The organism is Pyxidicoccus sp. MSG2, assembly GCF_026626705.1.
Classification (GTDB): domain Bacteria; phylum Myxococcota; class Myxococcia; order Myxococcales; family Myxococcaceae; genus Myxococcus.
The window spans coordinates 1,660,062-1,717,540 of the sequence record NZ_JAPNKC010000001.1; the positions used below are offsets into that span (position 1 = coordinate 1,660,062).

At 70.5% G+C, this 57,479-nt stretch carries 46 protein-coding genes (2 of these 46 cut by a window edge); 20 read left to right on the forward strand and 26 right to left on the reverse strand.

What is annotated here, in order from left to right:
- Positions 1-1,064: the 5' portion of an imm11 family protein gene (locus OV427_RS06830; protein WP_324289941.1), read on the reverse strand. Its footprint begins 190 nt before the window's first position; only the first 1,064 of its 1,254 coding nucleotides appear in the window; the start codon lies at positions 1,062-1,064; the stop codon falls past the left edge of the window.
- Between the two features lie 168 nt (positions 1,065-1,232).
- Between OV427_RS06830 and OV427_RS06835 the strand changes: the two genes are divergently transcribed.
- Positions 1,233-1,691 carry a peroxiredoxin gene (locus OV427_RS06835; protein WP_267855300.1) on the forward strand — a complete coding sequence of 153 codons (459 nt, stop codon included), beginning with the start codon at positions 1,233-1,235 and terminating at the stop codon, positions 1,689-1,691.
- A 17-nt stretch (positions 1,692-1,708) separates the two neighbouring features.
- Here OV427_RS06835 and OV427_RS06840 read toward each other — a convergent pair whose 3' ends face one another.
- Entirely contained in the window at positions 1,709-2,287 is a 579-nt protein-coding gene (locus OV427_RS06840) for a TIGR02265 family protein (protein ID WP_267855301.1), read from the reverse strand.
- Positions 2,288-2,459: 172 nt separating this feature from the next.
- Between OV427_RS06840 and OV427_RS06845 the strand changes: the two genes are divergently transcribed.
- Genes OV427_RS06845 through OV427_RS06855 form a run of 3 tightly spaced genes read left to right on the forward strand, consistent with a single transcriptional unit; the run spans position 2,460 to position 4,158 of the window.
- Positions 2,460-3,101, forward strand: coding sequence for an RNA polymerase sigma factor (locus OV427_RS06845; protein ID WP_267855302.1), 642 nt, complete (start codon positions 2,460-2,462; stop codon positions 3,099-3,101).
- Positions 3,101-3,631: a zf-HC2 domain-containing protein gene (locus tag OV427_RS06850; RefSeq protein WP_267855303.1), complete on the forward strand. Its 531-nt coding sequence runs from the start codon at positions 3,101-3,103 to the stop codon at positions 3,629-3,631. Before OV427_RS06845 ends, OV427_RS06850 begins: the two co-directional genes overlap by 1 nt.
- A gap of 5 nt (positions 3,632-3,636) precedes the next feature.
- Complete coding sequence (locus OV427_RS06855; protein ID WP_267855304.1) at positions 3,637-4,158, forward strand: hypothetical protein; 522 nt, start codon at positions 3,637-3,639, stop codon at positions 4,156-4,158.
- An 8-nt stretch (positions 4,159-4,166) separates the two neighbouring features.
- Here the strand turns inward: OV427_RS06855 and OV427_RS06860 are convergent, their stop codons facing one another.
- The 3 genes from OV427_RS06860 to uvrA form a co-directional block, all read right to left on the reverse strand.
- Entirely contained in the window at positions 4,167-5,147 is a 981-nt protein-coding gene (locus OV427_RS06860; protein ID WP_267855305.1) for a DUF5996 family protein, read from the reverse strand.
- Between the two features lie 183 nt (positions 5,148-5,330).
- Entirely contained in the window at positions 5,331-5,939 is a 609-nt protein-coding gene (locus OV427_RS06865) for a glutathione peroxidase (protein WP_267855306.1), read from the reverse strand.
- Between the two features lie 34 nt (positions 5,940-5,973).
- Complete coding sequence (gene uvrA / locus OV427_RS06870; RefSeq protein ID WP_267855307.1) at positions 5,974-11,274, reverse strand: excinuclease ABC subunit UvrA; 5,301 nt, start codon at positions 11,272-11,274, stop codon at positions 5,974-5,976.
- Positions 11,275-11,410: 136 nt separating this feature from the next.
- Here uvrA and OV427_RS06875 point away from each other — a divergent pair, with 136 nt between their 5' ends.
- Positions 11,411-12,409 carry a S1 family peptidase gene (locus OV427_RS06875; RefSeq protein WP_267855308.1) on the forward strand — a complete coding sequence of 333 codons (999 nt, stop codon included), beginning with the start codon at positions 11,411-11,413 and terminating at the stop codon, positions 12,407-12,409.
- A 9-nt stretch (positions 12,410-12,418) separates the two neighbouring features.
- Here OV427_RS06875 and OV427_RS06880 read toward each other — a convergent pair whose 3' ends face one another.
- A complete protein-coding gene (locus OV427_RS06880; protein ID WP_324289942.1) occupies positions 12,419-13,006 on the reverse strand; it encodes a DUF2378 family protein in 588 nt (195 codons plus the stop codon).
- Between the two features lie 160 nt (positions 13,007-13,166).
- Between OV427_RS06880 and OV427_RS06885 the strand changes: the two genes are divergently transcribed.
- Entirely contained in the window at positions 13,167-15,461 is a 2,295-nt protein-coding gene (locus OV427_RS06885; RefSeq protein WP_267855310.1) for a PAS domain S-box protein, read from the forward strand.
- A gap of 92 nt (positions 15,462-15,553) precedes the next feature.
- On the opposite strand, the gene OV427_RS06890 is transcribed toward OV427_RS06885, so the two are convergent.
- The 4 genes from OV427_RS06890 to OV427_RS06905 all read right to left on the reverse strand — a co-directional run bounded on the left by OV427_RS06890 (position 15,554) and on the right by OV427_RS06905 (position 19,520).
- A complete protein-coding gene (locus OV427_RS06890) occupies positions 15,554-16,270 on the reverse strand; it encodes an SMI1/KNR4 family protein (RefSeq protein WP_267855311.1) in 717 nt (238 codons plus the stop codon).
- 8 nt (positions 16,271-16,278) lie between these two features.
- Positions 16,279-17,451 carry a PAAR-like domain-containing protein gene (locus tag OV427_RS06895; RefSeq protein ID WP_267855312.1) on the reverse strand — a complete coding sequence of 391 codons (1,173 nt, stop codon included), beginning with the start codon at positions 17,449-17,451 and terminating at the stop codon, positions 16,279-16,281.
- Positions 17,452-17,463: 12 nt separating this feature from the next.
- Complete coding sequence (locus OV427_RS06900) at positions 17,464-18,435, reverse strand: hypothetical protein (RefSeq protein WP_267855313.1); 972 nt, start codon at positions 18,433-18,435, stop codon at positions 17,464-17,466.
- A gap of 74 nt (positions 18,436-18,509) precedes the next feature.
- Positions 18,510-19,520, reverse strand: a complete 1,011-nt coding sequence (locus OV427_RS06905) for a DUF2169 family type VI secretion system accessory protein (RefSeq protein WP_267855314.1) — start codon at positions 19,518-19,520, stop codon at positions 18,510-18,512.
- Positions 19,521-19,755: 235 nt separating this feature from the next.
- Between OV427_RS06905 and OV427_RS06910 the strand changes: the two genes are divergently transcribed.
- From OV427_RS06910 to mdoH, 4 genes are all read left to right on the forward strand, one after another.
- Positions 19,756-20,787 carry a hypothetical protein gene (locus tag OV427_RS06910; RefSeq protein ID WP_267855315.1) on the forward strand — a complete coding sequence of 344 codons (1,032 nt, stop codon included), beginning with the start codon at positions 19,756-19,758 and terminating at the stop codon, positions 20,785-20,787.
- 588 nt (positions 20,788-21,375) lie between these two features.
- Positions 21,376-22,803 (forward strand): glucan biosynthesis protein, encoded by a 1,428-nt coding sequence (locus OV427_RS06915; RefSeq protein WP_267863379.1) that lies wholly within the window; start codon positions 21,376-21,378, stop codon positions 22,801-22,803.
- The gene (locus OV427_RS06920) at positions 22,803-23,294 is read left to right on the forward strand and encodes a hypothetical protein (protein WP_267855316.1); all 492 of its coding nucleotides are present in this window, start codon (positions 22,803-22,805) and stop codon (positions 23,292-23,294) included. The genes OV427_RS06915 and OV427_RS06920 overlap by 1 nt, the downstream gene beginning before the upstream one ends.
- Positions 23,291-25,339 (forward strand): glucans biosynthesis glucosyltransferase MdoH, encoded by a 2,049-nt coding sequence (gene mdoH, locus OV427_RS06925; protein ID WP_267863380.1) that lies wholly within the window; start codon positions 23,291-23,293, stop codon positions 25,337-25,339. Before OV427_RS06920 ends, mdoH begins: the two co-directional genes overlap by 4 nt.
- A gap of 102 nt (positions 25,340-25,441) precedes the next feature.
- Here the strand turns inward: mdoH and OV427_RS06930 are convergent, their stop codons facing one another.
- Complete coding sequence (locus OV427_RS06930; protein WP_267855317.1) at positions 25,442-26,752, reverse strand: M18 family aminopeptidase; 1,311 nt, start codon at positions 26,750-26,752, stop codon at positions 25,442-25,444.
- 13 nt (positions 26,753-26,765) lie between these two features.
- A complete protein-coding gene (locus OV427_RS06935) occupies positions 26,766-27,608 on the reverse strand; it encodes a hypothetical protein (RefSeq protein WP_267855318.1) in 843 nt (280 codons plus the stop codon).
- Between the two features lie 118 nt (positions 27,609-27,726).
- On the opposite strand from OV427_RS06935, the gene OV427_RS06940 reads away from it, so the two are divergent.
- Positions 27,727-28,437 (forward strand): hypothetical protein, encoded by a 711-nt coding sequence (locus OV427_RS06940; RefSeq protein WP_267855319.1) that lies wholly within the window; start codon positions 27,727-27,729, stop codon positions 28,435-28,437.
- A gap of 44 nt (positions 28,438-28,481) precedes the next feature.
- Here OV427_RS06940 and OV427_RS06945 read toward each other — a convergent pair whose 3' ends face one another.
- The 3 genes from OV427_RS06945 to OV427_RS06955 all read right to left on the reverse strand — a co-directional run bounded on the left by OV427_RS06945 (position 28,482) and on the right by OV427_RS06955 (position 30,477).
- Complete coding sequence (locus OV427_RS06945) at positions 28,482-29,420, reverse strand: acyl-CoA dehydrogenase family protein (protein ID WP_267855320.1); 939 nt, start codon at positions 29,418-29,420, stop codon at positions 28,482-28,484.
- A gap of 40 nt (positions 29,421-29,460) precedes the next feature.
- Positions 29,461-29,763, reverse strand: a complete 303-nt coding sequence (locus OV427_RS06950) for a hypothetical protein (protein ID WP_267855321.1) — start codon at positions 29,761-29,763, stop codon at positions 29,461-29,463.
- Between the two features lie 69 nt (positions 29,764-29,832).
- Positions 29,833-30,477 carry an SET domain-containing protein gene (locus OV427_RS06955; RefSeq protein WP_267855322.1) on the reverse strand — a complete coding sequence of 215 codons (645 nt, stop codon included), beginning with the start codon at positions 30,475-30,477 and terminating at the stop codon, positions 29,833-29,835.
- A 96-nt stretch (positions 30,478-30,573) separates the two neighbouring features.
- Here OV427_RS06955 and OV427_RS06960 point away from each other — a divergent pair, with 96 nt between their 5' ends.
- A complete protein-coding gene (locus OV427_RS06960; protein WP_267855323.1) occupies positions 30,574-30,948 on the forward strand; it encodes a DUF423 domain-containing protein in 375 nt (124 codons plus the stop codon).
- 8 nt (positions 30,949-30,956) lie between these two features.
- On the opposite strand, the gene OV427_RS06965 is transcribed toward OV427_RS06960, so the two are convergent.
- On the reverse strand, positions 30,957-31,265 hold the full coding sequence (locus OV427_RS06965) for a hypothetical protein (RefSeq protein ID WP_267855324.1): 309 nt from the start codon (positions 31,263-31,265) through the stop codon (positions 30,957-30,959).
- A 115-nt stretch (positions 31,266-31,380) separates the two neighbouring features.
- On the opposite strand from OV427_RS06965, the gene OV427_RS06970 reads away from it, so the two are divergent.
- Positions 31,381-32,667: a metal-dependent hydrolase family protein gene (locus OV427_RS06970; protein WP_267855325.1), complete on the forward strand. Its 1,287-nt coding sequence runs from the start codon at positions 31,381-31,383 to the stop codon at positions 32,665-32,667.
- 12 nt (positions 32,668-32,679) lie between these two features.
- On the opposite strand, the gene OV427_RS06975 is transcribed toward OV427_RS06970, so the two are convergent.
- Positions 32,680-33,933 (reverse strand): glycosyltransferase family 87 protein, encoded by a 1,254-nt coding sequence (locus OV427_RS06975; RefSeq protein ID WP_267855326.1) that lies wholly within the window; start codon positions 33,931-33,933, stop codon positions 32,680-32,682.
- Positions 33,934-33,956: 23 nt separating this feature from the next.
- Positions 33,957-34,904 carry a 1-phosphofructokinase family hexose kinase gene (locus tag OV427_RS06980; protein WP_267855327.1) on the reverse strand — a complete coding sequence of 316 codons (948 nt, stop codon included), beginning with the start codon at positions 34,902-34,904 and terminating at the stop codon, positions 33,957-33,959.
- Between the two features lie 256 nt (positions 34,905-35,160).
- Here OV427_RS06980 and mug point away from each other — a divergent pair, with 256 nt between their 5' ends.
- Positions 35,161-35,661: a G/U mismatch-specific DNA glycosylase gene (gene mug, locus OV427_RS06985; protein WP_267863381.1), complete on the forward strand. Its 501-nt coding sequence runs from the start codon at positions 35,161-35,163 to the stop codon at positions 35,659-35,661.
- Between the two features lie 30 nt (positions 35,662-35,691).
- Here mug and OV427_RS06990 read toward each other — a convergent pair whose 3' ends face one another.
- On the reverse strand, positions 35,692-36,522 hold the full coding sequence (locus OV427_RS06990) for a 3'(2'),5'-bisphosphate nucleotidase CysQ family protein (RefSeq protein ID WP_267855328.1): 831 nt from the start codon (positions 36,520-36,522) through the stop codon (positions 35,692-35,694).
- 225 nt (positions 36,523-36,747) lie between these two features.
- On the opposite strand from OV427_RS06990, the gene OV427_RS06995 reads away from it, so the two are divergent.
- Positions 36,748-37,245, forward strand: a complete 498-nt coding sequence (locus tag OV427_RS06995; protein WP_267855329.1) for a DUF3592 domain-containing protein — start codon at positions 36,748-36,750, stop codon at positions 37,243-37,245.
- A 54-nt stretch (positions 37,246-37,299) separates the two neighbouring features.
- Here OV427_RS06995 and OV427_RS07000 read toward each other — a convergent pair whose 3' ends face one another.
- The 4 genes from OV427_RS07000 to OV427_RS07015 form a co-directional block, all read right to left on the reverse strand.
- Complete coding sequence (locus OV427_RS07000) at positions 37,300-37,731, reverse strand: DUF4275 family protein (protein ID WP_267855330.1); 432 nt, start codon at positions 37,729-37,731, stop codon at positions 37,300-37,302.
- 27 nt (positions 37,732-37,758) lie between these two features.
- Positions 37,759-38,010, reverse strand: coding sequence for a hypothetical protein (locus tag OV427_RS07005; RefSeq protein WP_267855331.1), 252 nt, complete (start codon positions 38,008-38,010; stop codon positions 37,759-37,761).
- A 25-nt stretch (positions 38,011-38,035) separates the two neighbouring features.
- Positions 38,036-44,389 carry an RHS repeat-associated core domain-containing protein gene (locus OV427_RS07010; RefSeq protein WP_267855332.1) on the reverse strand — a complete coding sequence of 2,118 codons (6,354 nt, stop codon included), beginning with the start codon at positions 44,387-44,389 and terminating at the stop codon, positions 38,036-38,038.
- 68 nt (positions 44,390-44,457) lie between these two features.
- Complete coding sequence (locus tag OV427_RS07015) at positions 44,458-46,131, reverse strand: hypothetical protein (protein WP_267855333.1); 1,674 nt, start codon at positions 46,129-46,131, stop codon at positions 44,458-44,460.
- Between the two features lie 164 nt (positions 46,132-46,295).
- Here OV427_RS07015 and OV427_RS07020 point away from each other — a divergent pair, with 164 nt between their 5' ends.
- A complete protein-coding gene (locus OV427_RS07020; protein WP_267855334.1) occupies positions 46,296-46,799 on the forward strand; it encodes a GNAT family N-acetyltransferase in 504 nt (167 codons plus the stop codon).
- On the opposite strand, the gene OV427_RS07025 is transcribed toward OV427_RS07020, so the two are convergent.
- Positions 46,794-48,011, reverse strand: coding sequence for a hypothetical protein (locus OV427_RS07025; protein WP_267855335.1), 1,218 nt, complete (start codon positions 48,009-48,011; stop codon positions 46,794-46,796). The genes OV427_RS07020 and OV427_RS07025 overlap by 6 nt on opposite strands.
- 44 nt (positions 48,012-48,055) lie before the next feature.
- Here OV427_RS07025 and OV427_RS07030 point away from each other — a divergent pair, with 44 nt between their 5' ends.
- Both OV427_RS07030 and OV427_RS07035 read left to right on the forward strand, forming a co-directional pair.
- Positions 48,056-48,334 carry a hypothetical protein gene (locus OV427_RS07030; protein WP_267855336.1) on the forward strand — a complete coding sequence of 93 codons (279 nt, stop codon included), beginning with the start codon at positions 48,056-48,058 and terminating at the stop codon, positions 48,332-48,334.
- Positions 48,335-48,343: 9 nt separating this feature from the next.
- On the forward strand, positions 48,344-48,514 hold the full coding sequence (locus OV427_RS07035) for a hypothetical protein (protein ID WP_267855337.1): 171 nt from the start codon (positions 48,344-48,346) through the stop codon (positions 48,512-48,514).
- Here the strand turns inward: OV427_RS07035 and OV427_RS07040 are convergent, their stop codons facing one another.
- Both OV427_RS07040 and OV427_RS07045 read right to left on the reverse strand, forming a co-directional pair.
- On the reverse strand, positions 48,515-50,203 hold the full coding sequence (locus OV427_RS07040; RefSeq protein WP_267855338.1) for a glutamine--tRNA ligase/YqeY domain fusion protein: 1,689 nt from the start codon (positions 50,201-50,203) through the stop codon (positions 48,515-48,517).
- 106 nt (positions 50,204-50,309) lie between these two features.
- The gene (locus OV427_RS07045; protein ID WP_267855339.1) at positions 50,310-51,467 is read right to left on the reverse strand and encodes a glycosyltransferase; all 1,158 of its coding nucleotides are present in this window, start codon (positions 51,465-51,467) and stop codon (positions 50,310-50,312) included.
- A gap of 162 nt (positions 51,468-51,629) precedes the next feature.
- Here OV427_RS07045 and OV427_RS07050 point away from each other — a divergent pair, with 162 nt between their 5' ends.
- Together OV427_RS07050 and OV427_RS07055 are read left to right on the forward strand one after the other, a co-directional pair.
- Positions 51,630-52,529: an alpha/beta hydrolase gene (locus OV427_RS07050; protein ID WP_267855340.1), complete on the forward strand. Its 900-nt coding sequence runs from the start codon at positions 51,630-51,632 to the stop codon at positions 52,527-52,529.
- A gap of 137 nt (positions 52,530-52,666) precedes the next feature.
- A protein-coding gene (locus tag OV427_RS07055) for a non-ribosomal peptide synthetase (protein WP_267855341.1) crosses the window boundary here: on the forward strand, positions 52,667-57,479 show its 5' portion. Its footprint extends 224 nt past the window's final position; 4,813 of the gene's 5,037 nt are visible here — the first part of the coding sequence; it begins with the start codon at positions 52,667-52,669; its stop codon lies beyond the right edge, outside the window.

Consider the following 57,479-nt stretch of genomic DNA (forward strand, 5'->3'; position numbering starts at 1 on the left):
CTCGACTCCATCCCCAGCAACACGGCGACGCGGCCTTCGCTCGTGACGAGCGGCTCGGGCATCGCGTCCCCGGAGACCTCCATCGACATGAGGCCCCGGTGCAGCCAGGTGCGCACGTTCTCGTGCTCCGCCACCTCGTCGGCCACCTCGCGCAGCAGGCGCAACTGCCAGCTCGCGCGAACCTCGGGGAGGGGTTCGTTCGTTTCGATGGCGAGCTCGAGACCGAACCCTGTCGTGAGCGCGTCACGGTCGATGAAGGGGTCCGAGAGGCCGTCGGTGACGAGGAGCGTGCTTCCCGACTCGCGATGGATGACCCGCCAGGCCTGGCGATGCCCCGGCCAGTCCGGGCCACTCGGGATGATGGGGATGATGGCGGCTTCTTCCAACCGCCCCATCGAGTTCCACGCCGCGTCGCGCGCCGTGTCCATCTGCTTCAGGCGGGCGCGGTGTCTCTGCTCCCAGGTGTCCTTCTCGCTCACGGCTAAGGAGTCAGGGCCGGTGACGTCCTCGAACTTCAGGCCCGTGACGCCCGCTCGCTCCAGTGCGTCCTTGATGTCCTCGGAAACGATGAGGGCCGCCGGCCAGCCCCAGGGACGAAAGACCTTCGCATCTCCGACCTGCGCAGGGTCGATGCGCATGCCGTGGACTGCGCTGTACTCGCCCACCTGCTCGGGCTCATCGTCCTCCGGAGTCCAGTGCTGCACCTCCGTGGATGCTTTCTCGTCGATGCACTTCACGACGCGGAGCACGTTGAGGATGAAGTACTTCTGGGAGCGCGATTCGACGTCCACCGGGATGAGCTGAACCTGTCCAGGCGCCAGTTCCGCGAACACATTGGCAGCCTTTTCATCGACGACGGGAACGGCAGCTCCAGCCTCGGAGAAGCCCAAGGCCTGTCCCTGAACCGTGACGGGAATCCTGATGCATCCATCAATGTCAGCGCGCTCTCCTCGCCTGAAGGTCCAGATCCTGAGCCTCTGCCCCTGCGAATCGAGCGGCACTCCCAGCGCCCACTGGTCAGGCGGATAGACGTCATCCAGAAGTTCGAAGTACCTGGTGGACATCAAGTGTTCCTCACGTCATCGACTGGCGGGGCAGCCGGCGCACTATCCGCCAGCACAGCGACCCCGGCCAGACAGGCCCCCACGTCGAGCAACCGGGGCAGCAGCGCCCCCATCGAAACGTGGTAGGGGTGAACCGAGCCTGGCCCCCCAGGAAGAGGACCCACCGGAATGCTTGCCGTCGGAGACTCCGCGCCGGACTTCACCGCCACCGACTGTCACGGTGCGCCCCTGCACCTGTCCTCGCTGCGCGGCCGGCGCGTGGTCCTCTTCTTCTTCCCCAAGGCCTTCACCGTCGGCTGCACCATCGAGAACAGGGCCTTCCGGGACAACCACCAGCTCGTCAAGTCACTCGGCGCGGAGCTGGTGGGCGTGTCCGTGGACACGCAGCGCACGCAGTGCGAGTTCGCCGCGAAGGAGGACATCCACTTCGCCCTGCTCGGTGACGAGAACCGCGACATCAGCCGCGCCTATGACGTGCTCTGGCCCGTGCTCAACATCGACCGGCGCGTCACCTTCATCATCGCCCCCGACGGCCGCATCGAGCACGTCATCCGCCACGAGGTGCGCGTCTACCGCCACCTCGACGACGTGCTCCGCTACCTGCGCGCCAACCCCCTCGCCAGCTGAGGGCCGGTGCGCGGGCCTCACTCCCAGGCGAAGTGGTACTCGCAGTGCGGCGCGCCCCGGGCGCGGCACAGCGGGTGGGTGGTGTTCACCGCGCGGCCACCGGACAGCTCGATGGCCCGCTCGTGCCAGCCGATAATCGTGAGGCAGTCCGTCTCCGTGACGTTCTCCGCCCCGAAGGTGCGCAACACCGCGCCGTGAGCGCCCGTCTGCTCGTACGTGCGCGAGCCCACCGCATAGTAGAAGCGGTAGATCTGCGGCGCCTGGCTGAGCAGGAACTGCGGGTCCCCGGGCCGCACGAAGACGTGCTGCGCCCCGTGGAGCGCCTCCTCGGCGGACGCGCGGCCCATGTCGATGAAGGCCCTGCGCTTGTCCTCCGGCGACATCACCTCCGCGATGGCCGTGTCCAGCCGCAGGTTCAACTCCAGCGGATACCAGGCGATGGGAAGAATCATCTTCCGCAACAGCGCCTGGTCCTCCGGCGGAAGCCGCCGCAGCACCTCGTCCACCCGAACCTGCCCGCCGTGATGGCGCAGCATGTTCAGCCGGGAGATGAGCACTCCACCCTTGATGCGAGAGCTAGAGCCTTCCGTCACCATGCCCCGTCCGTGGTTGCAAGCAGTCAGGCATTCTGTCAGCGGGCCCGCGTCACCAGCAACCCGGCACGGCACGATAGCCCCACCCAACGTGCTGCAATTCCTGCACAATCTGTAATCTCCGGCACCAACCGTATCGAAAATAACCTTCTGGGGGTCCGGGGGTTGGAGGGGTGTGAGTCCGGGAGACACAGGCGGGCGGGTGGTGGCGCTGCCTTCGCGCGGGGCCCGGCCGGGACTGGAGCGGGCCTCGGACGAGGACTTGTGCCGGGCCTTCCTGGAGGGCGAGCCGGCGGCCTTCGAGGTGCTGGTGATGCGGCACCGCTCGCTCGTCTTCTCGCTGGTGCGGCGCTACGTGTCGCGCCCCGAGGACGCGGCGGACCTGGCGCAGGCGGCCTTCCTGCGCGCTTTGGAGGCGTCACGCCGCGTCTTCTCGCGCTTCACGCCGACGGGCCCCGCGCCCTTCCGCGCGTGGCTGGTGCGCATCGCCATCAACCTGGCGAAGAACCATGCGCGCCAGGGCCAGCGGTGGCGGCCGGTGCTGGTGGAGGCGGGGCCGGAAGCGCTGGCGGTGGACCCGACGGAGTCCGCGCAGGAGGGGTTGGAGCGCGGTGAGCGCGAGCGTCAGGTGCGCGCCGCGGTGCTGGCCCTGTCCCGCCGCCAGCGCGAGGTGCTGACGCTGCGAATCGACGGCGGGCTGTCCTTCAAGGACATCGCCCAGACGCTGCGAATCACGGAGAACAACGCGAAGGTGCAGTTCCACCACGCGGTGAAGCGGTTGAAGACGCAGGTGGGCGTGCCCGAGGAGAAGAGTTGATGGCCGCGTGCCCTGAATACGAGGTGCTGCTGGACGTGCACGCCACGGGAGGCCTGGAGACGGACGAGGCCGCCCGCGTCCAGGCCCATGTGAAGACGTGCGAGGGGTGCCGCGAGGCCCTCGCGTCCACGGTGGGCGTGCTCATGCTGGCGGAGCTGCCGCCCCTCTCGGCCGAGGAGAAGTCCGAGGTGCAGGAATTGCCCCGGCGCACCCTGTCCGCCTGGCGGCGGGACGCGCAGCACCGGGGCTTGAGGCGGCGGACGCTCGGCTCCATCGCGGCCGCGGCGGCGGTGGTGGCGCTGATGCTGCTGGTACCGGGCAGGCTCCAGGGCTTCCGGAATGGCACCGGCACGGTGACGACTCCGAACACCCCCTCGGCGTCCGTGGACGCCGAGGAGGTGGACGCGGAGACGATGGCCGCCATCGAGGCCTGGGCCGGCCTGGAGCCGCTCGACGAGGACCCGGACGCGCCGGACGACGGCGACGTCATGGACGAGGACATGGACTTCGACCTGGGAGAGACGCTGTGAGGACGATGAAGCGGACGCGGACGGCGGCGCTGGCGCTGGTACTGCTGCCCTGGGTGGTGATGGCGGAGCCTGGCCGGGAGGACAAGGACAAGGACCGGGGTGCCCGCGACGCGGAGCGCATCGAGCGCGTGGAGAAGCGCCAGCGGCTGCGACAGGTGCTGGAGCTCTCCGACGCGCTGGAATTGGACAACGCGCAGGCGCTGAAGATGGAGGAGACGCTGCGCCGGTTCGACGAGCGGCGCCGCCCGCTGCGCGAGCAGGTGCGCGACGCCGTGCGCACCCTCCATCAGGCTGCCCGGGGAGACGCAGCGGCCCAGCCGCAGGTGGACGCGGCCGCCCAGCGCGCCTTCGAGGCACGGGAGCGCATCGCCTCGCTCGACAAGGAGATGTACCAGGCCCTGGCGAAGGAGCTTCCGCCGGCGAAGCGCGCGATGCTCGCCCTCACCCTCGCGCGCAGTGAGGGGAAGCTGAAGCTCGGCAAGTGGAAGCGCAACGGCGTCGTCCCGGAGCTGCCGCTCATCGACTGAGCCGTCCCTCAGGGCGAGGGCTGCTCCGGGAGTGTGGCCGAGGCTTCCGGGGCGCGGCCCTCGTGCGGATGTTCGGGCAGGTACAGGGGCCGCTCCAGCCGCGCCCGGTCCCACCCGCCCAGGTCCGCGCAGGCGTCGTAGGTGCTCTGGAAGAAGTCGAGCAGCAAGGCCCTCGGATTCCCGGCGCGCCGGACGTCGTCGTAGGTCAGCAGGTACTCATTGAAGCCGCCCTGGTCATAGCGGGCCGCGGCGGGACGGACGCTCGCGGTGGAGTAGCCTTCTGGTTCCGGCGCGGCGTAGGAGTAGAAGGCGGCCCCCTTCGTCTCCGGGGTGCCCGGCCAGAAGCCGGCGCTGCACACCTCCTCGCAGTACGACTCGCGGGTGATGATGTCCGCGCCGGGACGCTCCGGCGCGAGGCGGCCGGAGAAGCGCGTCACCGCCAGGTCGAAGCCCCCCCAGAAGAAGTGGACCGGGCTGCACTTGCCGGTGAAGCGCGTCCGGAACTCCTCGAGGACGAGCGCCGACTGGAGCAGCGCCTGGAACCAGCGCTGCACGTACTCGGGCTGGTAGGTGGCGTGGTGCCGGTCCTCGCTGAAGCGGGTGGTGTCGTCGGGAATCTCGACGGGCACGTCCCAGATGCGCACCTCGACGCCGAGCGAGCGCAGCGTCGCCATGACGTCCCGGTAGAACTCCGCGACGGGCCGGGACTCCAGCGCGAGCACCCGCGTCTCTCCCCCGCTCGTGCGGAAGAGCAATTCGTGCCCGACGAAGTCGAAGTCCACCTCGAAGCCGCCGCTGCCGTAGGGAATGAGCCCCGTCGTCAGCCCGCGCGCCATCACCCGGAACGTGACGTTCCACCAGTGGTTCTGCGGCGGCGTGAGCGCGAGCTTCACCTTCCCCAGGATTTGCGTGTACCGATGCAGCGTGGCCTGGCTGTCCCGCCAGGCCTCCAGCGGCAGTTCCGGCCAGGCCGCTTCCCGAGTGTCCATGGAGCCCCTCCACAGGCCAGGTTCGCCTTGAGGATGGGGGCGGGGCCCGCGCCGGTGCCACGCGGAAGGCGAAGGCCGCACGGCATGAGGACGGGAAGCGGAGCGTCAGGCCCCGCGAGCCCCCATGCGTGCGGCCGGGTGCAGCCAGCGGACGGCTCCTCGCCGCCCGCCTCCAGAGAAGGGCTACTTCTGCGAGAGCGCGCCGTCCAGGGCCGTCTTCAGCTCGGCGCTGTCGGGCGTCACCGAGCTCGGGAAGGCGGCCTTCACCTGGCCGTCCTTGCCCACCACGTACTTGTGGAAGTTCCACTTGGGCGCGGGGTGGTTGCGCGAGAGGAACTCGTAGACGGGGGACTGGCCCTCGCCCTTCGTCTTCACCTTCTCGAACATGGGGAAGGTGATCTTGTAGCGCAGCTCGCAGAACTTCTTGATTTCCGCCGCGCTGCCCGGCTCCTGGCCGCCGAAGTCGTTGGAGGGGAAGCCCACCACCACGACGCCCTTGTCCTTGTACTCCTGGTACAGCTTCTCCAGGCCCGCGTACTGCGGCGTGTAGCCGCACTCGGAGGCGGTGTTCACCACCAGGACGACCTTGCCCTGGAAGTCGGACAGCTTCTCCGACGTGCCGTCCAGGCGATTGGCGGAGAGGTCGTGCAGGGACATGGGCTTCTTCTCGCTCTGGGGCTCGGCCTTGGCGGCCGGAGGCGGCGTGGGGGTGGACTTCGCGGGCTTGTTCTCGGCGAGCGCCGGGGTGACGGCGAGCGCCGCGACAAGGGACAGGGTGTGGAGGGTTCGCATGCGTCCGCAAGGATGCCGGAACCCCGCACGGGTTTCACGCCCTCCGTGCCGAGGCTCTCGGACGGGTGTCCTCACCGGAAAAGAGTGACTTGAGCACCCGCCCGGTGGGCGTCTTCAGCTTCGCCACTTCACGAGGCGTGCCGGTCGCCACGATGTGGCCACCCTCCTCGCCCCCCTCGGGCCCCAATTCCACCACGTGTTCCGCCGCGCCGATGACGGACGGGTGGTGCTCGATGACCACCAGCGTGTCGCCGCGGTCCACCAGCCGGCCCATGAAGGTGATGAGCTTCTCCACGTCGCCCAGGTGCAGGCCCGTGGTGGGCTCGTCCAGCACGTACAGCGTGGGCTCGTGCCGAGCGGTGGCCGTCAGCTCCGCGGCCAGCTTCAGCCGCTGCGCCTCTCCGCCGGACAGGGTGTTGGAGCCCTGGCCCAACTGCAGGTAGCCGACACCCAGGTCGGCCAGGCACTCCAGCGGCGCGGCCACCCGGGGCAGCGCGCGGAAGACGTCCTTCGCCTCGTCGGCGGACAGCCGGAGCACGTCGCCGATGGACAGCCCGTTGTAGCGGACCTCCAGCGTGGCCGCGTCGAAGCGCGCGCCGTTGCACGCCTCACACGGCGTCACCACGTCCGGGAGGAAGGACATCTCGTGGGAGATGGCGCCCTGCCCCTCGCACGCGGTGCACCGGCCACCCTGGGCCGAGTTGAACGAGAAACGCGTGGCCGTGAAGCCGCGAATCTTCGCCTCGGGCGTGGCCGCGAATACGCGGCGCAATTCGTCCCAGATGCCCAGGAAGGTCGCCGGCACCGAGCGCGGCGTGCGGCCGATGGGCGACTGGTCCACCGACAGGACGCGCTTGATGGACTCCACCCCGCGCAGCGAGTCGAACGCCCCCGGCTTCACGGTGACGAGCTCGAGCTTCTCGCGCAGCGCGGGGTACAGCACCTGGCGAATCAGCGTGCTCTTCCCCGAGCCGGACACGCCCGAGACGACGTTGAGCCGTCCCACCGGGAGCTTCAGGTCCACGCGCTTGAGGTTGTTGGCGCGCGCGCCCTTCAACTCCAGCCACTGCGTGGGCTCGCCGCGCCCGGACGGAGGCCGCACCTGCGCCGCCTTCAGCGCGCGGGCCGTGGGCGAGTCACCCTCCAGCACCACGTCCGGCGCGCCCTCCGCGAGGATGTGCCCGCCGCCACGCCCGCCCGTGGGGCCCAGGTCCAGCAGGTGGTCCGCCGCGCGGATGGTGTCCGAGTCGTGCTCCACCACCAGCACCGTGGAGCCCGTGGCCACCAGGGCGCGCAGGTTGTCCAGCAGGCGGTGCGTGTCACGCGGGTGCAGGCCGATGGTGGGCTCGTCCAGCACGTACATGGCGCCGGTGAGGCCCGCGCCCAACTGCGCGGACAGCCGCAGCCGCTGCATCTCCCCACCCGACAGCGAGGCCGCGTTGCGGTCCAGTGAGAGGTAGCCCAGGCCCACGCGCTCCAGGAACTCCAGGCGCCGCAGCAGCTCCTGGCGGGACTGCTCGCCAATCAGCGCCCGGTCCCCCTTGAACTTCCACGTGCGCACGCGCGCCAGCGTCGAGGCGACGGACTGCTGCACCACCTCGTGGTAGCGCGCGGACTCCAGCCGCACGCCGCGAGGCACCGGGGCCAGCCGGCTTCCGTCGCACGTGCGGCACGGCGCCGTCTCCCCCTCGGCCATGGCCTCCGCGCCGCCCTGCACGCCGGTGCCCTCGCAGGACTCGCAGCGGCCCTGCTTCGTGTTGAAGGAGAACCAGCGCGGGTCCAATTCCGGCACGGCGGTGCCGCACTTCGGACAGGTGCGCTCGGTGGACAGCAGCGTCTCACCCTTCCCGCCGCCCACCTTCAGCGCGCCCTGGCCCCAGCCCAGCGCCTTGTCGAAGACTTCGCGCGGCAGCTTCGACAGCTTGCCTTCGTACATGACGAGGTCGATGTCGTGCTCGCGCGTCTTCGTCAGGCGCGGCGGGTCATCCGTCGAGGACAGCTTCCCGTCGACCATCGCCTGCGCAATCCCCCCGCGCGCCGCGGCGGCGAAGACGTCCAGGTAGGTGCCCTTGCGCGCGCGCACCGCCGGCGCCAGCACCGTGCCCTCGCCCTTCATGGCCGTGAGCTGCGCGTAGAGCACGTCCGGAGTGGTGGAGGCGATGGGCGAGTCGTCGCGCGGGCAGTGCGGCTCACCCAGCTTGGCGAAGAGGAGGCGCAGGTAGTGCGCCACCTCGGTGACGGTGGCCACGGTGCTGGTGGCGCCCGCACGAGAGGTGCGCTGCTCCAGCGCCACGGAGGGCGGCAGCGAGCCGATGCGCTCCACGTCCGGGCGGGGCATGGTGGGGAGGAACTGGCGCGCGTACGGGCTCAGCGTCTCCAGGAAGCGCCGCTGGCCTTCCGCGAACACCACGTCGAACACCAGCGAGCTCTTCCCCGAGCCGCTCGGCCCCGTCACCACCGTCATCTTGCCGAGGGGAATCCGGCAGGACACGTCCTGCAGGTTGTGCTCGCGCGCGTGCTCCACCTCAATCGCGGGCACCGCGTCCTTCCCCGGCCGGCGCAGCTTCACCGAGCGCCCCAGGGGCTTGTGCTCGCCGCGCAGCGCCTTCGCGGTGGCGCCGTTCGCGCGGGCCACGTCGTCGGGGGTGCCCTCGGCCACGAGCCGGCCGCCATCGCGCCCGCCCACCGGACCCAGGTCGATGACCCAGTCCGAGCCCTTCATCACCGACACGTCGTGGTCCACGACGATGACACTCGCACCCCGGTCCACCAACTCGTGCAGCGCGGAGATGACGTGGCGCACGTCCTCCGCGTGCAGGCCGGCGCTGGGCTCGTCGATGAGGAAGAGCGTGCCCTTCGCATTGCTGGCCAGCGCGCGCGCCAGCTTCAGCCGCTGCGCCTCGCCGCCCGACAGCGTGGACAGGGGCTGGCCCAGCGGCAGGTAGCCCAGGCCCAGCCGCGCCGCCGGCCCCAGCGTGCGCTGGAGGGCCGCGTCGTCACCGAAGTGCTGGAGCACCTCCGCCACCGTCATCTCCAGCACCTGCGCCACGCTGAAGCCCTGGTGGCGCACGGCGAGCACGTCCTCCTTGAAGCGCCGGCCCCGGCACGCCGCGCACAGGAGCGCCACGTCCGCGAGGAACTGCATCTCCACCGTCTCGTAGCCCTCGCCCGAGCACGCCTCGCACCGGCCCTTGTCCACGTTGAAGGAGAAGTGCGCCGCGGTGAGGCCGCGCACCTCCGCGTCCGGCTCCGCGGCGAAGCGCTCGCGCAGCCGGTCCCACGCCTTGGTGTACGTGGCCGCGTTGCCGCGCGACGTACGCCCCAGCGGGGACTGGTCCACGAAGGTGACGTCCTCCACCGCCTCCATCCCCTCCAGCGCCTCCACCGCGCCCGGGGCCTCCACGTCCTTCACGCCCAGCCGCCGCGCCAGGTGCCGGTAGAGCACCTCGTCCATCAGCGTGCTCTTGCCCGAGCCGCTCGGCCCCGTAATCGCACACATCACGCCCAGCGGCACGCGCACGGACAATTCCTTCAGGTTGTGCTCGCGCGCGCCCTTCACCACCAGCTCGCCCTTGCGCTGGCGCGGCGTGCGCTTCGTCTCGCCGCTCCCGGCCAGCATCCGGCCGGTGGGCAGGTCCGCCTTCTTCGCCAGCGCCTCGGGGGTGCCGTCGAAGCACAGCGTCCCGCCCTGCTTCCCCGCCCCGGGGCCCAGTTCCAGCACGCGGTGCGCGGAGCGGATGACCAGCGGGTCATGCTCGATGACCAGCGCGATGTTGCCCCGCTCCGCCAGCTCGGCGATGGCCTCCGTCAAGGGCGGCACGTCGCCCGGGTGCAGGCCCACGGTGGGCTCGTCCAGCACGAAGAGCGCGCCCGTCAGCGACGTGCCCAGCGCCGCGGTGAGGGACACGCGCTGCGCCTCGCCGCCCGACAGCGTGCGCGCCTGTCGGTCCAACGTGAGGTAGCCCAGGCCCACCCGCTGCAGGTAGCGCAGGCGGCCGGCCAGCTCGCGCCGGGCCAGGTCTCCCTGCCCGGTGGTGGTCTTCAGCGCCTCCAGTCGCGCCAGCGCGTCCGTCAGCTCCAGCCCGTGCCACGAGGGCAGATCCAGCCCGCCCACGCGGTACGCGCGGGCCTGCTCGTTGAGCCGCGCGCCGCCGCAGTCCTTGCACAGCGAGTAGGCGCGGTAGCGGGCCAGCAGCACGCGCACGTGCATCTTGTACGTGCGGCCCTCCATCCACCGGAACCACGCGCGCACGCCCGGGTAGGCGCGGCCGTCGCGGTAGTCACCCTCGCCCTCCAGCACCAGCTCCTGCTGCTCCGGCGTCAGCTCCCCCCAGGGCTTGTCCATGGAGATGCCCCGCGCCTTGCACCAGCGCTGGAGCATGCCGCGCTCCCACGACGTGGACTGACCGGACCACGGGCGGATGGCGCCCTTCGACAGGCTCAGCGTGGGGTTGGGAATCACCTTGCCCCAGTCGATGCCGATGGTGCGCCCGAAGCCGCGGCACGCCGCGCACGCGCCCACCGGGGACTGGTAGCTGAAGAGGCCGGGCCGCGCGGGCTCGAACTCCTTCGCGCACTTCGGACACACCAGGCCGCGCCGCAGCCGGTGGGGGGCCTGGCCGGGGATGAAGGCCAGCGCCTCGCCGTCCGCGCGCGCCCATGCGTCCTCCAGTGCCTGCGTCACGCGCGACAACTGCGCGTCCGCCAGCTTCACCCGGTCCACCACCACGCGCGCCACGCCCGCCGGGTCCGTGGCCTCGGAGGGCTTCAGGGACTCCAGCTCCTTCACCTCGCCCTGCACCATCAGCCGGTGGTAGCCGTCCTTCAACAGCCGGGTCCGCGCGTCCAGGAACGCCGACGTGTCGGGGATGCGCACCGGGAAGGTGATGACGGCCTGCGCGTCCGGGTGCTCGCGGATGACGGCGGCCGCCGCCACGCGCGCGTCCGTGCGCACCGCCTCCACGCCGCACGTGGGGCACACCGGCACCGCCTCGCGCGTGAAGAGCGCGGACAGGTACGGCTCCACGTCCGCCAGCGTCGCCACCGTCGAGCGCGAACTCTTCACCGGGGCCCGCCGGTCCACCGCCACCCCGGCGGCCACGGGCTCGAGCGCATCCATGGGTGGCCGCTCCAGCCGCTCCAGGAACTGCCGGGCGTACGGGCTGAAGCTCTCCACGAAGCGCCGCTGCCCCTCGGCGTACAGGGTGTCGAGCGCCAGGCTGGACTTCCCCGCCCCGGACACGCCGGTGATGCAGACGAACTCCCCCTCCGCCAGGTCAACGGAGAGGTCCTTCAGGTTGTGCGTGCGCGCGCCTACGAGGTGGGTCTCATGCATGGAGGTCGCAGGTTTAACGAGCGGACACTTCTTCGCCAACGACAAGTAGGACCCTGGTGCAGTGGGCCCTCCCCCGGGTTGGGTGCCGGGCGAGCGGCTGCTAGAAGTAGAGCTTCCCGTGACTCTGGAGGTCCCCATGTCCGAAGCCACCGATAGGGCGCCTCCCCGGGACGCGCTGGTCCAGGCCTCCCCCTCCCTGGTGATGCTGGAAGTGGACGGCCGCACCGCGTCCGGCTTCGTGGCCTCGGCGGAAGGGCACCTCGTCACCAGCCTCCACGCGGTGGCCGGAGCGCGCAGCATCGGCGCGGTGATGTCGGATGGCGTGCGCTCGGAGGTGGTGCAGGTGGTGGCCCTGGACGAGCGGAGGGACCTCGCCATCCTCCGGCTGCCCCTGCCGGACATGGTGCCCGCGCTCGCGCTGTCCCCCCATCCGCTGCCCGCGGAGGGCGAGAGCGTCTACGTCCTGCGCGCGGTGGGAGGCCCTGCCCCGGAGGTGCGGACGCTGGAGGTGCGCGCGGTGCAGGTGCTGGGCGACTGGCTCACGCTGCTGGAGCTGACGCGCACCCTCGCGGAGGAGTCCTCGGGCGGCCCGGTGCTGGACGCGCGTGGCGCCGTGGTGGGCGTGGCCACCGCGGCCCTGGCCAACGGCCGCTCGCTGGGGCTCGTCATCCCCACCCGCTACGTGACGCCCCTGCTGCGCGGCACCGCGTCGGCGCCACTGTCCGCGCTGGAGGCCCCCCGGCGGAGGTCGGGCCGCGTGCGCCAGGTGCCCCAGCACCCGCTGAGCACGCTGGAGGGCGCCTCCATGAGCGCGGTGGAGTCCATCGCCAGCACCCTGGGCCAGGCCATCAACGTGGGCGCCCCCGCCTACAACCGGGGCGACATCGAGGGCTGCTACCGGCTCTACGCCCGCACCGCCGAGCAGCTCATCGACGAGCGCGGCGACTGCCCCGGCGCCCAGCGCGCCCTGCGCGACGGGCTTTTGCGCTGCGTGGACCTCAGTGACGCGGATGACCGGGCCTGGGCCCTGCGCGACACCTTCGACGGGCTGCTGGACGTCATCCAGCGCTGGCTCGCGGTCCGCCCCGCGGCGGCTCCGGGGCGAAAGCCGCCCCCGAAGCGGTTCCTCAACTGAAAGGCGCGCTCAGCGCTCCTCCCACACCACACGCAGGAGGTACCCGGTGGGCTGGCGCTCCAGCACCTCCACCCGCGGCGTCACCCGGGTGAGGCGCAGCACGCCCTCCACCACGCCCGCCACGAAGTCGGGCAGCGGGTCCGGGTCCAACACGCGCACCCGCCACTCGCGCGACTGTACGGGCTCCAGCAGCATCCGCATGTCCTCGCGCCCCGCCTTGAGGTACGTCGGCAGCCGCGTCAGGCACCGCTCCGTGCCCAGCAGCGGCGCGGCGGTGGCGAAGATGCGCCCCACCAGCGTCTGCGCGAAGCCCTCCAGGTACTTGTGCCCCAGCGCCCGGTTGGCGACCTCGGGCGGCTCCCCGGCGAAGGCGTAGCGCCGGGCCACCCCGAGCGCCGCCCGCCACACCGACAGCGGGTAGTATTCCTGCGCGGCCTCCGGGTCATAGCCAATGTCACGCAGCGACTGGGCAAAGCCCCCCGTGGGCTTCAGCGCGTGGACGAACAGCCCCTCGAAATTGCGCCGTGGCACCTGCACGGGCATGGGAAGCGGCCTCCGCGGCTCCAGGGCCGGCTCGCTCAATCCCCTCCGTTCCATCCGTGTCCCCCCTCCATCTGCACCGGGATGACCCGGTCCGGCCCGCACTGTACCAGCCGGGTGACTCCGTGCCCTCCAGTCCCCGGCTAACGCTAAGGACACCACACTTTTACAACCCGAAGGCTCGTGCAACGATGAATGTTTGTTCGCGAGGAGTCCGATGCGGGTCCTGATCGTCACCCAGGCCGGGGTGGACCTGGCGCCACTGGAGTCCCGGCTACGGGCACGGGGTCACACGGTTGTCACAGCGGCGCGTGACGCCGAGGTGCCGGCCGTCTGGCGCTCGGGCGCCTGTGCGCTCGTGGTGGTGGACGCCCACGGTCCGTCGTCACCCGTGCCCCTCCTGCGCGCCCTGCGCAGCCTCCCCGGCGGCGTGGAGGCGGTGGTGCTGCTCTTGGGGCCGCGCTCGGCGATGGGGACGCTGCACGCCGCCGTCGAGGCCGGCGCGGACGAGGTGCTGACGTGGCCGGCCGACGCGGCGGAGCTGGAGCTGCGGCTGGAATTGGCCGAGCGCCGCTTCGCCCGGCGCCAGAGCCGTACGAGCGTGCCGTATGGAGACGAGCTGCGCGACAGCCTGCTGTCGGTGTCCCCCGTCCCCACGTCCATCACCACCCTGACGGACGGCCGCATCGTCGCGGCGAACGACGCGTACTTCCAGGCCTTCGGCTACTCGCGCGACGAGGTCATCGGCCGCACCACGGTGGACCTGCGCCTGTGGGAGCGCCCCTTCGACCGCTCTCAAGTGGTGGAGCGGCTGAAGCGGCACGGCTCGGTGCGCGGGGTGGACGCGCAGTACCACACGCGCTCGGGCGAGGTGCGGCACACGCTCTTGTTCATGGGGCTGGTGCCCTACGCGGGCTCGCCGCACATCATCTCCTTCTTCCCGGACATCACCCCGCTGAAGCGGGCCGAGGAGGAGCTGCGCCGCTCCGAGGTGAGCTTCCGCACCCTCATCGAGAGCCTGCCGGACCTGATGGCCGTCTTCGACAAGGAGGCGCGCGTGCGCTACGCGAACCTCAAGGTGGCCGCGGCGCTGGGCTACACGGACGTGCGCGAGCTGATTGGCAAGCACATCTCCGACATCATCCCCGCGGAGGACTTCAAGTCGGCGGACGCGCGCATGCACGAGGCGCTGCGCACCGGCCGCGCCGCGCTCCAGGAGCGCCGGCTGCTGCGCAAGGACGGCAGCATCCTCTACGTGGAGTCCACCACCTTCCCCCTGCCCTTCGACGGCGAGGACGCCATCGTCTCCGTGTCGCACGACCTCACCGAGCGCCACCAGATGCAGGCGCGGCTTTTGCTCGCGGAGCGGATGGCGTCGGTGGGCACGCTGGCGGCGGGCGTGGCGCATGAAATCAACAACCCGCTGGCCTACCTCACGGCGAACCTCGCCTTCGCGCGCGAGGAGCTGAGCAACCTCCTGGCGGACGGCACGCGGGAGCTGGAGCCGAAGCTGGCGGGCTCGGTGGCGGACGCACGGTCCGCGCTCGCCGAGGCGCAGCAGGGCGCGGAGCGGGTGCGCACCATCGTCCGCGACTTGAAGACCTTCAGCCGGGTGGACTCGGCGGACAACACGGACGTGGACGTGCGGCAGGTGCTGGAGTCCACGCTGAACCTGGCGACCACCGAAATCCGCCACCGCGCGCAGTTGGTGAAGCAGTTCGACGAGGTGCCCCGGGTGCGCGCCAACGAGTCGCGCCTGGGCCAGGTGTTCCTCAACCTGCTCGTCAACGCCGCGCAGGCCATTCCCGGCGGCACGCCGGACCGGCACGAAATCCGGGTGGCCACACGCCTGGGCAGCGGCGGCCGGGTGATGGTGGAGGTGGCGGACACCGGCACGGGCATCCCTTCCGAGCACCTGCCGCGCCTGTTCGACCCCTTCTTCACGACGAAGGAGCCGGGCGTGGGCACCGGGCTCGGGCTGTCCATCTGCCACAGCCTCGTCGCGGCGCTGGGCGGCGAAATCCACGTGGAGAGCGAGCAGGGCAAGGGCTCCACCTTCCGCGTCCTGCTGCCCGCGTCGAAGCCGGCGGAGTCGGCCCCCGAAGCGCCTCCGCCCCCGCCGCCCTCCTCGGAGAAGCGGGGCCGGCTGCTGGTGGTGGACGACGAGCCGCTCGTCTGCACCGCGCTGGGGCGCACGCTGCGGCCCCACCATGACGTGACGCTGTCCACGCGCGCCCAGGAGGCGCTGGAGCGAATCGAGGCCGGCGAGCGCTTCGACGTCGTCTTCTGCGACCTGATGATGCCGGGCATGAGCGGCATGGACTTCTACTCGGCCCTGAAGGAGCGCTACCCGGAGCAGGCCCGGTGCGTGGTGTTCCTCACCGGCGGCGCCGTGACGCAGCAGGCCCGCGCCTTCCTGGAGACCGTCCCCAGCCCCCACATCGAGAAGCCCTTCGCCGGGCGGGAGTTGCTCTCCCTGGTGCAGGAGCGCCTGGGCCGCGCTTCCACATGACGCCGCGTGCCCTCACACTGCTACGGCGTTTGAGGGCCTGATACGTGCGCGGAAACAGCGACATGCTCCCCACATCTCGAGAGGAGCGGGCGTCAAGCCTGCTTTTTCACCTGTAACTCCACGACGCGCGCGGATGCGATCTCCCCGAGGACTCTCCGCAAGGTTCCAACACTATTACCTCCGAGGTCGAACGCCCTCCGGTTCCCTGTCCCCGACCTCGGCGTGCCCGTGCACACCATGACCGCATCGGGCCGCTCATACAGTCTGCAGAGCGGGCCGGTGGGAATCGGTTGGTCGAATCCAAGACGGCTCATCACAGGGTCGAGGTTCGTCAAGAAGTCTGGGGTGTCGCCCTTGAGGCTGCCGCTGCTGGTGTGCGCCGCCCTGTCGATGCGGAACAGGGAGAGCGCCCCCCACGCAAGCATCTCCCGCAGCGTCTCGAAGGCGTCGGTCAACTCCGTGCCGCGAGCTTCGCGCGAAGTGACCATGGCATCGTTTCGTGCCAGCGCCTTGAAGTCGTAGAAGAGATGCAGCGGCATCATCTCATCGGACTCGTAGGCGATGAGCAGGAAGCGGGGATCGGGCTTGACCCGCTTCTGGGCATAACACGCCAGCACGCGCTCGGCCGAGAAGTCCAGGGTGGGGTAGGCCAAGGGTCCCATGCTCTGGCCCATGCGGCTCAGGAACCAGCGGTAGAACGGAGGCAGGGGGCGGCCGGCAATCCGCTCGATCTTCTCAATCGTGGAAGGCACGGAGCCCCGCCACTGCTCCGCGAGCCCAGGGACGGTCCGCAGCAGCAGACTCTCCATCTGGGGCTCTACTTCTGGTGTTGGCATTGCCTCTCCTGCACTTCCGGACAGATCATCATCGGGAGCAGGACACAACAGGTGCCGCACGGCGGGACCGTCTGCCCATGGTCGAATGGACCTGCGACCACCGTGCCGCTCGCCCTGTCCCGGAACTTGATGTTCCCACGGGTCGGCCTGCCCTCGGGATGGAACCACTGCTCGGTGATGCCACCAGCGAAGGCCTTGTCCTGCATCACGAGCAAGAGCGCTTTGGGGGCGGCACAGCGTCCCGGCGGGTAGGCGGCAGGTAGCTGCGGATTGCGACGAAACTTCTGGAACTCCTTGTTGGCGTCCACCCAGACGGCTTTCACGTCGTCCGCGCGCTCCTTGAACCGTCTTGTGAGGAACTTGAAAACCCCATTGCGCGTGGTGACGCCGTCCGCATCGTTCTCGGCGTCCTCGTCCTCATTTTCTTGTTCCTCTTCCTCCTCCTTCGGGGTCTGGGCGTGGTGCCATCCGAGCTCTTCCGCGCTGGCACAGAAGTCATCGTCCGTCTCACCCGAGCGCTCGGCATAGTGCTTCGCCTTGCACCTGCACTGGACGACTCCGAGCATCGTAGCGGTCGGGTACTCCCTCTTGACGAGCTTCTTGGCCAGCCGCTCGGCATTGACCTTGGTCGCCTTCGTCTCCTTGATGGCGCCCTGCTTGCCATGCGACTTCTTGCACAGCGGGCACTTGTCATCTCCGGTGACGAAGATGACAGGCCCGGGGGACTGGACCACGCCCAGCATCGTCGCCGCGTTGGCGGGGCTCCCGCTCGGTCCGCAGTTGTTGAGCATGGGGTCACCGAGCAACTGGACGTTCTTCCCGTCGAACTTCACGTCCATGGAGCCGGGGCCCAGGAAGCTGGTGGGGCCTTCCACGTTGGCGGAGACGATGCCACCGCCCGTCCCCTTGCTGGCCACGTCGCCCATGGAGCCGAAGGTGGCGCCCTGGATGGCGACCCTCTTCCCCGCGATGGTAACCGTCTTGGAGTACTTCTTCGGGTCTGTTCCGCTCTTCCCGATGTTGGGCAGCGGCGTCGGGACGAACGGCGCCGGGGGCCCCGGCATCTTGCATACATTGGGCAGCGTCGCTGCGGCGATGCCGCTGCTACCTTCCGTCACGGGTGTCTTCGGTGCGTTGACTGAGACCTTCGGCATGGAAGTGGCTCCCTAGGGCACTCGTGGATCCTGCAGCAACATCGCCCCACGCAGGCCGCCATCCGAGCCTGCTATCACCATGGCCCGCGGGCCTCGCGCGTACCCCCGGGCGAATGCCCGGACCGCCAGGACGCCCCCGAGCGCTCCGGACGCGGCACCGACATCCCCCCAGCAACTGCTCGGAGCCTTGTAGCCGGTGGACTTCCAGACCGATGGCGTCCGCAGCACGACGAAGCCCCACTCCTCGCTTCGGTAGCGCTCGCCATTGATGTCCGTATACAGGTCGTCGATCGCTTCGCGGGGCAGTTCGAGCCCCATGACGGCATCCTCGACGACCTGGGTCATCCCGACGCCAAACGAGCCCGTGCTGCTGTCGCGAAGCTGGCACTCCCGCGCGGTGTGCGCTCCCCGCACGACGGCCAGCCGAGGCAGCCCCCGGCGGCGCCGCGGCCCGGCGCTCATCAGCGCCAGACAGCCGGCGCCCTCGCCAGGCGTGAAGCCACTGCGAACCCCCGGCTGCGCGAACCGGCGGGCCTGCTCCAGCCAGAGGAACGTCTCCGTGTGGTGGTAGCTGTCGGCGCCCGCCACCAGGAACAGGTGGTCCCTGCCATCTGCACACTCCCGCAGGGCCTGCTCTACCGCCCGGAGCGCTCCCGCATGGCCGCGCCCGGCGAGCACGATGCGCGCGCCGGAACTCTTCCCGCGATAACGGGCCTCCACGGCGTTGACCAGCCAGTCCTCGTCCTCCTCCGAGAACCCGGGGCGGACCTCCGGGCACGACAGCAGCACGCTGAGCCGACCCCGCTGGAGCGCTTCCGGGCCCAGCTGGGCCTCGACCTCATCCAGCGCACTCTCAAGCAGCGGCAGGAGCCGCTCCCGCCCTTCCAGCTTCGGGTCGAGCAGTCCGTCCGAGGCAAGCACCACGGGCTCGCCCTGGGCGTCGGCGAAGGGGTACTCGGCGTAGCGGGAGATGCCAGCGCGCACGGCCGCGGCGCTGCTCTCCGCAGTATACCCAACGGGGGTTCGCGCACCGACCGCAACGACTTCGAGGGAGGCGCTCATTCCTCCTCCCCCAGCTCGGCAATCTCCGTCTCGTCGAGATAGTCCGCATCCGGCGCGGGGACACACAGCGTGCCCTGCCACACCAGCGAGAGGCGCCTGACTTCAGGCTCCACGAGGACCGTGGTCAGGCGTGCGCCATGCTCCTCGCTCCGCCGTCCCACGTGCGTGGTGAAGCCAGGCGAGATTCGGGGAAGCTCGAAGCGCAGGACGCCTTCGGGCGTCATGTTCACCAACTCGACCCGCTCGCCGCCAGTGAGGGGCACGTCGAGCCGCTGGTCCCTGGGGGCGCTCAGCGCGAAGGCGGGGTCGTAGTCATCGGGGAGCAGGGGCTTCTTCGTGCGCTCCCACCGGGCGTCATACGTTCCCGCGAGCTTGCGCCGCGGCATCCAAGCGGAGTCGATAGGACCGAACCCCGCCGGGCCTCGGGCCGCCGGGTCGCCACTGGGATACTCGATGGTGTGGGCGGGCTTGCCCTCCAGATGGGCATTGAGTGTCGCGAAGCCGCGCCCGATGGGATTCCGCTCGTCGAGCCGATGCTTGCTGGGGTCGGAGTCCGTCAGGTCGTAGCCCCCGAACGCGGCTTCATAGCGAATGGGGCTCGTGGTGAAGGGCTGGGGCCGGCGCATCGACACCCCCAGCAGCCCCCGAGAGTAGGTGCGCAGCCCGTGCACGAGCAGAACCTTGTGGAGCGGTCCGAGCCTCAGCGAGACCGGCACCGTCTCGGCGGGCTTGCCGCGAGGCGCGTGCGCGCAGGCGTCGAGCAGCACCTCCGTGCCCGGCTTTTGCGCCAGCAGGTCCGAGTCGTAGCGCAAGCTCGACTGGCCGGGCTCACCGAAGTACTCAGGCATCAGCACGGGAGGAAGCTGCTCGTCCGCCAGGACGAGCCGGCCCCCGGGTGCGATGATGAACGTCGCCTTGACCGCGACGATCCACCAGTGGAGTCCGTCCTTGTCCCGCGTCCAGTTGCGCTCCGCGGCATACGGTGTCCGGTTCTTGAGCGCCCACATAAGTCAGCCCAGCGCCAACCCGTGGCGTGGCAATTCTCCCCCTGAATCAGTCCATGGAGCCTATTGGCAAAGCGCCTGTTGAGTGAAGCAGCATGGGCTGACACGGTAGGAGCGCTGGCGGAAGTCAGACGAGCACGGAAAAGCGGTGCCCCCTCGACCCCGGCGCAAGTCTTCACCTTTGAACCACTCGTTTCATGGAAGCTTGCCAACGCGACTTGTCACCGAGAACAGCTCCATGAACCCGCCGCCCCCTCGTTACGATGGCCCGTTTGACGTCTTCTTCGCGCAGTTCATTGAGCCCAACCTGCCGGCTCCCGAGGTCGTCCGGGAACTGCACGCGGATCTTCGTCGCTATGTCGAGGAGCGGGACCCCATCTTCTTCCTCCGCCAGATTCCCGGAGTTGAGCGATGGCGACGAATGGGCAACCCCATCCCCCTTCAAGCAGCATCGGGCGAGCGGGTCGCGTTCACCGACAATTCTCCACAGTGGGCACTCCACGCACTCGCCTACAGAAACGCGCTACCTCAAGGGTCTGGATTTTCTGATTGGCTCAGGCAACGAATGCCCTGCCACATGTTCGACATCCGCAGGGACGAGCTCGGCGAGACGTTGAACGACTCCGGGTGGCACGCGGCTCACATCTTCGAGGTCAAGAACGGGGACACCACCTGGAGGACCTGGGGCCGTGACGAGTTGGTCCGGCGTTTCATCCGGAATGTCCATCCCTGCAATCTGCTTCTACTGTCCAAGAGCGACTGGCAACGCGTGGGGAGGCAGGCAGATCTGCTGGCCTTTGCTGTAAATCTCTATCGGGAGCGTTACGGCAGCGTCCTTGAGGAGGCGCGCGCGTTGATGAGCGCCGTTGCGCCGGAATCCGGCGGCGTTCCGACCATTCGGTACGAAGCGGCGGCCACCGCCCCCAACGCGGCTCCCAACACCCTGGTTCTGAGCGAAACCGCGACGGGGCGCATCCACATCCGTGAGTTCGGAGTCCGGGTCACTGGCCTGGACGGGCAGGACAGGTTCTCGGTCGCGGTCGAGCTCCTCAATGGAACGGTCTTTGGGCCGTTGAATGACGTTTCAGCGCGAGACCTGTTCTCACGCCTGGATGTCAACGGCGAGGACTTCCGGAACAACAAGTACCACTCGACCGATTACTTTTTCGTCGAAGGCGAGAGCCTCCGGGGCAGAACCCGTTGCGCACATCATCTGGCGGAACGGCTGAACGCGCTGCGACGCGGAACAGCAGCCTGCGCTGCTTGGTGAGAAGGAACCGATCCCGCCAAGACGCATGGGGCGCATGGGCCCAATCCGGGGAGGACGGCTAGTACAGCGCCGGGGCTGCTGCCGGGTGACCCGCGTGCAGTGCTGGGCACGCGATTCGGGACTCGACCGAGCGCCTGGGCCGCGCGGCGACGTAGCACCCGCCGTCACCCGGAGTCCGAGTCCGCTTGTGGAAGATTTGGACAGTCCTGTCCGCGGGCTGTCCCTGTCGTCCCCAGCCCCGATGACGCGGCAGTCCGTAATGCCGGAATCCGTTTGAGGCTCAACTGGATTGCACGGCCGGCCCCTGGAAATCCCATGGGTTCGGGCTGCCTCCGGGTGTCCCGTGACGCGCTGGTACGCGGGTTGCTCAGGCCCTGACGCGCTGCACCGCCAGTGTGGTGCGGCATGAGGTCGGGCGGAGTGTCCGAAGGACCGGGGGGTCGTTCGACGTACCGGTTCATTCGGAGGCATCGGGTCGTGAAGTCGTCGGGGCGCAAGACATGGAGCGCGTGGCTGTGCGCGGTGGTGGTGGCCTCGAGCGGGGCCGCCAGCGCGCGACAGCCCTCCGCCCCCACGAAGTCCGGCACCATGGCGCGGGCGTTCACCGCCGCCACCGTGGTGGAGCGGGCCCGGACCCTGGCGGCGCGCCCCTACCAGGAGCCCCGCCAGTCGCTGCCCGAGGCGTACGCGCACCTCTCCTACGACGCGTACCGGGACATCCGCTACCGCAACGACCAGGCGCTGTGGCGCGAGGCCGGCCTGCCCTTCCAGGCGCAGTTCTTCCACCCCGGCTTCCTCTACCCCGCCCCTGTCGTCGTGAATGTGGTGGAGGGAGGCCGGGCGGAGCCGGTGCGCTTCTCGCCGGACCTCTACACGTACGGCTCGCTGGTGCCGGCGCCTCCGCTGGCGAACGCAGCTGGCTTCGCGGGGCTGCGGCTCACCCACCCGCTCAACCGGAAAGAGCACTTCGACGAGGTGGTGTCCTTCCTGGGCGCCAGCTACTTCCGCGCGCTGGGCCAGGGCAACGTGTACGGGCTGTCCGCGCGCGGGCTGGCCATCGACACCGCGCTGCCGCGCCCCGAGGAGTTCCCTTCGTTCCGCGAGCTGTGGCTGGAGCGTCCGGCGCCCGGCGCGGACCGCGTGGTGGTGCACGCGCTGCTGGACGGGCCGAGCGTCACCGGCGCGTACCGCTTCACGCTCGTCCCTGGCGCGCGCACGGTGATGGAGGTGGAAGTCACGCTCTTCGCGCGCAAGGCCGTGGGGCAGCTCGGCCTCGCCCCGCTGACGAGCATGTACCTGTTCGGGGAGAATGACCGGGGCACCTTCGACGACTTCCGCCCCGAGGTGCACGACTCGGACGGCCTCTTCGTCTGGTCCCAGGACGGCGAGCAGCTCTGGCGCCCCCTGCAGAACCCCACCCGGCTGAATGTCTCCGGCTTCCGCGTCCAGGGCCTGCGCGCCTTCGCGCTCCTGCAGCGGGACACCGACTTCCGCAGCTACGAGGATTTGGAGGCCCGCTACGAGCGCCGCCCCAGCGCGTGGGTGGAGCCCGTGGGCAACTGGGGCCCGGGCACCGTGAAGCTGGTGGAGATTCCGACGGCGCAGGAGGTGCACGACAACATCGTCGCCCTCTGGGTGCCGGATGCGCCGCTGACGCCGGCCGCGCCGCTGCGCGTGGCGTACCGCCTGCACTGGGGCTCGGAGGCACCGTGGCCCGCGACGGGCTCCGTCGTCACCGCCACGCGCGTGGCCGCGGGAGACACGGCGGGCGCGCGGCGCTTCGTGCTCGACTTCTCGCGCTCCCCCAAGGCGGGCGATGGGCCGGTGGAGGCCGTCATCACCGCCTCCCAGGGGCAGGTGCTGCGCTCCACCGTGCGGCCCCATGAGCCCTCCGGCGGCTGGCGCGCCACCTTCGAGCTGCTGCCCGACGGCGGCGCTCCCATCGAACTTCGCGCGTACCTGAGACGCGGTTCAGAGACCCTCACCGAGACCTGGAGCTACTTGTGGACCCCGTGATGACGATGCCGACCTCCCGCCCCTCCGTCCCGCCCGCCACCTGGGTGCGCCCGGAGACGTGCGCGGCGATTGACACCTTCTTCCAGGGCTTCGGCTTCACCGCCCGCGAGGACCTCGACGTGCTGGCCGCCTGGGTGCTGGAAGGCTCCACCGCGCACCGCGAGGAGCCCCGGGCCGCGCTGTCCCTGGCGCGCGCGCGACTGGAGGCATGGTTCTCGAAGACGCTCGGCCAGGAGCTGGAGGGCTCGCTGCTGGCCCGGGGCCGCGCGGCCTTCGTGCTGTGCGACGGCGCGCGCCTGGGAGCCCGTGCGCTGACGCGTGAGCCACTGTCGCAGGACTTCGCGCGGATGCTGCGCGCGGCGGTGCCGATGCCGGCCCCGGTGCAGGTGGCCTCGGTGATGCCCGAGCAGCAACTGGTGCTCTGGCCCTTCGGTGAGGTGCTCCGCCGCTGGTGGCGCGGGGCGCAGGCCGACGTGTCCATCTCCGGCTGAGCGCCCAGTCCCCTTCGGAGCCATTCATGCACGCCCATTCGTTCTCACCCGAGAGCGCCGGGCCGAGGCGCGCTTGCGTCCTGGGCCTGGCCGCCGCGTCCACCCTGCTGGGGACGTGGGAGATGCACCGCCTGCTGAGCGTGCGCGGCACCACCGCGCCGGAGGTGGTGCTGGTGGCCCTCTTCACCCTCTGCTTCGGGTGGATTGCCCTGTCCTTCTGGACGGCGGTGGCGGGTTTCCTCCAGCTCGCCCTGGGCGGAAGGATGCCGGGCCTGCGCTGGCCCACGGCGGAGGAAGAAGGCTCGCGGCTGACGTCGCGCACCTCGGTGGTGATGCCCATCCACAACGAGGACCCGGCCGCCGTGTTCGCCAACGTGCAGGCCACCTACGAGTCCGTGGTGGCCACGGGGCACCTGGAGTCCTTCGACTTCTACGTGCTGAGTGACTCCACGCGCCCCGAGGCGTGGGTGGCCGAGGAGTTGGCGTGGGCGGACCTGTGCCGCCGGGTGGGTGGCCAGGGGCGCATCTTCTACCGGCGCCGCACGGACAACACGGGGAAGAAGGCCGGCAACCTCCAGGACTTCTGTGAGCGCTGGGGCCGGCACTACGACAACACGGTGGTGCTGGACGCGGACAGCCTGATGGACGGGCGCACGCTGGTGAAGATGGCGCGGCTGATGGAGCTCAACCCGAGCACGGGCATCATCCAGGCGCCGCCGCTGTGCGTGGGGCGCAGCACGCTGTTCGCGCGGCTGCAGCAGTTCGCGGGCCGGGTGTACGGACCGGTGGTGGCAGCGGGCGCGGCGGCGTGGCAGCTCGGCGAGTCCAACTACTGGGGCCACAACGCCATCATCCGCACCGCGGCGTTCATCGAGCACTGCGGGCTGCCGGTGCTGCCGGGACAGCAGCCCTTCGGCGGGCACATCCTCAGCCACGACTTCGTGGAGGCCGCGCTGATGCGGCGTGCGGGGTACACGGTGTGGCTGGTGCCGGAATTGGGCGGCAGCTACGAGCAGCCGCCTCCGAACCTGCTGGCGTACGCGCAGCGAGACAGGCGCTGGTGCCAGGGCAACCTCCAGCACCTGAGCCTCGTCATGGCGGGCGGACTGCACCCCATCAGCCGGGGCCACTTCCTGATGGGCGTGATGTCCTACGTGGCGTCGCCGCTGTGGCTGCTGTTCCTGCTGGCGGGGCTGGTGGCGGCGCTGCATGACGGCTGGGTGTCCCTGGCGCACCTGCCCGAGCACGCGCCCCTGGGGTTCGACTCGGAGGGAGCGCTGCTGCTGTTCAGCGTGTCCATGGGGATGCTGTTCGCGCCGAAGGTGCTGGGGCTGACGCTGGCCCTGTCGCGCGGGGAGGACACGGCGCGCATGGGCGGCCGGGCGCGACTGGTGGCGAGCGTGCTGATGGAGAGCGTGCTGGCCACGCTGCTGGCGCCGGTGATGATGCTGTTCCAGTCGCACTTCGTCTTCGGGACGCTGCTGGGCTACCGGGTGACGTGGTCGAGCCAGCAGCGCGAGGACGCGGACCTGCCCTGGTCCGAGGCCGCGCGCCGGCACGCGGTGCACACGGCCTTCGGCGCGGCGCTGGCGGTGGGCTCGTTCCTCCTGTCCCCGGGGCTGCTGGCCTGGATGGCACCGGTGGTGGCGGGGCTGCTGCTGTCGATTCCGCTCTCTGTCTTCACCGCGCGCGCGTCGCTGGGCCTGTGGGCGGAGCGCCTGGGCCTGTTCCTCATGCCCGAGGAGACGGAGCCACCCACGGTGCTATCGCGCGCCCGGGAAGTCACGGAGGAGCACGCGGTGGCGCCGGTGGCGGACGCGGTGGACCACGTCCTCACGGATGCGCGGGCGCATGCGCTGCACCTGGCGCTGCTGGAGTCGCAGCCGGGCCTGGAGACGGCGCCGGTGGCGCTGGCCTCCGCGCGAGAGAAGCTGCTGGGCGGCGTGGTGGAGCCACTGTCCGCGCCGGAGCGGACGGCCGTGCTGCTGGACGCGGGCACGCTGGCGGAGGCGCGGGAGCGGCGGCTGGCTCAGCGGGTCTCGTAGTCACCGCCAGGAGTACAGGACGAGCGGCGGCACGCCGCACCGGACGCATCCATACACCGGCCCGGCCCCGCGACTCACGGCGGGGGCCGGGCCGCCGCGCGACTACTTGAACAACTGCCGCAGCACGGCGACCATCTGCGCCACGTCGGACGCGCAGGCCATCTCGCGAATCGAGTGCATGGACAGCATGGGGTTGCCCACGTCCACCGTGCGAATCCCGAGCTGCCCCGCCGAAATCGGCCCAATCGTGCTGCCGCACCCCAGGTCCGTGCGCGTGACGAAGTGCTGCGGCGTGACGCCAGCCTCGCGGCACAGCGAGGTGAAGAACGCCCACGACTCGCCGTCCGTCGCGTACGACTGGTTGACGTTGGACTTGATGACCGGCCCCGCGCCCATGTGCGGCTGGTGCTTCGGCTCGTGCAGCGACGCGTAGTTGGGGTGCACCGCGTGCGCCATGTCCGCGCTCACCAGGAACGAATTGGCAATTGCCCGATGGAACGCATCCGGCCGCCCGTCCAAGTGCGTCAGCGTGAAGCGCTCCAGCAGCGTGCGCAGGAACGGGGACGCCGCGCCCTGCGCGCTCCGGCTGCCCACTTCCTCGTGGTCGAACAGGATGACGCCGCTGGTGGCCTCACGCGGCTCACTGCTCGACAGCAGCGCGGACAGCGCGGCGTGGCAGCTCGCCAGGTTGTCCAGGCGCGGCGCGTGGAGGAACTCCCCGTGCGCCCCCGAGCGGATGGACGGCTGCAAGTCGTAGAGGCACAGGTCGTAGCCGAGGATGTCCGCCGCCTCCGCCTTCACCCCGCCGCGCGCCAGTTCCTGCAACAGCAGCGAGCGCAGCTCCACCGGGCCCGCGCTCTCCAGGCCCAGCACCGGCACCATGTGGTCCTGCGCGTTCAGCTTCAGCCCGTCCGAGTTCACACTCCGGTTCAGGTGGATGGCCAGGTTGGGCACGCGCAGCAGCGGCCGGGCGAAGTCCACCAGGTACCCCTGAGGCTTGCCCCCCACCATCACCATGACGCGGCCGGCGAGCGACAAGTCGCGGTCCGTCCACGTGTGCAGCAACACGCCGCCGTAGATTTCGACGCCGAGCTGCTGGTAGCCGTTCTTCGTCACCGCCGCGTTCGGCTTCAGCCGCAGGTTCGGCGAGTCCGTGTGGGAGCCGACCAGCCGGAAGCCCGCCCGGTCCACCGGCGCGGTGCCGAGCTGGAAGGCGGCGATGCTGGTATCTCCGCGGGTGACGAAGACGCGCTCGCCGGGCTTCAGCGTCCAGGACTCGCGCTCATCCAGCACGCGATAGCCCGCCTGCGTCAGGCGGCGGGCCGTCTCGCGCACCGCATGGTACGGCGTCGGCGAGGCGTCGATGTACTCCAGCAGGTCTCGGGCCAGGGCGTCTGTGTCGATGGGGCTCATAGGGCGCCCCAAGCTAACGCCGTCCGGCCCCTCCGCCACTCCCGAAAGTCGCCTCCCGGGCGGGCGGGCGTCCCCCCGGAGCCCCCGCCGGGAGCACCGTGGAGCCGGCCCGCGCCCCCGGCGCCGCGTCCAGGAACGTGCCCAGCAGCACCCAGCGGCGGGACGTGTCCTCCGCGCCCTTCTTCGCCAGGAGCGGCGTCGTGTAGTGCCAGAAGGGCAGCCGGTACACGGTGATGCCGCCCACGGTGCTCACCCGCGTCATCTCGGTGAAGTGGCCGTCCTTCGCGTAGACGAGGTACTGGTGGTCCACGCCCGGCATCGTGAGGCTGACGTGCATGTCCACGTAGCCGTCGCGGGCCTCGGGCTCCTCGGGGTGGTGGTCGTTGTGCGGCCCCGAGTAGTCCCCCGGGCTGTAGCACAGCACCTGGATGCCCCACCGGCGCCGCAGCGCGCGCCCCGTCACCGCGGCGGCGAAGCCGGCGAAGCTGTCCGAGCGCATCATGTCCGTCAGGCCCACCGCCTCGGCCGCGCGGTAGGAGCGGGAGCGGCGGTTCTCCAGCAGCGCCGTGCGGTTGCGCACCGTCTTGGGCAGCAGCTCCATGTAGTTCATCGTCATGCCGGAGATGGAGTCATGGGGGATGGGGTCCTCCATGGGCACCAGCGTGTCCCGCAGCGCGTCATCGAGGGCATCCCGGCAGGCGGCGGCCCTGCGCGCGTCGATGACGCCCTGGAGCGCCACGAAGGGCCGCTCCGGGTCCAGCAGGGCCCCCGTCACCTCCCGGTCCTTCCCCTCGAGGATGCGGCGGCCCTTGGGGGTGAGCAGGTCGGCGAAGTCGGCGGGAAAGATCTTCTTCATGGGCGGGAACATAGCGGTCCCGCCCGGGAGTGCACGGGCCTTGGGAGCGGCCGGACGCAACCTTCGCCTGGGCTCCTGCGATAATCCTTTAATCAGCCGAATTGCCGGAGCTTCGTCCATGGACCCCATCCGCAGCCGCCCCCGAGCCCTCTCCACCCCGACCCCGGCCGCCCAGCCCCAGAAGACGCAGCAGGCCGTTGCCACGGCGAAGGCCAACGAGGTCGGGCATACCGGGCTGAGCACCTTCAAGGGCACGGCGCCGGTCCGCGTGGCGGCCCAGCCGACGCCGGGCTCGTGGCGCGGGGGCCCGGACACCGAGGTGGGCAAGGCCGTCCAGGCCATGTGGACGCGGATGCAGGCGATGCCGGGCAAGGACATCAGCATCAAGGGTGACACCCCGGCGAGCCTGTTCGGCCGCGCCATCCTCGACAGCAAGCACATCACCAACGAGCAGCTCATCCAGATGTCCAAGGTGACGCTGGACCAGCTCGCCACGGACCCGAAGACGCGGCAGAAGGTGCTGGACAAGGTGCCCAACGCGCGCGAGCTGCCGGTGCACAAGTTCACGGTGGCCATGCTGGCGTCGGCCACGGGCATCGACCCGCAGAAGCTCTCCGAGGCCTGCCCGGACCTGGGCCTGACGGGCGCGCCCAACACGCCGCTGCTCTACGCGGCCAAGGGCGAGGGCATGCAGCGCTCCACCGCGCTGCACGACTTCACGGACTACCTGCGCGGAGCCGGCGTCAAGGGCGTGAACAAGGCCGTGTGGGGCGTGGAGAACCGCATCCTCTCCGCCATCGTCTCCGCCGTGGGCGGCGGGCGTTACTGAGCGTCAGTCCGTTGTGAGACCTGGGCCGTGACCTTTCGGTGGGGTCACGGCCCTTCGCTTTTCGAGCCCGAGGTCCGCTGCCGCGCGGCCTCCAGCCGCTTCGCGCGCACCTTGCCGGCGACGTCCATCAACTTCCTGTCGCGAGCCCAGCGCTCACGGGTGGGCGCGTCCGTCAGGGCCCACAGCGGCTCGCACTTCTCCACGGTGCGCCTCGCCAATTCCAGCGCACCACCGAGCGCCAGGTGCGTGGTGGCCTCCGACGGGTCCGCCTGGGCCAGCCCGCGCAGCATCACCGCCAGGGCGAGCAATTCCTCGCGCACGGGCTCTGGCCACCCGCTCCGGCGCGCCACCTGGAGGAGCCACCCGAGCAGCGCCAGGTGGACGTGGCAGTCCTCCACCGTGCGGAACGGCTTGAGGTAGCGCGCATAGCCGTCACCGGGAAGCACCTCGTCCGGCGCTACGGCCACGTCCTCGAGTGCCAATTCCGCATGCGGAACCTCGGGCATGAAGTGCAATTCTGGCAGTGCGGTGACACGGACGCCCGGCCGTTTCGCATCGATAGCGACCATGCGCAGCCGGTTTCGGCCCTGGGCATCCTGGCCCTCGGTGGCCACCACCAGCAGCAACTCCGCGCGAGTCCCGAGCGTGACGAACGTCTTCTCGCCACGGAGCTTCAGCCCGGAGCCCGTGTCCGTCAGCCGCGTCTGGATGGCGGAAGGGTGCGCGCCGCCCGGCTCGGTTGCGCACAGCGCGCTCGGCCTGTCCGCGGGGAGCATGGGGAACAGCGAGCGGTGCGCGGCGTGGTAGCCGGAGGCAAACGCATACCCGAGCCTGTCCGCGCGGAAGCCACCGGCCAGCGCCAGGTCCGCGGGTGCCGGGAAGCGTGGCAGCAACGCCAGGTGGCGCGTCCACCACGCGTCGACGGAGTCGAGGGGGAGTGGCTCGGGCGACTCGGAAAGGAGGAAGCGGAGGACGTCGTTCACGTCCTCCACTCTACGTCAGGAGCTGCGCCCTCCTACCGCCTCAGGCGGCGGGCGAAGGGGCTGCCTCGGCGGGGGCCGGAGCAACCTCTTTCCGGGCCGTGTCGGCGGGAGGCTCCTTGCAGGCGGCAATCTTGCCGACGCCACTGCAGTAGAAGCGGTGCCCGTTGCACACCGCCTCCCAGGAGACGCCGTCCACGCCCACCTGGTCATTCGCAATCTGGATCTGGTCGGGCGCACAACCCACCAGTCCGGACGAGAGGCTCTGGTACTTCCCCTGGGTGGGCAGACAACCCGCTGCCATCAGTGACAGCGGGAAGAGGGACGCGAGGACACGGGAACGCATGGGCAGGGCTCCGGGGCGGGGGTAAGAGCTGCCGTGAGCCCGTTTGCAAAGCCCCTGCCGTGAGCCGCCTCACCCCGTGCGCTTGCGGCCCGCCGTCTTCGTCCGCTTCGTCGACTTGCTGGACGAGGCGCCCTTCTTCCCCGCGCCCTTCTTGCCGCGCGTGTCCGAGCCTCGGGCCTTCGACTTGGACTTCGTCTTCGCCTTCGAGGCCGCCTTCTTCGGCGCGCGCTCCTTCTTCGGCGGCGCGAGGATGGTGCCCCGGCACTTCGGCGAGCCGCACCTGCAGACATAGAGCGCCTCGGAGTCCGGGCCCATGTTCTCGGTGCGCTCGTAGGCGTAGTCGTAGACCAGCTCTTCGCCGGGCTCGATGTTGCGCAGGGCGAAGATGTAGATGTGGCCCTTGTCGATGAGGGCCTCGCAGTTCGGCTCACACGAGTGGTTGATGTAGCGCGACTCGTTGTGGACGGTGCCCGCGTCCAGCACGTGCTTGCCCTTGTCGTCCAGGTTGAACAGGAACGTGTGGTGCCGCTCCATGGCCTCGTCGTCGTAGCGGCGGTCGGCCTCTTCCTGGGTGATGCGCTCGCCGATGTACTCGATGATGCGAGCCCCCTTGCGGATGCGGCGCGTGGCGAAGGCACCCTGGCCCTGGATGGAGGACGGGCGCAGCTCGAAGGGAATCGGCTTCGGGGAGGGAATCAGTGTGGGTGAGGTCATTCGAATGGGTGCGTCCCCGGGAGTTCACGTTGGCCAGGACGCTCCGTCAGCGGCGGTGTAGCGTGCCCCAGACGGAGTTGCGATGAAAGGCACTCGATGATGCGGATGTGGCTGGTCCTTGGTGCTGTGAACGCTTTCCTGTCCGTGGCGGCGGGAGCCTTCGGCGCGCATGCGCTCAAGGCCCGGCTTCCGCAGGACCTCCTGGTCATCTTCGAGACCGGAGCGCGCTACCACATGTACCACGCGCTCGGACTCGTGGCCGTGGGCCTGCTGGGGCACTTCCGCCCCTCCCCGCTGTTGTCCGGCGCGGGGTGGGCGATGCTCGCGGGCATCGTCCTCTTCTCCGGCAGCCTCTACGCGCTCGCCCTGTCCGGCGTCCGGGTGCTGGGCGCCATCACCCCGCTGGGCGGCCTGGGCTTCCTCGCCGGGTGGCTGCTCCTCGCCATCGCCGCGTGGCGCACCACGGCCTGAGGCCGGTGTCACTCCTTCAACAGGGGCGGCATCGGGTAGAGGAAGTCGAGTTCCTTGTGGTTGCGCAGGCCACAGGCCTCGCGCTGCACCATGAGGTTCCACCGCTGCTTCTCGGCCTCCAGGCGCGCCGCCCGGTAACGGGTGAAGAGCGCCGCGCGGCCGGGGCCTGAATGCGCGCGCACCTCGCGCTCGGCCCGGGACAGGTCCGCCAGCAACTCCTCCAGCTTGTCGCTCGTGCGGCGCAGCCCGGAGGCCTTCTCCTTCTGGAACTCGACCTCGACGGGCAACAGGGCATTCACGCGGTCATCGCGAGCCATGGCCTCGAATTAACAACCATGCCCGCGCAGTGCTCGCCTGGAGAGTGTGGGCTGCCTCCCTGCTCCTGACACGACGGAGTGGCCGCCGCCCCGCCCGCGCGCCATCATCCGCCCCATGCGCGTCCTGTTCGTCCTTGCCGCCCTGGCGGTCTCGTCCGCTTCCGCACAAACCGCCGCTCCGGCGCCCGCTGTGCCGAAGTCGTACCTGCTGCGCCCCGCGCGCGTCTTCGACGGTGTCACCGCGAAGCCCCAGGCGGGCTGGGTGGTGCTCGTCACGGGAGACCGCATCACCGCGGCCGGCCCGGCGGCGCAGGTGAAGGCGCCCGCGGACGCGGAGGTGGTGGACCTGTCCGGCACCACGCTGCTGCCGGGCCTCATCGAGGGCCACTCGCACCTGCTGCTGCACCCGTACAACGAGACGTCGTGGAACGACCAGGTGCTGAAGGAGTCGCTCGCGCTGCGGGTGGCGCGCGCCACGAACCATGCGCGCGCCACGCTGCTGGCGGGCTTCACCACCGCGAGAGACCTCGGCACCGAGGGCGCCGCGGACGCGGACGTGGGGCTCAAGCAGGCCATCGACCAGGGCATCATCCCCGGCCCCCGGCTGGTGGTGACGACGCGGGCCATCGTGGCCACCGGCAGCTACGGGCCCAAGGGCTTCGCCGCCGAGTGGACGGTGCCACAGGGCGCCGAGGAGGCGGACGGCGTGGACTCGCTGGTGCGCGTGGTGCGCAGCCAGATTGGCCACGGCGCGGATTGGATCAAGGTCTACGGCGACTACCGCTGGGGCCCCAATGGAGAGGCGCGCCCCACCTTCTCCCAGGAGGAAATGAAGCTCATCGTCGACACCGCGAAGGACAGCGGCCGGCCGGTGGTGGTCCACGCCAGCACGGCGGAGGGCATGCGCCGCGCGGTGCTGGCGGGCGTGGAGAGCATCGAGCACGGCGACGACGGCACGCCCGAGGTCTTCAAGCTCATGGCCGAGCGGCGCGTCTTCTTCTGCCCCACCCTGGCGGCGGGGGACGCCGTCCTCCAGTACCGCGGATGGAAGAAGGGCGTGGACCCGGAGCCCGCCTCCATCACCACCAAGCGCGCCAGCTTCCGCGCGGCGCTGGCCGCGGGCGTGCCCATGTGCGTGGGCGGTGACTCGGGCGTCTTCGCGCATGGGGAGAACGCGCGCGAGCTGGAGCTGATGGTGGAGTACGGGATGAAGCCCGTGCAGGTGCTCCAGGCGGCGACGTCCGGCAACGCGCGCATGCTGCACCGCGAGGACAAGCTGGGACAGGTGAAGGCGGGACTGCTCGCGGACCTCGTCGCCGTGGACGGGGACCCGACGCAGGACATCACCGCGCTGCGCAAGGTGCGGTTCGTGATGAAGGGCGGCACCGTCCACCGCCGCTGAAGGGGGCTTGCCTCAGCTCCGCGCTTCGGGGCTCACGGTGGCCTGCTCCGCTCCGGTCGCGCTCCGCCACGCCTCGTGCACCAGCGCGACGCCCGCGAACAGCAGCAGGCCGTTGCGCACCAGCAACAGCACCTCATGCGGAGCGCCGATGCCCGTGTTGTACGTGCTGCCCGCGAAGATGCCCCGGGTGATGACCGCGGCGATGAAGACGGCGACGGGCGCCGCACGCGGGCCGGACAGCAGCGCCAGCCCCGCCGAGCCCGTGAGCCAGACGAGGTACTGCGGGCTGAGCACCGGGTTGAGGACGACGAAGGCGATGAGCGGCCCCAGCGCCAGCCGCGCCAGGTCCTCCACCTGCTCGGGCGCACGGCGGCGCACGGCCCACAGCCCCACGGCCGCCGAGCCCAGCGAGCCCGCCACCCACAGCCACCGCGACACGCCCTTCACCCACTCCGCCGCCGCGCCGTGCAATTCATAAGCGGCCGGTGCATGCACCCACGCCACGTCCGGCACCTGGCCCAGCAGGTGCGCGCCCCACAGCAGTGAAGCTCCGAGCGACTCCACCTGGAGCCCACGCTCGACATGGAAGGACGCGAAGCCCCACCAGGGCCAGAAGGCGCTCAGCGGCAGCAGCGGCAGCGCACCCAACGTCAATCCCAGCACCAGCCGCCGTGCCGAAGCCCAAGAGCCCCGCCGCCAGCACACGGCCAGCGCGAGCGGCACCAGCACCACGGGGTACAGCTTCGTGACGATGCCCACCGACAGCGCCAGCCCCGCGAGCACATCACGCCTGCGCGACAGCGCCACCAGCGCGGCGAGGGTGAAGGTGGCGGGGATGAGGTCATACCGCTTGAGGTAGTGGACGCTCATCACCCAGCTCGCCACCGAGTACACCGCGAAGGGCACCCAGGCCCGGCGCGAGTGCCCCCAGCGCCGCACGCCCTCGGACAGCAGCAGCCACTTGCTGGCGGCATCGAAGAGCGTGAGCTGCAATCCGAAGAGGGGGACGAAGGCCTTCAGCGTCCCGCCGAGCCACGCCGCGGGGACGAACCACAGCAGCGCGTAGGGCGGGTACTCGAAGCGGAAGTCCTGATTGGGAGTGGCCCCGCCGAGGAAGGCGTGTGCCGTGTTGAAGTACAGCTCCAGGTCCTTCACCCGGGACGAGAAGGCATAGAGCGCCAGGGGCGCCACGCTCACCGCCAGCCCGAGCCAGTGCCAGGGCGTGAAGCGGGACGAAGAGGACGGGGGAGCACTCGAAGCAGACACGCGCGGGAACTCTCGAAGGCGGGCTACGCCGGGGACACGGGCACCGTCTGGACCTGGGCGAACAGGCGCTCGACGTCCGCGCGGTGGCACAGGTCCGTGCCCTGCGAGAGGAGCGCGCCCGTGCCGCAGGCGATGCCCCAGCGAAGGGCCTCCTCGGGCGACCTGCCCCGGGCCAGGGCCAGCGTCAGGCCGGCCACGAAGCTGTCACCCGCGCCCACGGAGCTGTGCGTCTCCACTGGCGGCGGCGTCGCGAGGAACTGGCCGTCGCGCGTCGTCATCAGCGCGCCGTCCGCGCCCATGGAAACGGCGAGCAGTTCCGCGCGGCCCATGGCCACCAGCTCGCGGGCGGCGGTGGCCTGGGTGGCCAGGTCCTCCGTCTTCAGGCCGGTGAGGTCTCTCAGCTCGCGGCGGTTGGGCTTCGCCAGGTACACGCCCTCCTCCAGGGCCGCGCGGAGCGGAAGCCCGTTGGTGTCCACCACCACGCGCACGCCCTGCTTCCTTCCCAGGCGCGCCACGCGGGCATAGAAGTCCTCGGGGACGCCCGGCGGGAGGCTGCCGCTGGCCACGATGAAGGCGGCGCCGACGGCCACTTCGGACACCGCGTCCAGGCAGCGCTGCCACTCGCGCTCCGACAGCGTGGGGCCGGGGAGGATGAAGCGGTACTCGCGCGCGCTGGTTCCCTCGGCCACCGTGAAGCTCTCGCGGGTGTAGCCCTCGATGGGGATGGAGCGGCGCAGCAGGCCCTTCTCCTCCAGCAGGTGCTCCAGGATGCTCCCGGTGGGGCCGCCGCGGGTGTAGACGGCGATGGACTCTCCGCCCAGCTCGCGCACGACGCGGGCCACGTTGATGCCGCCGCCGCCCGGGTCTCGAAGGACGGGGCCGCAGCGCAGCTTGTGCTCGGGCGTCACCTCCGGTACCGACGTGGCCACGTCGATGGCCGGGTTGAGCGTCAGCGTCACGATGTGGGGCATCTCGAGCGTTCTCCTGGGCGGTGTGCGCCGTCGGGTTGAGAGACAGCGGGAGCGCGCGGAGACTGCCCCACCCGGGGCCGCACCGCCAGCCGGGCGAGCGTTCGTGGGGCTCCACGCCCGGCGGGCGACGCCCCAACCCGAGGCGTCACGTCGGTTCTCGTTGCCTTCGCGGGTAGGCTCGCGAATATCCCTCCCGCACATGACACCGCCCCGCAAGCCCACGCGCGAGGAACTGGACGCCGCCACCGGCCGGACGATGCCGGACCTCATCCAGCGCGGACTGCGCGTCCTCTTCTGTGGCATCAACCCCAGCCTCTACTCGGTGGTGGTGGGGGTCCACTTCGCGCGGCCGGGCAACCGCTTCTGGCCCACGCTGCACGCCGCGGGCATCACCTCGCGCCGGCTTCAGCCCTTCGAGCAGGAGGAGCTGCTCACGCTGGGCTACGGCATCACCAACGTGGTGGACCGGGCCACGGCCACCGCGGACCTGCTGGAGGACGCGGAGCTGCGCGAGGGCGCGAAGTCATTGGAAGCCAAGGTGCGGCGCTACCGGCCGCGCTTCCTCGCGATGCTGGGAGTGGGCGCGTACCGCACCGCCTTCGGTCGGCCCAAGGCACAGCCCGGTCTCCAGCCCGAGACACTGGGCACGGCGCGCCTGTGGGTGCTGCCCAACCCGAGCGGGCTCAACGCGCACTATCAACTCTCGGACCTGGCACGCCTGTTCTCCGAGCTGCGCCGCGCGGCGGACGCGGGCTGACACGTCAAGCGTGGAGCCGCGCCCTGGCGCTCAGCCGAGGATGCCGGCCTCGCGCGCGAAGCGGGCCACCACCGGCTGCACGTGCGGGAAGGCCGCGGCGTTGCACGCCAGCAGGCCGCGGTGGTTCTGCAGCTCCGAGCCGTCATACGAGTACGGCGTGCCACCCAGGTCCGTGAGGATGCCCCCGGCCGAGCGCAGCACTGCCTCCGGCGCGCAGTTGTCCCAGCGGTAGCTCTTGCCGCTGGTGTGGATGTAGATGTCGGCGGTGGCCTCGGCGAGCAGGCCGCACTTGAGGCCCACCGAGCCGGACTCCTTCTCGCGGGTGATGCCCAGCTGCTTCGCCACCGCGTCCGTCAGCTTCGAGCGGTGCGAGCGCGACACCACGAGCCGCAGCGACGCCGGCTCCGCCACGTCCGAGACGCGCAGCGCCCGGCGCCCGCCCTCGTCCTCCACGAAGCCGCCCTGCCCCACCAATCCGGAGAACAGCTTGTTGCCCACGGGGCGGAAGACGACGCCCACCGTCGCCTGCCCGCCCACGGCGAGGCCGATGTGGATGGCGAACTCGCCGTTGCGGTTGACGAACTCCTGGGTGCCGTCGAGCGGGTCCACGTACCAGCAGCGCTCACGCCTGCCCTCCGAGCCGTTGTCGGACTCCTCGGCGACCACGCCGTCACCGGGGAAGGCCTTGCGCAGCTCGCCCACGATGAAGGCGTTGGCCTGCTCGTCGGCCGCGGTGACGGGGCCCATGCCGCCGGCCTTGTCCTGGACGGAGAAGTCGGTGGCGTAGATGCGCAGGAGGATGTCGCCGGCCTGGCGGGCAATGCGGCGGGCGGTGTCGAGCTCGGTGTCGAAGGAGGGCATGGTGTGGCAACAGTCTGCCCCGCCCCCGCCTGCCCCGGGAGGCCAAAGTGGGACGGCGGTGAGGCGAAATGCCCCATCCGGGGCGGATTGCCCCACGGGGACGGCGCTCGAAGAGGTCCTCCCGGGGGTGGCCCCTGGCGTGCCCCGTGCAATGCACGACACGAACCACGCGCCGGGCCGGGAGGCTCGCGCGAAGGGCCACCAGGCAGACGAGGGCCGACCGAGATGATGAAGGTGATGATGGCGGGAGTGATGATGTTGCTGGGGGCGACGCTGGCCTTCGGAGGCGCGCGGACGGTGGTGCGTGCGCACCAGAGCGCGAATTGGCCCACGACGGATGCCACCATCACCTCCTCCTCCGTGGAGACGATTCGCGTCCGGCGCGGGGGCACCCGCTTCCACCCGGAGGTGCGCTACCAGTACACGGTGGCCGGCACGCCCTACTCCGCCAGCACGATTTCGTTCGCCGGCAATAACGCGGGCGCGCTGGCGGATGCGCAGCGCGTGACGCACCACTACGCCTCGGGCAGCCACGTGCCGGTGCACTACGAGCCGGCGGACCCGTCCGTGGCCACCATCGAGGTGGGAGATGCCGGCGTCGCCAGCTACGTGCTGGCACTCGGCGGGGCCGCGCTGGCGGTCATCGGCGGCTGGGGCCTGTGGGACATGCTCCGCGCCGAGCGCCGCGAGAAGCAGCGGCGCCAGCGCCCGCAGCCGGCCTGAGCGGCACGCAAGGGACCGGCGTGAGTCAACGGCCTTGACCCGGGAAGAGCCGGGTCAATCCATCCACTCCCGCCGGCTGAAGTACGGCCCATTCCCGCCGGGCAGCTCGTGGGTGAAGGCCATCGTCCACGCGAGGTCGGGTGGCCAGACGTAGAGGTCCTGCCGGAGCAGGCTGAAGTCCGGCAGGCCCTCGCCCTCGAGTCTCACCGCGGGCAAGGCTTCGCTCTCCGGAATCACCAGGAGCGCCCCTGGCGGCTCGAGCGCATAGGCATGCTGCGCCTTGGAGCCGCGCAGGGCATGCGCGTGCCCGAAGCTGAACACGTGCCAGTCGAGCTCCCCACGCTTCCACGCCCCCGTCTGCGCATGGAGCGAAGCCGCGTAGACGTCGCGCCACGCCTGCATCAACCGCCAGCGCTCCCGACGCGGCAGCTCCTGGAAGGAGCCACCGCAGCGGGACAGGACCTCGATGTAATCAGCCGTGCTCATTCTCTCGGGCCCCCTGTGACGGGCACGTCACCCCTTCGCGCGGGCGGGGGTGACGATGATGTCAGCGGACGGATGCTCCTTCATCCACCCGGGATTCACCGTCGTCAGATGGCGATGCGCGTTCGCGCCCTGGAGCGCTCCCGTTTCCATCTGGTTCGCCATCTCCGTCAGGAAGCTGGCCACCTGACGGAGCTGGGCGGGCGTCATGGAGAGCGTCACCTCTCGCAATTCCTGGAGCCCGTACTCATTGAGCGTCCTGTTGGAGTAGCCGTAGATCATGTCTTCCTCGCTCTCAGGTCATGCCCTAGTACAGGACGTGGCCGCCCGCCCGTTCACCATCCGGCCCCAACGGATGATAGTGCGGCTTCTGCTGGTCGCCATGCGGAGGGTCCCAGACCGCTCTCCCGTTGCCTGCCTGTTCGGCGATGGACCTCGCGGTGCTCTTGTCCGGGGCAATGACGTCACCGCCATTCCTCACGTGGTTCACCGCTTCCTCCATGGACAGCCGCCCGTTGGCGGTGTGGTTCTTGCCGGGCTGGATGTCGGCATCGCGTATCTCCTTCTTGGGCTCCTTGTTGGGGTCCTTCCCTCCACTGGCCGAAGTCCCCTGGTTTCCAGCCTTGTTGGCCATCTGCACGGCATTGATGGCGCCGATGATGTTCACCGTCCCGACGATGATGGCGACCGTACTCCCCGCCGCCACGACGACACCGCCCACGGCAACGGGGGCTCCGACGGGCGCGCCCACGCCCGTGGCGGCCACGGCCGTGCCGCCCACGGCGGCGCCGCCTCCGCCAATCAGCCCCATTCCTCCGCCAATGACCTCCACGCCACCCCAGGCGAACAGCGCCGCGGCGTAGCCAAGGTAGAAGTGCTTCGTGTTCCCTTCCGGCGGGGGCACCAGCGCCAGGAAGGGAACCGCTCCCGCGATTCCGCCCAGGAGCAGGCCCTTCCCGAACTCGACCCCAATGTTGAAGTTGTCCCGGGCCGAGTACAGGGTCCGCATGACGAAGTAGCTGAACTCCGCCGACGGTATCCACCGGGCCTGGACCTCGATGGTCTCCGAGCACCGCCCCCCGTTGGCGTTGACGTAGCAGATGCCATCGGAGGGGCTCGTGCGCGCGACGGAGCCTCCCGCGACGGCGTACCCGCCATACCAGCTGTCATAGACGATGACGGGCAGCTCGTTGATCTCGAAGCCCGAGGGGTCCGTGTAGCGCAGCGGGTTGTTGAGCACGTAGCTGTAGCGGTTGAGCGTCTGGCTGGTGCGCGGTCCCTTCATGAGCGGGTCCGCGCTGAGGAAGCGCGCCAGCGTCGGGTCATACATCCGGCCGTTCATGTTGATGAGGTTCACCTCCTCGTCATGCTCGTGCCCCGTGAAGCCCTGACGCACCCGAGCGTTGTTGCCACGCGTCTGCGGGCTGCCCAGTGACTGCGGATGGCGCCGCCCGCCGAAGGGCTCGTACCGCATGCGCTCGAAGACCGCGCCCGCCTCGTCGGTCAGCGTCTCCACCGAGCCCTGATGGTCCGCGTGCAGGTAGAGGACCTTCTGCGCCGTTATCTGCCCTGCCGCGCTCGTGGCCCAGGCCACCTGCGCCACTGGCCGGTCCCCGCCCACGATGTTGAAGGCATGCACCGCCGTGCCGGCAGCGGCGCGCCGCACCTCGTAGAGGTCGCCGAGGTACACCGTCACGTCTCCCGTCGAGGAGCGCTTCACGGTCCGCCGGTTCATCGCGTCGTAGCGGAACGTCAGGCTCTGCGAGCCCTGGATGATGCGCGAGGGCAGGTTGAAGGGCGTGTACTCCACCGTACGGCCGGGCGCGGTGAGCTGGTTGCCATTGCCGTCATACGTGTACGAGCCCAGCGAGGAGCGAGACACCGCGTGTGGCCCCGCGCCTCCCGTCCCCTCGTAGAAGTAGGAGAGGCTCTCGCCCACGCCCTGGCGCACCGTGCGGTTCTTCAAGTTGCCCAGGTCGTCGTAGCCGTAGTCCACCGCCGTGGAGCCGCAGTTCTGGAAGGCGGTCCAGCTCTTCAGCCGGTCCAACGTGTCGTAGGTGAAGTCCTCGGTGGTCCGGGCCACCCGGTCATGCCGGGCGCGCATGTTGCCATTGGCCTCGTACTCGTAGGCCAGCGCCTGGCGCGGCTGCGTGCCCGACTTCGTGTCGATGAACAGGGGCCGGCCTCGCAGGTCATACTGGCGCCGGCTCACCACGCCATTGCCGAAGACCTCCGAGGTCAGCTGCCCCAGCCCGTTGCGCCCCTCGGCGCGCCAGTAGACGTGCCCGCTGGTCGCGTTCTTCACCGACTCCAGCGTTCCCCAGGGCTTGTACTGGTAGTCGAGCGCGAGCTGCTGCGAGGCCACCCCCGGGTACGTCACCTGGCGCATCAGGCCGTAGTCGTCGAACGTCCGGGTGAAGCCGTACACCGAGCCCTCCACGTTCCACGTCTCCCCCACCGGCCGCTTGAGCGCGTCGTAGGTGTAGACGACGGTGATGTCGTCCAGGCTCGTCGCGGGGTCGCCCTCCTGGGAGCTGCTCAGCAGCATCCCAATCTTCCCGACCGAGGGAGTGGGCATGTCCCACGTGAAGCGGGACACCCCCATCCGGTTCGTCTTGGTGGTGATGCGGCCCAGCACGTCCCGCGCGTACACCGTCGTGTCACCGTTGGCGTCCGTCTCGTCCGTGACCTCGCCGAAGGGGTTGTAGTGGGTGACGAGGCTGCCGGCGTCCGGGTCATCCAGCCGCGTCGGACGCCCCAGCCGGTCGTACTGGAAGTGGGGACCCTGGCCGTAGCCGTTGGTCACCGATGCGAGCACTCCGAAGGGACCATACGTGTACGTCGACAGCACGCGCCGGGTGTCCAGCACGTCCTCGGTCGTCTTGACCCGTCCGTGAGCGTCCGTCCACGTCACCACCTGGTTGTTCTTCTCATCCCAGGCGGTGCGCTTGTTCCCTTCGTACTGCCAGGTGCGGCTGGTGCCATCCGGGTACGTCACCCGCAGCTGACGCCCCAGGTTGTCGTAGGCGAAGGTGGTGGCCACCTGCTGGAAGCCCGTGGGTGAAGGCACCCATTGCTTCGCCAGCCGCCCCAGCGCGTCGTACTCGTTCGAGCTGTAGACGGCTTCCCCGCCGAACCCCTTCTTCCGCACGCTCAACGGGCGGCCGAGCCGGTCCACCGTGGACATCTCATCCAGGATGCCATCCACCGCCGCCGAGGTGCGCCGCTGGCTCGTCACGGTGAGCGCGCAGGAGGCGCCCGAGGGACAGGCGGCGTAGGAGAAGACGGTGTCCCCCAGCCCCGGAGCATCCACGCTCCGCAGCCGTCCGAAGCCGTCGTACTGGCGCCGCGTGGTGAGGCCGTTCTCGTCCACCTCCAGCGCTGGGACGCCCAGGCCTCCGTGGTACGCGAGGCTGACCGCGTGACCCAGGCTGTTGGTCATCACCGCCGGCCACGTGCGGTCCACGGTGTCGTAGGTGATGTTGCTCGTCCGGGCCGGCAGACCCCCGCCGCCGCAGGTCAGCTGGTAGGCGAGGCCGTCCGGGTCTCTCAGGTACGTGGTCACCTGCTCGAGCACCGGGTCCCCCGGCTCCACCGTCTCGCTGGACAGCAGCGCCGTCCCCGGCTGGTAGGCATGGGCGCGGCTGCGCGTCACGGAGACGCCGTCCACGGTGCTCGTCTCGCTCTCCGTGGTGGCCAGGCCGATGAGCCAGGCGAGCGCATCGTTCTGGTACTGCGCCGTCCAGGTCTTCACCTCCGTGCCGAGCGTCTCGCGCCGGAGCGTGGGGTTGCCGTAGGTCCAGTCGTGGTCCCACTCGGCGTCCACACGCCGCAGCAGCCCCTCGGTCTCCAGTTGCGACTCCAGCCGGTCGTACACCTCCTCCGTCGCCGTCTCCGGCAGGACGGTGAAGACGCTGCCGCCGCCCACGCCAGCGCGGACCCGGTGGTCATACCCGACGGTCCGCGTCTGCAGCTGGAGCCTCCCTCCCCCCGTCACGCGGGCCACCTCCTTGCGAGGCCTGCGCGCGTAGGGGTACTGCGTCCCCACGCGCGTCTGGTTGTCGAACTCGACGCGAAGCTCCGTGCCGGCCGCCACCTCGCGCACCGTCACCGCGGAGAACCCCAGGAACCCGCGCCCCATGCCGTCCATGCGCCCGTCCTCGTAGAGGTACTGGCGCACCCGCATCGAGCCGACGATGGAGTCCGCGAGGTGCTCGGACACCAGCCACATGCCCACGCGCTGGCAGCGCTGCGGCCAGGAGCAGGTGGTGCCCGGCGTATAGACGGACGGGTCCACCATGGGCTTGTAGTTGAAGCGCACCTGCGAGCCGAGCGAGTCCGTGACGCTCTCCAGCATCCCCGAGGCCTGGCCCTTGCGCTTGTAGAGGCGCAGCGAGCCATTGACGACCTGGGCCAGGTCCATCAGCCCGTCGCCGTTGAAGTCGAGCACCTGCGAGAGCTTGAAGCCCCGCGTCGTCGACTGCCCCACGGGAATGGGGAGCGCGCGCGGCACGAAGCCCGTCCCGTCCGACTGGAGCACCACCAGCTGGGAGCGGCCGTCCGAGTTGTCCATCAGCAGCAGGTCCTGCCGCCCGTCCCCGTTGAAGTCGAGGACCCGGATGCCGTTCTCCTTGGTGAAGGCGCCCACCTTCGCACCCGCCGGCAGGCTCACCACGTACGGCGCGGCGAAGCCATTCCCGGTGTTGACGAGCACCTCGATGTCACCGCCCGTCTTCTGCGCCCGCAGCGCGTCCGGCAGCCCATCACCGGTGATGTCGGCGAAGAAGTACTGCTTCTCCGAGACGTCCGTCCGGACGAGCGTCGTCTCCTTCTTCTCGAAGGCGCCATTGCGCCACGTCACCGCCCAGTAGCGCTTGCCCACCACCTCGTACTGCCCGGGGTACCAGGGCGAGTTGATCTTCTCGAGGATGAGCACGCTGGACTTCCCGGTGCCGTCCAGGTTGACCATCATCTGGGCGTTGTCGTTCTTCTCCGAGGTCTGGATGGACTGGAAGGCCTGCAGGCTGCCGCCCACGTTGGGGCGGTAGCCGAGCCGGGACAGGGTGTCGTCCGGGTTGCCCACCCACACCAGGTCCGGCAGCCCGTCGCCCTGGAGGTCCGCGTACCAGAAGCTGCTGCTGGAGCGCCCCTCGTCCCCGTTGACGCCGTACCAGTTGTAGCCGGGCGGCGGGTGGTTGGTGCGCAGGTAGTGCTTCAGCCGGCTCGCGGGGTTGAGGCTGCACCCCTCGATCTCCAGGAGGCTGACATCCATGCGCCCATCCGCGTTGACGTCCGCCCAGCGCCCGTCGTGGCCCCCCTTCACGTCCCAGCACAGGAGGCCGAGGTTGAGCTGGTCGTCGCCTCCGGAGACCTGGCCCGTGGGAGACACGGTGCGCATCGTCCACTTGTAGCGCCCGTTCTCGTCATAGGGCTTGCGGTAGAGCAGGTCGTCGCGCCCGTCACCATCCACGTCCACGGGGTTGAGCACCCAGAAGGTCGAGCTGCCCTGGGTCGCATCCGTGATGCCCGTGTCCACCTCCTCGAACTCGGCGCTCCCGGGCGTCCACCCGAAGGACATGGGGCGGACGCAGGCGCCGGTGCCGTCACACTCCTGGAAGGTGTCGAGCAGGCTGAGGCCGCTCTGCGCATCCGGCACGTAGGTGAGCCGGTACTGGCGCACGAGGCCCACCGCGGTGGGGTTGGGGGCCCGCACGCGGATTTCCTTCAGGCGCCGGCCGCTCCCCAGCTTGAAGCCCGAAACATGGGTGATGAACGTGTCGGGCCGGGCGACGTACTCGAAGTCGACGAAGCGGGTGGCCGGCATCCCGGCGCCCACGGAGGACGCGGTGTACTCGATGCGGTCCAGCGTCTGCTCGTAGCCCGAGGCCGCGCTGTCATGGTGCACCGAGTAGTGGAACGTCACCGAGTTGCCGCTGCGGTCCTCCATCTTGGCGAGCGCCCAGGCCAACCGGTTCTCCAGGCCGTCCGTCGTGGTCTGGATGCTCTCCTCGGACACGGGCACGGCGCTGACGCGCTCGCCCGCCAGGGTCGAGTTGTGAAGCAGGCCGTACGTCAGGATGCGCCCGCTCTTCAGGTAGACCTTGAACTGGAGCGGTCCGTTGGCATCCGCCGCCAGGGAGACCACCTTCGAGAAGCTCTCCTCCTCCGTCCGGTACTCGGTGCCGGAAGCTCCGTACGTACCCTGCACCGCCACCAGGCGCTGGCCATCCATACAGAAAGCGTCCGCGGCCGTGAAGGTGACGGGCTCGACCGTCCCGTCCTGGGCAAAGGTCCTGCCGCAGCGGGTAATCCGCGAGGCCGTGGACAGGCTCCAGCCGAGCCCCAGGGGCCCGTTGCCCGCATTGCTCTTGTAGTTCAGTGACAGCTCGGGCTGGACACCGGCGCGGCCCACCGGCAGCCACAGCGGGAGCGAGTACGTCGCCGCCCCGTCGGGGCTCACGGCGGACTGGCCCGTGGTGCGCCCCGCCGCGAAACCGTCGCCGCCCACCTCCGTCGGCAGGACGGTGTCCGAGGGCGCGTCCACCACCCGGCCCTCATTGCGCGCCACCGGGGCCTGCAGGTCCCACGGTCCTCCGTCCGAGGGACCACAGGACGCCGCGGCCACTGCCACACCCCACACGATGAACAGGAGTCTCTTCATGTTGCGCCCTCCACGGAGAGCCGGATTGCGGGAAAGGAACCGAGCCACACCACCACCACCCAGGGCACTCATCGCGAGAACGGGCCGGACGTCTGGTCCGCCCCCCTCAAGGACTCGATGTCGCCCTCACACAACCCGGCCTTGCAGAACGTCCCCGACGGGCACGTGCCGCAGCTGACGGTGGCTCCGCAGCCCGTCGCGGCCGAGCCGCACTGCTTCTCCCCGCACGCCGCGCCCTTGGACAGGGGCGTGCAACCACACACATTGGCCGTGCCTCCTCCGCCACACGACTGGTAGCTGCCGGAGCACGTGCCGCAGGAGTACGTGCCACCGCAGCCGTTGGACACCGTGCCGCAGTTCTTGCCACTGCAGGCAGCCGCCTGCGTCAGCGGGGTGCAGCCACACACGTTGGCCGTACCGCCTCCGCCGCACGACTGCGGGCTGCTGCAGGTGCCGCAGGTGTACGTGCCGCCGCAGCCATTGGACACCGTGCCGCAATTCTTGCCATTGCAGGCGGCCGCCTGCGTCATCGGGGTGCAGCCACACACGTTGGCCGTACCGCCTCCGCCGCACGACTGCGGGCTGCTGCAGGCGCCGCAGGAGTACGTGCCACCGCAGCCATTGGACACCGTGCCGCAATTCCGGCCGCTGCATGCGGAGGCCTGGGGGGCGGCCGTGCACCCACACATGCCCGACGTCCCACCGCCGCCACACGAGTCGTAGCCCGTGCAGACTCCGCAGCTGTACACGCCACCACACCCGTCCACCGCCGTGCCGCAGTTCTTGCCCGCGCAGGCCGTGGAGAGCGGAATGGGAACGCATCCATCTCCCACACCACAGACATTGGGAGCGCCCCCGCCACCGCACGTCTGACCCGCGGGACAGGAGCCACAGCTGAGCGTCCCTCCACAGCCATTGGGGACCGAGCCACAGTTCAGCCCGAGCTGCTCACACGTCCAGGGCTGGCACTGACAGGACAGGGAGTCCGAACGACAGACGCCGTCCTCGTCGAACTGGCCATCACAGTCATCGTCCACGCCATTGCACTGCTCGGGAGGGGCGGTACACACGCTCGACCAGCTGCCCCCCGCACAGCGACGGGTCGAGCCGGCGCACACGCCATTGGGCCCCACACAGGAGGTCACCAGCGTGTCCGGGCCCTGCCCCTGGATGTTGTCGACGACGCCGTCGCGGTCGTCGTCACAGCCATTGCACGCCTCACCCGAGGCCGTGACTCGCGTACAGGGCCCCGCGGAGCCATCCGGATTGCATTGCCTGTACGCCGCGCCTCCGCACTGGCTGCCGCAGGTGAGCTGCCGGTCAGAGGGAATGGCGCAGACCCAGGCTCCCGCCACACAGGTCCTCGTCCCCGTGCAGCCATTGCCCTGCGGGTCGCAAGAGCCATCGGTGAGCCCCTCGTCCACGCTCCCGTCGCCATCGTCGTCGCAGTTGTTGCAGACCTCCGGGCCATAGGCCGAGCACGTGCCGGCTATCAGCTCGCCGGTGGCGTCACAGGTGACGGTGCCGCTGCGCCCACAGACAGAGCAGGACTGGGTCGACGCGCTGGAGAACTCGCATGCCGACCAGTACGTTGCGCAGACCTGGGTGCCCACACAGGCGCCACTGCTGCACGCGCGAGAGCCGCCCTCCGGGAAGCAGGCGGCGCGCGCTTCACCCTGCGAGAGAAGCAATACAAGGCCCACCATCCCAAGCTGGATGGTGCGAGACAGATGCAACCACATGTAACCAAGACCTTCAGGCCGAAGGAGGCCCCTGAGACCTTCGGCACTGCACGCTCGTCGAACGCGCGCGTATACAAAGCATATCTGGTTGCAATTGTCAGGGCCCTTTGAGGTTTCCTTCGCACGCCCCACCCGCTACATCGCGCAGCCCCAGGAGCCTCTTCATGCCTGTCACCCTCCGCCCCGCGAAGCCTTCCGACGAACCGGCCCTGGGCCGCATGGGCGCGGCGCTCGCGCGCCTGCACCATGACTTCGACCCCCAGCGCTTCATGCTCCCGGACGATGTGGAGTCCGGCTACCGCTGGTGGCTGGGCAAGGAGGCCAGGAACAAGAAGGCCGTCGTCATCGTCGCGGAGCTGGACGGTGAAGTCGTCGGCTACGCCTATGGCCGCGAGGAGGCCGTGGACTGGAATGCCCTGCTGGACCGCAGCGGCGGCTTCCACGACATCTGGGTGGACGAGAAGGCCCGCCGCGCCGGCGCGGGCGTCCTGCTCGCCGAGGAGCTGATGAAGCGCCTCACCGCCCTTGGCGTCCCCCGCGTCGTCCTGCACGTCGCCGCGAAGAACGAGGCCGCCCAGCGCATGTTCGCGAAGCTCGGCTGGCGCCCCACCATGGTGGAGATGACGCGCGAGGCCTCGGCCCCCACCGACTCCGGTGAGCCCTCATAGCCTCCCGTGCGGCACCCGCCCCGCCTGGAACGCGTCCACCTGGAGGAAGGTGAAGGGCTGGTCATACAGGAGCCGGTCCTGCTGCCTCGTGCGGAACAGGTCCACGATGAGGTTCATCCTGTCCCCCAGGCTCCCCCAGTCCCGCGCCGCGCTGCCCGCCGTGTCATCCGGTGTGCGGTCCAGCTCGGCCATCAGCGCCACCAGCTCCGGGTGCTCCAGCCGCGTCAAGAGCGGCGGGAAGTCCCGCTCCGAGGCGAGCGAGGGGATGTCCTCGCCCAGCCGCAGCGTCACGTCGGGCAGCTCAATCCGCATCAGCGTCTTCGTCTCCAGCTCGCGCCACAGGCGCTCCAGCCGCGTGGCCAGCGGGGTGAAGGCCTCGCGCAGGCTCCACTCGGGCATGCCCCGCATGCGCCGGTTCGAGTCCGCCCGCGCGAACTCCACCAGGTTGTCCAGGAACACCTCGCGCAGCGGCGCGTTCAGCGCGGCGAGCACGGGCCCCTGCAACCGCGTCTGCTCGTGGTAGCCCACCAGCGCGTTGCCCAGGAACATCAGCTCCGCACGGGCCTTCCTGTCCGGGGTGAACATGGCCGCGTAGTACGCCTTCGCCGCGCGGATGAGCAGGTCCTGCCCGCCCTCCTCCACCGGCCCCGGCGCCAGCCGTGACAGCACCTGCTCCAGCCGCGAAGGGTCCGGCCCGTCCAGGCCCGCGAAGGTCTCCAGCAGGTCCACGTAGAGCGGGCCCAGCTCCTCGAAGACGATGAAGTTGCCGCGCGCCGCGTGGCGGGCCACCTCGTCGGTGATGTCCTCCAGCGTCCGCGCCAGCACGAACTGGACGCCCACCGACGCGCCCCACGCACCGAGCAGCTTGTCCTGCAGCTCGGCGATGCTGCGCGTCACCGCGTCCGCGCGGTCCAGCAGATCCGCCAGCAGCCCGGGCAGCACGTCCTTGCGGATGAAGGCGCCCGCCGTCTTGGACGCCCAGGTGGCGAAGCCGCACCAGTTGACGTCCTCCTCGCCGAGGACGTCGGTGAGGGCCACCTTCAGCACGTGGTACGTCTGGGTGATGTGGAGGTTGCGGAGGACCGGGTCCTCCATGCGGATGATGGCGTCCACCTGGGCCTGCGTCGGGGGCGGCCACAAGCGTGGGAGCGTGCCGCAGGCCATGACGCGCGAGCCTCCTCGAAGGTCCGGGCGGAATGTCCAGGGCCTCATGGGAGGAGTGGCCTCCAGGGGGCTGTGATTCAACCGCCCCTCGCATGCCTGCCCTGCCCCGCGGTCCGGGGCGGGCGCCCGGCCAGCCGCGCTATGCTGCCGGCATGGTGCCCCTGAGCGACTTGTCCGGACTGCCCGCCGAGCAGCGCGCCGCGCTGGAGCGGGAGCTCGCGCCTCTCACGCTGCTCCAGGACGTGGTGCGCTGGGGCTTCGCGCACACGCCGCCCCGCGACGTGGCGGAAGTCGTGGTCCAGGACGAGTTCACCCACGACGTCGTGGTGCCGTGGAAGGACGGGCGCTACCTCGTCTTCGACACGACGTGACTGGGCGGCGTGAATGCGGTCTCCGTGTGGGACCACCAACCGAAGGCCGATGAAATCCTCGACGCCCGGCTCGCCTCGGGGTGGACGCCCACGCCGACGAGCACCGTCGACGGGGACGTCATCCTCGGCCATGCCGCGTGCCGGGTGCCGCCGAAGCCGGCGGCACCTGAGGCCCTGTGACTACTTCCCCTTCGCCTGCTCCTTCACCCACGAGTCCTTCAGCGTCACCGTGCGGTTGAAGACGGGCTTGCCCGGCTTCGAGTCCTTCGGGTCCACGTAGAAGTAGCCCTGGCGCTCGAACTGGAAGCGGGAGTCCGCGGCGGCGTCCGCCAGCATCGGCTCCACGCGCGCGTCGCGGAGCACCTGGAGGCTGTTCGGGTTGAGGAAGGTGGTGAAGTCCTTCTCGTCGTCCGCGCCCGGGTTCTCCACGGAGAAGAGCCGGTCGTACAGGCGCACCTCGGCGGTGGGCGCGTTGCCCGGCACCCAGTGCAGCGTGCCCTTCACCTTGCGGCCGTCCGGCGCGTTGCCACCGCGCGTCGCGGCGTCATAGGTGCAGCGCAGCTCCACCACGTTGCCCGCAGCGTCCTTGATGACCTTCTCGCACTTGATGAAGTACGCCGAGCGCAGGCGCACCTCCTTGCCGGGCGCGAGCCGGAAGAAGCCCTTCGGCGGGTCCTCCATGAAGTCGTCCGCCTCGATGTACAGCTCGCGCATGAAGGGCACCTGGCGCGTCCCCATCTCCGGCTTCTGCGGATGGTTCTGCACCTCCAGGCTCTCCACCTGCCCCTCCGGGTAGTTCTCCAGCACCACCTTCAGCGGGCGCAGCACGCCCATGGCGCGGGGGGCCGTCTCGTTGAGGTCCTCGCGGACGCACAGCTCCAAGAGCCCCATGTCGATGAGCTGCTCGTTCTTGCTCACGCCCACGCGCGTCGCGAAGTCGCGGATGGACGCCGCGGTGAAGCCGCGCCGGCGCAGGCCGGAGATGGTCATCATGCGCGGGTCGTCCCAGCCGGACACCATCCCCTCATTCACCAGCTTGAGCAGCTTGCGCTTGCTCATCACCGTGTAGTTGAGGTTCAGCCGGGAGAACTCGTACTGGTACGGCCGGTCCCCCTTGATGAGGGCGTCCACAATCCAGTCGTACAACACGCGCCGGTTCTCGAACTCCAGCGTGCAGACGGAGTGCGTGATTCCCTCAATCGCGTCCGACAGGCAGTGCGCGAAGTCGTAGAGCGGGTAGATGGGCCACGCGTCGCCGGTGCGGTGGTGGTGCGCATGGCGGATGCGGTAGATGGGAGGGTCGCGCAGCACCGGGTTGGGCGACGTCATGTCGATCTTCGCCCGCAGGGTGTGCTTGCCGTCGGGGAACTCGCCCGCGCGCATGCGGTGGAAGAGGTCCAGGTTCTCGTCCACGGAGCGGTTGCGGTACGGGCTGTCACGGCCCGGCGTGGTGAAGTCGCCGCGGTACTCGCGAATCTCGTCCGCCGTCAGGCTGCACACGTACGCCTTGCCCTGCTTGATGAGCTCCACGGCGAAGTCGTACAGCTTCGGGAAGTAGTCGGACGCGAAGTACTTGCGGTCCTCCCAGTCGAAGCCCAACCACTTCACGTCCTTCTGGATGGACTCGACGTAGTCGGTGTCCTCGGTGACGGGGTTGGTGTCGTCGAAGCGCAGGTTGCACCTACCCCCGAATTGCTGCGCCAGCCCGAAGTTGAGGCAGATGGACTTGGCGTGGCCGATGTGGAGGTAGCCGTTGGGCTCGGGCGGGAAGCGGGTGTGCACGCGTCCGCCGTGCTTCCCGGTGCGCCGGTCTTCCTCGATGATCTCCTGGAGGAAGTTCAGGCCCTGCGTCTCGTTCGTCGTCGTCATGATGGGGGCGAATCCTGTTGAAGCCGCCCGGGGCCGGCAAGGGTTTCCTTGCGCCTCGGAGCCGTTCAACACGGCGGGGGCCCCATTCCATCCCCCCGCCCGGGGGTCAGACGGACGAGAGCAGGCTCTCCCAGGCGCCCAGGGCCCTCTCGGCGGAGAGCTCCTCCGCGCGCCTGCGGGCCCGGCCGGACAGCTCCTCCCGGAAGGCCGTGTCGCCCACGACGCGGTCCAGCGCGTTCGCCAGGGCCTGGGGGTCCTCCATGGGCACCAGGAGGCCGTGCTTGCCGTGCTCCAGCACCTCCGCCGGCCCCGAGGGACAGTCCGTGCTGACGACGGGGCAGCCCAGGGCGAGCGCCTCCAGCAGCACCATGGGGAGCCCCTCGAAGCGCGAGGACATGGCGAAGACGGCCGCCCGGCGCATCAGCGCGTGGGGGTTGGCGATGAAGCCCGGAAAGAAGACGGACGACTCCACGTCCAACGACGTCACCAGCGCCTTCAGCTCGCCCGTGAGCGAGCCGTCTCCCACGATGACGAGATTGTGGTCCGAGCCCGCCGCTCGCTGGAGCGCGTGGGCGCGGATGAGCACGTCGAAGGCCTTCTGGTGCTCAAACCGCCCCACCGCGACGACCACGGGCTTCTGGTAGACGGGCACGGCCCAGTCGGGCAGCGGCGCCTCGCCGGCCGCGCGCACCGTGTCGCCGTCCACAAAGTTGGGGATGACCTGGAGTTGCCCGGGCTTCATGGGCACCAGCGCCTGGAAGGCCTTCGCCGTGTCGTGGCCGCACGCGACGACGCGCTGCATGCGCGGGTAGAGCAGGCGCAGGCCCCAGAGCTGCCGCTTGGGTTGCTCGTGGCTGAAGGCGCCCCAGTCGAAGTGGATCATCCCCACCACGGGCTTGCGCAGGAGCTTCCCGGCGAGCCAGGCGATCAGCGCGGCCCGGCCCTCCTGGCCGGCGACGATGACGTCCGCGTCGCGGGCCTCCTGCATGAGCCGCCAGAAGAAGCGCGGGAGCATCGTCCGCTGATACGAGAAGGCTTCCGTGCCCCAGACCACCTCGGTGTGTTTGGGGATGCGCTCCGACGGGCTGTCCGGATGCGGCTGATGGTGGAAGAACATCTTGGTGGCGAACCGCTTCGGGTTCAGCCCCGCCAGCACGTTGCACACCGAGCGCTCGATGCCACCTCCCGCCAGGAACACCAGCGTGAAGAGCACGCGCTTTCGGGTGGAGGCTTCGGTTGCTTCAACCTGTCGCTGTACGAGCATCAGCCTCACTCCAAAAAGGCAGGCGGCACCGTAACCCAAGGATGTTGGGGCGCCAAGGTAACCCCTAGCGGCCGGCCCCTCGTGAAGCAACCGAGCTTGATGCGAGGAATCACGGACCCGCTCGGCTAGTCTCCCTTTTCGGCTCTTCGCCCGACGCCCATCGTGAACACGCGCCTTCGTCCCCTCCCCGTCATCCTCCTCGCGGTCCTGCTGGGGGCGCTCGCCGCCGGCGGCTACCTCGGCTTCCATGGCTACCGCATCGGCCAGGGTCTGTTGCACCCACCCCATGTGCCGGCGGAGCGCCCGGCGGCCACGGGCGAGCTGGCGGGGCTTTCGGACGTGGCCTTCACCACGGCGGACGGTTTGACGCTGCGCGGCTGGTACGTGCCGTCGCGCAACCGGGCGGCGGTGGTGCTGGTGCACGGCTTCGCGGGCAACCGCGCGCAGCTCCTCTTCGAGGCGCGCGCACTCGCCCGGGCGGGCTTCGGCGTCCTCGTCTTCGACTTGCGCGCGCACGGCGAGAGCGACGGGGACCGCGTGACGTGGGGCGACGGCGAGCGGCGCGACGTGACGGCGGCGCTGGACTTCGTCTCCGCGCGTCCGGACGTGGACCCGGCCCGGGTGGGGCTGTTCGGCTTCTCCATGGGCGGCACCACCGCGCTGCTGGTGGCCAGCACCGACGCGCGCGTGAAGGCGGTGGCGGCGGCGGGGGCCTTTCCCGCGCTCGAGGCGGACGTGTACTCGGGCTATGGCCGCTGGGGCGCGCTGAGCGCGGAGCCAGTGCTGTGGACGCTGCGCCACGCGGGCGTGGACGTGAAGGCGGTGCGCCCCATCGACGGCATGTGCCGGCTCCAGGGGCGCCCCCTGCTGCTCATCAACGGGGACGTGGACCCGGACGCGCCAGCCAAGCTCCAGGCCAGCCTCTTCCGCGCGGCTTGCGAGCCCAAGAGCCTGTGGGTGGTTGAGGGCGCCGGGCACGGCGAGTACGCGAAGGTGGCACCCTCGGAGTACGAGCGCCGGCTGCGTCAGCACTTCGACGCGGCGCTCCTGGGTGCGGGCTGACCTTGGCTGTCGGGGAGTCCTGCTAGTTTCGGCGGCCCTGCATGGCCCCCCACCCCCCTGCGCGTCCCCCTCTTCACGCTCCCCGTCCACCGTCCCTCCGGCCTTCTGGCCTGGCTCACAGCCTCTTCGAAGCCCGCGTGGCGCTCGCGCCGGACGCGGCGGCGGTGGTGGCCGGAGGTGACGTGCTGACGTACCGCGAGCTGGACGCGCGGGCGAACCGGCTGGCGCATCACCTCCGGGCGCTGGGCGTCGGGCCTGAGGAGCGGGTGGCGCTCGCGCTGGAGCGCACGCCGGAGTGGGTGGTGGCGCTGCTGGCGGTGCTCAAGGCGGGCGGCGCGTACCTGCCGCTGGACCTGGGCTACCCGCAGGCGCGGCTGGCCTGGATGCTGGAGAGCGCACGGCCCCGCGTGGTGCTCACCCGCTCGGTGTGGCGGGAGCGGCTCCCGGACGTGGACGCATCCTTTATATGTCTGGCGGGCGTGGAGGAGGACGTGGCGCGGTGGCCCTCGGAGCCACCCGCCTCGGGTGTCACGCCGGAGCACCTCGCGTACATCATCTTCACCTCGGGCAGCACGGGCCGGCCCAAGGGCGTGCTGCTGGCGCACGGCGGGCTGAGCCAGGTGCTTGGCGCCGTCGTGGAGGCGCACGGGGTGGGGCCGGGGCACCGGGTGCTCCAGTTCGCCTCGGCGGGGTTCGACGCGTCGGTGTGCGAGGTGCTCTCCACCCTGGCGGCGGGCGCGACGCTGCACCTGGCGCCTCGCGAGGCCCTGCTGCCCGGTCCCCGGCTGCACGCGCTGCTGCGGGAGGAGGCCATCACCACGGTGACCCTGGTGCCCTCGGTGCTGGCGCAGTTGGAGCCGGAGGGGCTGGACGCCCTGGAGACACTCATCTCCGCGGGCGAGGCACTGCCGCCAGAGCTGGCGCGCCGGTGGAAGCCGGGCCGCCGGCTGCTGAATGCCTACGGCCCCACCGAGGCCACCATCTGCGCCACGGTGGACACCGCCGTGGACGTGGAGCGGCCCTCCATCGGCGGGCCCCTGCCTGGCGTAAGCGTGTCCGTGCTCGACGCGGCGGGGCAGCCGGTGCCAGCGGGTGAGCCGGGGGAGTTGTACGTGGGGGGCGTGGGGCTGGCGCGAGGCTACCTGGGCCGCCCGGACCTGACGGCGGAGCGCTTCGTGTCGGACGCCTTCAGCGCCGAGCCGGGCGCGCGGCTGTACCGCACCGGAGACCGGGTGCGGGCGCTGCCAGACGGGCGGCTGGAGTTCCTGGGGCGCTTCGACTCGCAGGTGAAGGTGCGGGGCGTGCGCATCGAGTTGGGCGAGGTGGAAGCGGTGCTCTCCCAGCTCGCGGGCGTGCGGCAGGCCGTGGTGGTGCCGCGCGAGGACGCTCCCGGAGACCGGCGGCTCGTCGCCTACGTGGTGCCAGACGGTGGGCCCGTGGATGAAGCGGCGCTGTCCGCCGAGCACCTGCGCGCGAGGCTCCGGGAGCGGCTGCCAGAGCCGATGGTGCCGTCGGCGTTCGTGGTGCTGGAGGCGCTCCCGCTCACCGCGCACGGCAAGCTGGACCGCGCCGCGCTCCCCGTGCCTGGAGCCGCCCGGGACGCCACGGCGCCGCGCACGCCCACGGAGGCCCGGCTGCTACGCCTGTGGTCCGAGCTGTTCTCCCACGCGCAGCCGGGCATCCACGACGACTTCTTCCTCCTCGGTGGACACTCGCTGCTGGCGGGACGGCTCCTCGCCCGGCTGCGCGAGACGGAGTCCGTGGACCTGCCGTTGTCCGCCGTCTTCGAACACCCCACCGTGGCCCGGCTGGCGCACTTCCTGGACACGCGGACCGAGCGGGCTCCGGGCTTCGCGCCGCCGCCGCTCACCCGCGTCCCCCGCGAGGGCGTGCTGCCCCTGTCCTTCCAGCAGGAGCAGGTCTGGTTCCTCCTCCAGTTGGCCCCGGACAACCTCGCCTACAACGCGCAGATGATTCTGCGGCTCCGGGGCGCGCTGGACGTGCCGGTGCTTGAGCGGGCGCTGGCGGAAATCATCCGGCGGCATGAAGGCCTGCGGACGACCTACCCCGCGAGGGACGGGCACCCGGTGCAGGAAATCCACGCCCCCTGGGAGGTGCGCCTGCCGGTGGTGGACCTCGGCGGCGAGCGGGACTCCGAGGGCGCGGCGAAGCGACGGCTCGCGGAGGAGGTGCGCCGCACGTTCGACGTGACGCGCCTGCCGCTGGTGCGGTGGACGCTGCTGCGGCTGGCAACGGAGGAGCACGTGCTGCTGCACGTGGAGCACCACTTCGTCCACGACGGGTGGTCCGCCGCCGTCTTCCTGCGCGAGCTGAAGGCGCTCTACTCCGCCTTCCTGACCGGACAGCCCTCGCCCCTGCCCGAGCTGTCCATCCAGTTCGCGGACTTCGCCGCATGGCAGCGCCGGTGGCAGGCAAGCCCGGCCATGGAGGCACAGCTCGCGTACTGGCGGCGGCGGCTGACGCCCCTGCCTCCGCCGGTGGAGCTGCCCACGGACCGCCCGCGCTCCCGCGTCCCGAGCTCCCGGGGAGGAGAGCTGCGCACCGAGCTGCCCGAGCCCCTCCGTCGCGAGCTCAAGGCCCTGTGCCGGAGCCAGGGCGTCACCCTCTTCATGGCGCTGCGGGCGACCTTCGTGGCGCTGCTGCACCGCTACACCGGGCTGGAGGACGTCTGTGTCGCCACCACCGTGGCCAATCGCCGGGCGCCGGAGCTGGAGACGCTCATCGGGATGATGGTGAACACGGTGCTCCTGCGCACGGACGCAAGCGGAGACCCCACCTTCGCGGAGCTGCTGCGGCGGGTGCGCGCGGTGGACCTGGAGGCCCACGCCCACGCCGACGTGCCCCTGGTGGAGCTGGTGCGCGAGCTGCAACCCGAGCGCGACGCGGGGCGCATGCCGCTGTTCCAGGTCATGTTCAGCTTCCATGACTCGCCGGTGCCGGAGCTGGAGTTCGGCGGCTTGCAGGGCACGACGGTGCCCATCGGCAATGGCTCGGCGAAATTCGATCTCAACGTCATCGTCATCCCCGAAGGCGAGCAGCGCGCGGGCACCGGCGCTCCGGAGGACGGCCCCGTCGCCATCCGCTGGGAGTACAGCGCGGACCTGTTCGAGCAGGACACGGTGGCGCGGCTGGCGGGTCACTTCCACCGGCTGCTGGAGGCCGTGGCCACCGCGCGCGACCGGCGCCTGTCCGCGCTGCCGCTGCTGTCGGAGGAGGAGCGCCGCCGGGTGCTCGTGGAGTGGAGCGGCCTGGAGAGCGGCTCGGAGACCGCGGCGCTGCCCGGGCCGGCCGGGCTGCACTCGGCGTTCGAGACCTGGGCGCGACGCACCCCGAATGCGGTGGCGGTTACCAGCGGGGGCAGGACGCTGACGTACGCGGAGCTGGACGGCAGGGCGGAGCAGCTCGCGCGGCGGCTGGTGCGGCTCGGGGTGGGGCCGGAGGTGAGGGTGGGGCTGTGCGTGGAGCGCTCGGTGGACATGTTGGTGGGGCTGCTGGGCGTGCTGAAGGCCGGAGGGGCCTACGTGCCGCTGGATCCGGGCTTCCCTCCGGAGCGACTGGCCTTCATGTCGCGCGATGCGAGCACGCCGGTGCTGGTGACGCAGGCGGCGCTGCTCCCCAGGCTCCGTGCTGGCGACTCCGTGCGCACGGTGTGCCTGGACACGGACGCGGACGGGCTGGAGCGCGAGGACGCGACGCCCGTTCACCGGACGGTGGACCCGGTGTCCACGGCGTACGTCCTCTACACCTCCGGCTCCACGGGGACGCCGAAGGGAGTGCAGGTGCCGCACGGTGCCGTGGCGCGCTTCCTCGCGGCCATGGCCGAGCACCCCGGGCTGACGGTAGGGGACGTGCTGGTGGCCGTCACCACGCTGTCCTTCGACATCGCCGTGCTGGAGTTGTTCCTGCCGCTCTCGGTGGGCGCGCGAGTCGTGGTGGCGAGCCGCGACGAGGCGACGGATGGGAGCCGGCTGGGCGCGCTGCTGGACGCGTGCGGAGCCACCGCGATGCAGGCCACTCCGAGCACGTGGCGGCTGCTGCTGGAGTCCGGCTGGACGGGCCGGCGGCTGAAGGCGCTGTGCGGGGGCGAGGCGCTGCCGCGCGAGCTGGCCGTGGAGCTGCGGGCGCGCGGCGGCGAGGTGTGGAACCTGTACGGCCCCACGGAGACGACGGTCTGGTCCACCGCGCATGCCGTGGCATCGGCCTCGGACGAGGGCCCGGTGCCCATCGGCCGGCCGATTCCCGGCACCCGCGCGTACGTGCTGGACCCGAGGCGGCAACCGGTATCTCCGGGCATGCCGGGGGAGCTGTACCTGGGCGGAGAGGGCGTGGCGCGAGGCTACCTGGGCCGCCCGGACTCGACGGCGGAGCGCTTCGTGCCAGACCCGTTCAGCGGCGGGCCGGGAGCGCGCCTGTACCGCACGGGCGACCTGGCACGCTGGCGCACGGACGGGACGCTGGAGTTCCTCGGCCGCGTGGACCAGCAGGTGAAGCTGCGTGGCTACCGCATCGAGCCGGGCGAGGTGGAGGGCGTCCTCCGTCAGCACTCCGGCGTGCGCGAGGCCGTCACGGTGGTGCGCGAGGACTCGCCGGGGGACAGGCGGCTCGTCGCGTACGTGGTGCCCTCGCTTCCAGCGGAAGGGGCCACACCGTCCGCCGCCGACCTGCGGACCTTCATCCAGCAGCGCCTGCCCGAGTACATGGTGCCCGCCGCCTATGTGCTCCTGCCAGCGCTGCCGCTCACGCCCAATGGCAAGGTGGACCGCCGTGCGCTTCCTGCTCCGGGGCGGGACTCGCTCGCGCCCACGAGCACGTACGTGGCGCCACGGACGCCGGACGAGGAGCGGCTGGCCGCGCTCTGGGCGGAGCTGCTCCGCGTGGAGCGCCCCGGCATCCATGACGACTTCTTCGCGCTGGGAGGCCACTCGCTGC

Coding starts and splice junctions, on each gene's coding strand:
- OV427_RS06885 (WP_267855310.1), top strand. CDS start 13,167: ATGCGGGTCCTGATCGTCACCCAGGCCGGGGTGGACCTGGCGCCACTG.
- OV427_RS06865 (WP_267855306.1), bottom strand. CDS start 5,939: ATGCGAACCCTCCACACCCTGTCCCTTGTCGCGGCGCTCGCCGTCACC.
- OV427_RS06855 (WP_267855304.1), top strand. CDS start 3,637: ATGAAGCGGACGCGGACGGCGGCGCTGGCGCTGGTACTGCTGCCCTGG.
- OV427_RS06915 (WP_267863379.1), top strand. CDS start 21,376: ATGGCGCGGGCGTTCACCGCCGCCACCGTGGTGGAGCGGGCCCGGACC.
- OV427_RS06905 (WP_267855314.1), bottom strand. CDS start 19,520: ATGTGGGCGCTCAAGAACCGGACACCGTATGCCGCGGAGCGCAACTGG.
- OV427_RS06890 (WP_267855311.1), bottom strand. CDS start 16,270: ATGGAGAGTCTGCTGCTGCGGACCGTCCCTGGGCTCGCGGAGCAGTGG.
- OV427_RS06995 (WP_267855329.1), top strand. CDS start 36,748: ATGATGAAGGTGATGATGGCGGGAGTGATGATGTTGCTGGGGGCGACG.
- mug (WP_267863381.1), top strand. CDS start 35,161: ATGCCGGACCTCATCCAGCGCGGACTGCGCGTCCTCTTCTGTGGCATC.
- OV427_RS07040 (WP_267855338.1), bottom strand. CDS start 50,203: ATGACGACGACGAACGAGACGCAGGGCCTGAACTTCCTCCAGGAGATC.
- OV427_RS07005 (WP_267855331.1), bottom strand. CDS start 38,010: ATGATCTACGGCTACTCCAACAGGACGCTCAATGAGTACGGGCTCCAG.
- OV427_RS06940 (WP_267855319.1), top strand. CDS start 27,727: ATGGACCCCATCCGCAGCCGCCCCCGAGCCCTCTCCACCCCGACCCCG.
- OV427_RS06880 (WP_324289942.1), bottom strand. CDS start 13,006: ATGGAACGGAGGGGATTGAGCGAGCCGGCCCTGGAGCCGCGGAGGCCG.
- OV427_RS06990 (WP_267855328.1), bottom strand. CDS start 36,522: ATGCCCTCCTTCGACACCGAGCTCGACACCGCCCGCCGCATTGCCCGC.
- OV427_RS06950 (WP_267855321.1), bottom strand. CDS start 29,763: ATGCGTTCCCGTGTCCTCGCGTCCCTCTTCCCGCTGTCACTGATGGCA.
- OV427_RS07030 (WP_267855336.1), top strand. CDS start 48,056: ATGCCTGCCCTGCCCCGCGGTCCGGGGCGGGCGCCCGGCCAGCCGCGC.
- OV427_RS06895 (WP_267855312.1), bottom strand. CDS start 17,451: ATGCCGAAGGTCTCAGTCAACGCACCGAAGACACCCGTGACGGAAGGT.
- OV427_RS06930 (WP_267855317.1), bottom strand. CDS start 26,752: ATGAGCCCCATCGACACAGACGCCCTGGCCCGAGACCTGCTGGAGTAC.
- OV427_RS07045 (WP_267855339.1), bottom strand. CDS start 51,467: ATGCTCGTACAGCGACAGGTTGAAGCAACCGAAGCCTCCACCCGAAAG.
- OV427_RS06835 (WP_267855300.1), top strand. CDS start 1,233: ATGCTTGCCGTCGGAGACTCCGCGCCGGACTTCACCGCCACCGACTGT.
- OV427_RS06850 (WP_267855303.1), top strand. CDS start 3,101: ATGGCCGCGTGCCCTGAATACGAGGTGCTGCTGGACGTGCACGCCACG.
- OV427_RS06970 (WP_267855325.1), top strand. CDS start 31,381: ATGCGCGTCCTGTTCGTCCTTGCCGCCCTGGCGGTCTCGTCCGCTTCC.
- OV427_RS06910 (WP_267855315.1), top strand. CDS start 19,756: ATGAACCCGCCGCCCCCTCGTTACGATGGCCCGTTTGACGTCTTCTTC.
- OV427_RS06965 (WP_267855324.1), bottom strand. CDS start 31,265: ATGGCTCGCGATGACCGCGTGAATGCCCTGTTGCCCGTCGAGGTCGAG.
- OV427_RS06875 (WP_267855308.1), top strand. CDS start 11,411: ATGTCCGAAGCCACCGATAGGGCGCCTCCCCGGGACGCGCTGGTCCAG.
- uvrA (WP_267855307.1), bottom strand. CDS start 11,274: ATGCATGAGACCCACCTCGTAGGCGCGCGCACGCACAACCTGAAGGAC.
- OV427_RS06955 (WP_267855322.1), bottom strand. CDS start 30,477: ATGACCTCACCCACACTGATTCCCTCCCCGAAGCCGATTCCCTTCGAG.
- OV427_RS06935 (WP_267855318.1), bottom strand. CDS start 27,608: ATGAAGAAGATCTTTCCCGCCGACTTCGCCGACCTGCTCACCCCCAAG.
- OV427_RS07015 (WP_267855333.1), bottom strand. CDS start 46,131: ATGTGGTTGCATCTGTCTCGCACCATCCAGCTTGGGATGGTGGGCCTT.
- OV427_RS06840 (WP_267855301.1), bottom strand. CDS start 2,287: ATGGTGACGGAAGGCTCTAGCTCTCGCATCAAGGGTGGAGTGCTCATC.
- OV427_RS07020 (WP_267855334.1), top strand. CDS start 46,296: ATGCCTGTCACCCTCCGCCCCGCGAAGCCTTCCGACGAACCGGCCCTG.
- OV427_RS06920 (WP_267855316.1), top strand. CDS start 22,803: ATGACGATGCCGACCTCCCGCCCCTCCGTCCCGCCCGCCACCTGGGTG.
- OV427_RS07000 (WP_267855330.1), bottom strand. CDS start 37,731: ATGAGCACGGCTGATTACATCGAGGTCCTGTCCCGCTGCGGTGGCTCC.
- OV427_RS06960 (WP_267855323.1), top strand. CDS start 30,574: ATGATGCGGATGTGGCTGGTCCTTGGTGCTGTGAACGCTTTCCTGTCC.
- OV427_RS06860 (WP_267855305.1), bottom strand. CDS start 5,147: ATGGACACTCGGGAAGCGGCCTGGCCGGAACTGCCGCTGGAGGCCTGG.
- OV427_RS06980 (WP_267855327.1), bottom strand. CDS start 34,904: ATGCCCCACATCGTGACGCTGACGCTCAACCCGGCCATCGACGTGGCC.
- OV427_RS07010 (WP_267855332.1), bottom strand. CDS start 44,389: ATGAAGAGACTCCTGTTCATCGTGTGGGGTGTGGCAGTGGCCGCGGCG.
- OV427_RS07025 (WP_267855335.1), bottom strand. CDS start 48,011: ATGAGGCCCTGGACATTCCGCCCGGACCTTCGAGGAGGCTCGCGCGTC.